This is a genomic window from Lentzea atacamensis (assembly GCF_003269295.1).
GTDB lineage: Bacteria > Actinomycetota > Actinomycetes > Mycobacteriales > Pseudonocardiaceae > Lentzea > Lentzea atacamensis.
Window position 1 is genome coordinate 171,849 of the sequence record NZ_QLTT01000011.1, and the last position, 56,380, is coordinate 228,228.

The 56,380-nt window shown below is 69.0% G+C and carries 55 protein-coding genes (2 of these 55 only partly in view); 33 read left to right on the forward strand and 22 right to left on the reverse strand.

What is annotated here, in order from left to right:
- The 5 genes from dhaK to C8D87_RS37675 form a co-directional block, all read left to right on the forward strand.
- Positions 1-829 carry the 3' portion of a dihydroxyacetone kinase subunit DhaK gene (gene dhaK / locus C8D87_RS37655; protein ID WP_109634577.1) on the forward strand. 164 nt of this gene lie to the left of the window's left edge, so the window shows 829 of its 993 coding nt (coding positions 165-993); its start codon lies off the left edge, out of view; its stop codon occupies positions 827-829.
- Position 830: 1 nt separating this feature from the next.
- The gene (dhaL, locus tag C8D87_RS37660) at positions 831-1,457 is read left to right on the forward strand and encodes a dihydroxyacetone kinase subunit DhaL (protein WP_112230759.1); all 627 of its coding nucleotides are present in this window, start codon (positions 831-833) and stop codon (positions 1,455-1,457) included.
- Positions 1,454-2,161 carry a dihydroxyacetone kinase phosphoryl donor subunit DhaM gene (gene dhaM / locus C8D87_RS37665; protein ID WP_109634572.1) on the forward strand — a complete coding sequence of 236 codons (708 nt, stop codon included), beginning with the start codon at positions 1,454-1,456 and terminating at the stop codon, positions 2,159-2,161. The genes dhaL and dhaM overlap by 4 nt, the downstream gene beginning before the upstream one ends.
- Positions 2,162-3,370: 1,209 nt before the next feature.
- Positions 3,371-5,146, forward strand: a complete 1,776-nt coding sequence (locus C8D87_RS37670; protein ID WP_112230761.1) for a 3-hydroxyacyl-CoA dehydrogenase family protein — start codon at positions 3,371-3,373, stop codon at positions 5,144-5,146.
- Positions 5,147-5,189: 43 nt separating this feature from the next.
- A complete protein-coding gene (locus tag C8D87_RS37675; protein WP_112230763.1) occupies positions 5,190-5,777 on the forward strand; it encodes a DUF3558 family protein in 588 nt (195 codons plus the stop codon).
- On the opposite strand, the gene C8D87_RS37680 is transcribed toward C8D87_RS37675, so the two are convergent.
- Together C8D87_RS37680 and C8D87_RS37685 are read right to left on the reverse strand one after the other, a co-directional pair.
- Entirely contained in the window at positions 5,774-5,950 is a 177-nt protein-coding gene (locus C8D87_RS37680) for a hypothetical protein (protein WP_215732599.1), read from the reverse strand. The genes C8D87_RS37675 and C8D87_RS37680 overlap by 4 nt on opposite strands.
- Positions 5,951-6,041: 91 nt before the next feature.
- On the reverse strand, positions 6,042-6,245 hold the full coding sequence (locus C8D87_RS37685) for an FmdB family zinc ribbon protein (RefSeq protein WP_112230765.1): 204 nt from the start codon (positions 6,243-6,245) through the stop codon (positions 6,042-6,044).
- A gap of 32 nt (positions 6,246-6,277) precedes the next feature.
- On the opposite strand from C8D87_RS37685, the gene C8D87_RS37690 reads away from it, so the two are divergent.
- Positions 6,278-6,571 (forward strand): hypothetical protein, encoded by a 294-nt coding sequence (locus C8D87_RS37690; protein ID WP_109635279.1) that lies wholly within the window; start codon positions 6,278-6,280, stop codon positions 6,569-6,571.
- Here the strand turns inward: C8D87_RS37690 and C8D87_RS37695 are convergent.
- A complete protein-coding gene (locus tag C8D87_RS37695; RefSeq protein WP_112230937.1) occupies positions 6,552-7,244 on the reverse strand; it encodes an alpha/beta fold hydrolase in 693 nt (230 codons plus the stop codon). The two genes, C8D87_RS37690 and C8D87_RS37695, sit on opposite strands and share 20 nt — an antisense overlap.
- A complete protein-coding gene (locus tag C8D87_RS37700) occupies positions 7,244-7,789 on the reverse strand; it encodes a GNAT family N-acetyltransferase (protein WP_233442480.1) in 546 nt (181 codons plus the stop codon). The genes C8D87_RS37695 and C8D87_RS37700 overlap by 1 nt, the downstream gene beginning before the upstream one ends.
- 10 nt (positions 7,790-7,799) lie before the next feature.
- Here C8D87_RS37700 and C8D87_RS37705 point away from each other — a divergent pair, with 10 nt between their 5' ends.
- Entirely contained in the window at positions 7,800-8,336 is a 537-nt protein-coding gene (locus tag C8D87_RS37705) for a histidine phosphatase family protein (RefSeq protein ID WP_233442488.1), read from the forward strand.
- Positions 8,337-8,424: 88 nt separating this feature from the next.
- Here C8D87_RS37705 and C8D87_RS37710 read toward each other — a convergent pair whose 3' ends face one another.
- Together C8D87_RS37710 and ccrA are read right to left on the reverse strand one after the other, a co-directional pair.
- Complete coding sequence (locus C8D87_RS37710) at positions 8,425-9,852, reverse strand: coiled-coil domain-containing protein (RefSeq protein ID WP_112230769.1); 1,428 nt, start codon at positions 9,850-9,852, stop codon at positions 8,425-8,427.
- A 36-nt stretch (positions 9,853-9,888) separates the two neighbouring features.
- Positions 9,889-11,202 (reverse strand): crotonyl-CoA carboxylase/reductase, encoded by a 1,314-nt coding sequence (gene ccrA, locus C8D87_RS37715; RefSeq protein WP_109634559.1) that lies wholly within the window; start codon positions 11,200-11,202, stop codon positions 9,889-9,891.
- 162 nt (positions 11,203-11,364) lie between these two features.
- Between ccrA and C8D87_RS37720 the strand changes: the two genes are divergently transcribed.
- Positions 11,365-11,724: an SPW repeat protein gene (locus tag C8D87_RS37720; RefSeq protein WP_233439377.1), complete on the forward strand. Its 360-nt coding sequence runs from the start codon at positions 11,365-11,367 to the stop codon at positions 11,722-11,724.
- 65 nt (positions 11,725-11,789) lie between these two features.
- Positions 11,790-12,350 carry a TetR/AcrR family transcriptional regulator gene (locus C8D87_RS37725; protein WP_109635273.1) on the forward strand — a complete coding sequence of 187 codons (561 nt, stop codon included), beginning with the start codon at positions 11,790-11,792 and terminating at the stop codon, positions 12,348-12,350.
- On the opposite strand, the gene mce is transcribed toward C8D87_RS37725, so the two are convergent.
- Positions 12,319-12,759 carry a methylmalonyl-CoA epimerase gene (mce, locus tag C8D87_RS37730; protein WP_109634554.1) on the reverse strand — a complete coding sequence of 147 codons (441 nt, stop codon included), beginning with the start codon at positions 12,757-12,759 and terminating at the stop codon, positions 12,319-12,321. The two genes, C8D87_RS37725 and mce, sit on opposite strands and share 32 nt — an antisense overlap.
- Positions 12,760-12,883: 124 nt before the next feature.
- Here mce and C8D87_RS37735 point away from each other — a divergent pair, with 124 nt between their 5' ends.
- The 5 genes from C8D87_RS37735 to C8D87_RS37755 all read left to right on the forward strand — a co-directional run bounded on the left by C8D87_RS37735 (position 12,884) and on the right by C8D87_RS37755 (position 18,046).
- Complete coding sequence (locus C8D87_RS37735) at positions 12,884-14,074, forward strand: acetyl-CoA C-acetyltransferase (RefSeq protein ID WP_112230771.1); 1,191 nt, start codon at positions 12,884-12,886, stop codon at positions 14,072-14,074.
- A 120-nt stretch (positions 14,075-14,194) separates the two neighbouring features.
- Positions 14,195-15,145 (forward strand): methylmalonyl Co-A mutase-associated GTPase MeaB, encoded by a 951-nt coding sequence (gene meaB / locus C8D87_RS37740; protein WP_109634550.1) that lies wholly within the window; start codon positions 14,195-14,197, stop codon positions 15,143-15,145.
- Entirely contained in the window at positions 15,142-15,750 is a 609-nt protein-coding gene (locus tag C8D87_RS37745) for a hypothetical protein (protein ID WP_112230773.1), read from the forward strand. Before meaB ends, C8D87_RS37745 begins: the two co-directional genes overlap by 4 nt.
- A gap of 143 nt (positions 15,751-15,893) precedes the next feature.
- Positions 15,894-17,402, forward strand: a complete 1,509-nt coding sequence (locus tag C8D87_RS37750; RefSeq protein WP_112230775.1) for a GAF domain-containing sensor histidine kinase — start codon at positions 15,894-15,896, stop codon at positions 17,400-17,402.
- Positions 17,393-18,046: a response regulator gene (locus tag C8D87_RS37755; protein WP_109634542.1), complete on the forward strand. Its 654-nt coding sequence runs from the start codon at positions 17,393-17,395 to the stop codon at positions 18,044-18,046. Before C8D87_RS37750 ends, C8D87_RS37755 begins: the two co-directional genes overlap by 10 nt.
- Here C8D87_RS37755 and C8D87_RS37760 read toward each other — a convergent pair.
- Positions 18,043-19,359 carry a glycosyltransferase family 2 protein gene (locus tag C8D87_RS37760; RefSeq protein WP_112230777.1) on the reverse strand — a complete coding sequence of 439 codons (1,317 nt, stop codon included), beginning with the start codon at positions 19,357-19,359 and terminating at the stop codon, positions 18,043-18,045. The genes C8D87_RS37755 and C8D87_RS37760 overlap by 4 nt on opposite strands.
- Positions 19,360-19,705: 346 nt before the next feature.
- On the opposite strand from C8D87_RS37760, the gene wecB reads away from it, so the two are divergent.
- Genes wecB through C8D87_RS37775 form a run of 3 tightly spaced genes read left to right on the forward strand, consistent with a single transcriptional unit; the run spans position 19,706 to position 23,375 of the window.
- Positions 19,706-20,962 (forward strand): non-hydrolyzing UDP-N-acetylglucosamine 2-epimerase, encoded by a 1,257-nt coding sequence (wecB, locus tag C8D87_RS37765; protein ID WP_112230779.1) that lies wholly within the window; start codon positions 19,706-19,708, stop codon positions 20,960-20,962.
- A complete protein-coding gene (locus C8D87_RS37770) occupies positions 20,959-22,752 on the forward strand; it encodes a DUF2334 domain-containing protein (RefSeq protein ID WP_215732600.1) in 1,794 nt (597 codons plus the stop codon). The genes wecB and C8D87_RS37770 overlap by 4 nt, the downstream gene beginning before the upstream one ends.
- Before the next feature lie 11 nt (positions 22,753-22,763).
- A complete protein-coding gene (locus C8D87_RS37775; protein ID WP_233442481.1) occupies positions 22,764-23,375 on the forward strand; it encodes a hypothetical protein in 612 nt (203 codons plus the stop codon).
- Here C8D87_RS37775 and C8D87_RS37780 read toward each other — a convergent pair.
- The 7 genes from C8D87_RS37780 to C8D87_RS37810 form a co-directional block, all read right to left on the reverse strand.
- The gene (locus tag C8D87_RS37780; protein ID WP_233442482.1) at positions 23,360-24,895 is read right to left on the reverse strand and encodes an alpha/beta hydrolase; all 1,536 of its coding nucleotides are present in this window, start codon (positions 24,893-24,895) and stop codon (positions 23,360-23,362) included. The two genes, C8D87_RS37775 and C8D87_RS37780, sit on opposite strands and share 16 nt — an antisense overlap.
- A 16-nt stretch (positions 24,896-24,911) precedes the next feature.
- Complete coding sequence (locus C8D87_RS37785) at positions 24,912-26,435, reverse strand: alpha/beta hydrolase (RefSeq protein WP_112230783.1); 1,524 nt, start codon at positions 26,433-26,435, stop codon at positions 24,912-24,914.
- Positions 26,436-26,635: 200 nt separating this feature from the next.
- Positions 26,636-27,610, reverse strand: a complete 975-nt coding sequence (locus tag C8D87_RS37790; RefSeq protein WP_109634530.1) for an ABC transporter substrate-binding protein — start codon at positions 27,608-27,610, stop codon at positions 26,636-26,638.
- Between the two features lie 17 nt (positions 27,611-27,627).
- Entirely contained in the window at positions 27,628-28,665 is a 1,038-nt protein-coding gene (locus C8D87_RS37795) for an ABC transporter permease (protein WP_112230786.1), read from the reverse strand.
- Complete coding sequence (locus tag C8D87_RS37800) at positions 28,665-29,429, reverse strand: ATP-binding cassette domain-containing protein (RefSeq protein ID WP_109634524.1); 765 nt, start codon at positions 29,427-29,429, stop codon at positions 28,665-28,667. Before C8D87_RS37800 ends, C8D87_RS37795 begins: the two co-directional genes overlap by 1 nt.
- Positions 29,426-30,457, reverse strand: coding sequence for a class I mannose-6-phosphate isomerase (locus C8D87_RS37805; RefSeq protein ID WP_233442483.1), 1,032 nt, complete (start codon positions 30,455-30,457; stop codon positions 29,426-29,428). Before C8D87_RS37805 ends, C8D87_RS37800 begins: the two co-directional genes overlap by 4 nt.
- Entirely contained in the window at positions 30,454-31,437 is a 984-nt protein-coding gene (locus C8D87_RS37810) for a LacI family DNA-binding transcriptional regulator (protein WP_112230790.1), read from the reverse strand. The genes C8D87_RS37805 and C8D87_RS37810 overlap by 4 nt, the downstream gene beginning before the upstream one ends.
- Positions 31,438-31,682: 245 nt before the next feature.
- On the opposite strand from C8D87_RS37810, the gene C8D87_RS37815 reads away from it, so the two are divergent.
- The 8 genes from C8D87_RS37815 (at position 31,683) to C8D87_RS37845 (ending at position 41,525) form a co-directional block, all read left to right on the forward strand.
- Positions 31,683-33,137, forward strand: coding sequence for a glycoside hydrolase family 47 protein (locus tag C8D87_RS37815; protein ID WP_112230792.1), 1,455 nt, complete (start codon positions 31,683-31,685; stop codon positions 33,135-33,137).
- A gap of 247 nt (positions 33,138-33,384) precedes the next feature.
- Positions 33,385-33,735, forward strand: a complete 351-nt coding sequence (locus C8D87_RS46465; protein ID WP_170166724.1) for a hypothetical protein — start codon at positions 33,385-33,387, stop codon at positions 33,733-33,735.
- Between the two features lie 10 nt (positions 33,736-33,745).
- Positions 33,746-35,956, forward strand: a complete 2,211-nt coding sequence (locus C8D87_RS37820; RefSeq protein ID WP_325049750.1) for a GH92 family glycosyl hydrolase — start codon at positions 33,746-33,748, stop codon at positions 35,954-35,956.
- A gap of 27 nt (positions 35,957-35,983) precedes the next feature.
- Complete coding sequence (locus C8D87_RS37825) at positions 35,984-38,230, forward strand: helix-turn-helix transcriptional regulator (protein ID WP_146771994.1); 2,247 nt, start codon at positions 35,984-35,986, stop codon at positions 38,228-38,230.
- Positions 38,231-38,326: 96 nt separating this feature from the next.
- Positions 38,327-39,121: a hypothetical protein gene (locus C8D87_RS37830; RefSeq protein WP_112230798.1), complete on the forward strand. Its 795-nt coding sequence runs from the start codon at positions 38,327-38,329 to the stop codon at positions 39,119-39,121.
- A gap of 78 nt (positions 39,122-39,199) precedes the next feature.
- Positions 39,200-40,111 (forward strand): ABC transporter ATP-binding protein, encoded by a 912-nt coding sequence (locus C8D87_RS37835; RefSeq protein ID WP_109634505.1) that lies wholly within the window; start codon positions 39,200-39,202, stop codon positions 40,109-40,111.
- The gene (locus tag C8D87_RS37840; protein ID WP_109634503.1) at positions 40,108-41,151 is read left to right on the forward strand and encodes an ABC transporter permease; all 1,044 of its coding nucleotides are present in this window, start codon (positions 40,108-40,110) and stop codon (positions 41,149-41,151) included. The genes C8D87_RS37835 and C8D87_RS37840 overlap by 4 nt, the downstream gene beginning before the upstream one ends.
- 50 nt (positions 41,152-41,201) lie before the next feature.
- The gene (locus C8D87_RS37845; RefSeq protein ID WP_109634500.1) at positions 41,202-41,525 is read left to right on the forward strand and encodes a DUF3817 domain-containing protein; all 324 of its coding nucleotides are present in this window, start codon (positions 41,202-41,204) and stop codon (positions 41,523-41,525) included.
- Here the strand turns inward: C8D87_RS37845 and C8D87_RS37850 are convergent.
- From C8D87_RS37850 to C8D87_RS37860, 3 genes are read right to left on the reverse strand one after another with little or no spacing between them, the layout of a single operon-like run.
- Positions 41,497-42,567 carry a phosphotransferase gene (locus C8D87_RS37850; RefSeq protein WP_112230799.1) on the reverse strand — a complete coding sequence of 357 codons (1,071 nt, stop codon included), beginning with the start codon at positions 42,565-42,567 and terminating at the stop codon, positions 41,497-41,499. The two genes, C8D87_RS37845 and C8D87_RS37850, sit on opposite strands and share 29 nt — an antisense overlap.
- Positions 42,567-43,619: a phosphotransferase gene (locus tag C8D87_RS37855; protein WP_112230802.1), complete on the reverse strand. Its 1,053-nt coding sequence runs from the start codon at positions 43,617-43,619 to the stop codon at positions 42,567-42,569. The genes C8D87_RS37850 and C8D87_RS37855 overlap by 1 nt, the downstream gene beginning before the upstream one ends.
- Before the next feature lie 40 nt (positions 43,620-43,659).
- Positions 43,660-44,157, reverse strand: coding sequence for a MarR family winged helix-turn-helix transcriptional regulator (locus C8D87_RS37860; RefSeq protein WP_112230804.1), 498 nt, complete (start codon positions 44,155-44,157; stop codon positions 43,660-43,662).
- Positions 44,158-44,208: 51 nt separating this feature from the next.
- Here C8D87_RS37860 and C8D87_RS37865 point away from each other — a divergent pair, with 51 nt between their 5' ends.
- Genes C8D87_RS37865 through C8D87_RS37880 form a run of 4 tightly spaced genes read left to right on the forward strand, consistent with a single transcriptional unit; the run spans position 44,209 to position 48,160 of the window.
- Entirely contained in the window at positions 44,209-44,514 is a 306-nt protein-coding gene (locus C8D87_RS37865; RefSeq protein WP_109634490.1) for an MTH1187 family thiamine-binding protein, read from the forward strand.
- A 46-nt stretch (positions 44,515-44,560) separates the two neighbouring features.
- A complete protein-coding gene (locus C8D87_RS37870) occupies positions 44,561-46,363 on the forward strand; it encodes a WD40/YVTN/BNR-like repeat-containing protein (protein ID WP_112230806.1) in 1,803 nt (600 codons plus the stop codon).
- Positions 46,364-46,373: 10 nt separating this feature from the next.
- Positions 46,374-47,198 (forward strand): SCO6745 family protein, encoded by an 825-nt coding sequence (locus C8D87_RS37875; RefSeq protein WP_112230945.1) that lies wholly within the window; start codon positions 46,374-46,376, stop codon positions 47,196-47,198.
- A complete protein-coding gene (locus C8D87_RS37880) occupies positions 47,195-48,160 on the forward strand; it encodes a co-chaperone YbbN (RefSeq protein WP_407656880.1) in 966 nt (321 codons plus the stop codon). The genes C8D87_RS37875 and C8D87_RS37880 overlap by 4 nt, the downstream gene beginning before the upstream one ends.
- Positions 48,161-48,252: 92 nt before the next feature.
- Here the strand turns inward: C8D87_RS37880 and C8D87_RS37885 are convergent, their stop codons facing one another.
- A complete protein-coding gene (locus tag C8D87_RS37885) occupies positions 48,253-49,047 on the reverse strand; it encodes a helix-turn-helix domain-containing GNAT family N-acetyltransferase (protein ID WP_233439373.1) in 795 nt (264 codons plus the stop codon).
- Positions 49,048-49,079: 32 nt separating this feature from the next.
- Complete coding sequence (locus C8D87_RS37890; RefSeq protein WP_112230808.1) at positions 49,080-50,522, reverse strand: neutral zinc metallopeptidase; 1,443 nt, start codon at positions 50,520-50,522, stop codon at positions 49,080-49,082.
- Between the two features lie 180 nt (positions 50,523-50,702).
- Between C8D87_RS37890 and C8D87_RS37895 the strand changes: the two genes are divergently transcribed.
- Genes C8D87_RS37895 through C8D87_RS37905 form a run of 3 tightly spaced genes read left to right on the forward strand, consistent with a single transcriptional unit; the run spans position 50,703 to position 52,494 of the window.
- Positions 50,703-51,293: a DUF6230 family protein gene (locus C8D87_RS37895; RefSeq protein WP_109634480.1), complete on the forward strand. Its 591-nt coding sequence runs from the start codon at positions 50,703-50,705 to the stop codon at positions 51,291-51,293.
- Complete coding sequence (locus tag C8D87_RS37900; RefSeq protein ID WP_109634477.1) at positions 51,284-51,769, forward strand: DUF6114 domain-containing protein; 486 nt, start codon at positions 51,284-51,286, stop codon at positions 51,767-51,769. Before C8D87_RS37895 ends, C8D87_RS37900 begins: the two co-directional genes overlap by 10 nt.
- The gene (locus C8D87_RS37905; protein ID WP_146231462.1) at positions 51,766-52,494 is read left to right on the forward strand and encodes a hypothetical protein; all 729 of its coding nucleotides are present in this window, start codon (positions 51,766-51,768) and stop codon (positions 52,492-52,494) included. The genes C8D87_RS37900 and C8D87_RS37905 overlap by 4 nt, the downstream gene beginning before the upstream one ends.
- A 66-nt stretch (positions 52,495-52,560) precedes the next feature.
- Here C8D87_RS37905 and C8D87_RS37910 read toward each other — a convergent pair whose 3' ends face one another.
- Positions 52,561-53,931, reverse strand: coding sequence for a neutral zinc metallopeptidase (locus C8D87_RS37910; RefSeq protein WP_109634472.1), 1,371 nt, complete (start codon positions 53,929-53,931; stop codon positions 52,561-52,563).
- Positions 53,932-54,064: 133 nt separating this feature from the next.
- Here C8D87_RS37910 and C8D87_RS37915 point away from each other — a divergent pair, with 133 nt between their 5' ends.
- A complete protein-coding gene (locus C8D87_RS37915; RefSeq protein WP_146771997.1) occupies positions 54,065-54,358 on the forward strand; it encodes a hypothetical protein in 294 nt (97 codons plus the stop codon).
- A gap of 132 nt (positions 54,359-54,490) precedes the next feature.
- On the opposite strand, the gene glgB is transcribed toward C8D87_RS37915, so the two are convergent.
- A protein-coding gene (gene glgB / locus C8D87_RS37920) for a 1,4-alpha-glucan branching protein GlgB (protein ID WP_109634470.1) crosses the window boundary here: on the reverse strand, positions 54,491-56,380 show its 3' portion. It continues 264 nt past the right edge of the window; only the last 1,890 of its 2,154 coding nucleotides appear in the window; its start codon lies beyond the right edge, outside the window; the stop codon is at positions 54,491-54,493.

The following is a 56,380-nucleotide window of genomic DNA, read 5'->3' on the forward strand; positions in this document are numbered from 1 at the left end:
GGGCCACGAACCGCTGCACGGCGGGTTCGTCGGGCGCGGGATGCTCGACGCGGCCTGTCCCGGAGCGGTGTTCACGTCGCCGACGCCGGACCAGGTGCTCGACGCCGTCGCGCGGACCGATGGCGGTGCGGGCGCGCTGCTGATCGTGAAGAACTACACCGGTGACGTGCTGAACTTCGAGACCGCGGGCGAGATGGCGGAGTCCGAGGTGCGCAGCGTCGTGATCGACGACGACGTGGCGGTGAAGGACTCGCTGTACACGGCGGGCAGGCGCGGTGTCGGCGGCACCGTGCTGCTGGAGAAGATCGTGGGCGCGGCGGCGGACCGCGGCGCCGATCTGGCGGCGTGCGAGGCGCTGGCTTCGAGGGTGATCGGTTCGGTGCGCTCGATGGGGCTGGCGCTGTCCGCGTGCACGGTCCCGCACGTGGGTTCGCCGAGTTTCGAGCTGGCCGACGACGAGATGGAGATCGGCATCGGGATCCACGGCGAGCCGGGCCGCCAGCGGGTGCCTGCGGGCTCGGCCACCGAGATGGTGACGGCGCTGCTGGATCCGATCCTGGAAGACCTGCCGTTCGCGTCGGGCGACCGGGTGCTGCTGTTCACGAACTCGATGGGCGGAACTCCGTTGATCGAGCTGTACTTGGCGCACGGCATCGCGGAGCAGTTGCTGGCTGATCGGGGGATCACCGTGGAACGCAGGCTCGTCGGCCCGTACATCACCAGCCTGGAGATGCAGGGCATGAGTCTCACGCTGTTGAAGCTGGACGACGAGATGGTCGAGCTGTGGGACGCGCCGGTGCACACGCCCGCACTGCGGTGGGGAGTCTGAGGTGGGGTGCACGGCAGCCGACGTCGTGGCGGCACTCAGGGCGGCCGCCGAGGTGGTGCGGGAACACCGCGACGAGCTGGTGCGCCTGGACCAGGCGATCGGTGACGGCGACCACGGCGAGAACCTGAAGCGCGGCTTCACCGCGCTGCTGTCCCGGCTGGACGCCGAGGAGCCCGCTTCTCCCGGCAAGGTGCTGAAGCTGGTCGCCACCACGTTGATCTCGACGGTGGGCGGCGCGGCGGGCCCCTTGTACGGCACGGCCTTCCTGCGCGCGTCGGCCGCGGTGGGCGACGCCGCCGAACTCGATCGCGACGCCGTGGCGCGAGCGTTGCAGGGCGCGTTGGACGGCGTGGTGGCACGTGGCAAGGCGGTGGTGGGCGACAAGACGATGGTGGACGCCCTGACGCCCGCCGTGACCGCGGCGGCATCGGTGGACGGTTCGGTGGCCGCGGTCCTCTCGGCGGCGGCGGCCGCGGCTGCCGAGGGCGCGGAGTCGACGGTGCCGATGGTGGCGCGCAAGGGCCGCGCCTCGTACCTGGGTGAGCGCAGTGCCGGTCACCTGGATCCGGGCGCCCGTTCGACAGCGTTGCTGCTGCGGGCTTTCGCGGACGCGGCGGCCAAGGCATGACGGCGGCATCCGACCCCGGCCGCGTGGGCCTGGTCATCGTCTCCCACAGCGACATGCTGGCCAACGGCGTCGCCGAACTGGCGGCGCAGATGGCCCCCGACGTGTCGGTGCTGCCCGTGGGCGGCACCGAGGAAGGCGGCCTCGGCACCGACTACGGCTCGGTGGTCGAAGCCCTGGCAGACGCCGACACGGGCAACGGCGTCGTCGTCCTCTACGACCTGGGCAGCGCCAAGATGACAGCCGAGATGGCCGTGGAATCGGCGGACGACCCGTCCCGCTACGCCGTGGTCGACGCACCTCTGGTCGAAGGCGCGGTGGCCGCAGCCGTCGCCGCGCAAGGCGGCGCCTCCCTGCCCGACGTGGCAGCCGCCGCCGAAGGCGCGTCCGGCGAGACCCCGGCCGCCGCCCCGAGCAGGCCCGCACTGCACCTCGTGCCGGACGCGGTGTCCGCGGAAATCCTGCTGACCAACGAGGTGGGCCTGCACGCCCGCCCGGCAGCCCTGCTGGCCCGAACCGTCGCCGAGCTCGACGCCGACGTCGTAGTCCGCTACGGCGACGAGGAGGCGAACGCGGCGAGCGTGCTGGCGCTGATGGGCCTGAGCGCGCCCGGCGGCAAGTCGATCACCGTGGTGGCGACGGGGAAGGACGCGGGCGAGGCGGTCCGGCGCATCGAGGAACTCGCGGAGAGGGGGTTCGACGACTAGCCACGCTGCGGCTTCGCTCCCGCTCCGAGCTACGCCCAGGTGAGGCCCACGCCCAGGCCAACCACTCGCTCACACCCCGGTGGGTCGCCGCGCCTGCTCGCTGCGGCAGCGCGGTAGGTGTCTGGCTTGCCGGCTGGCGCTGCGATCGCGGCCTCCTCGGTGCGGACCTGAGCCGGTGCTCAGCGGCTTGGGCCTTTGCACGCCGGCGGGCCTGGGCCTTCCCCACGCAAGCGGGCCTGGGCTCGCCACAACATCAGCAGCTGTGAGCTCGCCGCGACCAGCGGTCCCGAGTCTGCTGTGACCAGCGGCCCATACTCGCCGCCACTCAGGGCCTTGGCCCGCTGCACCTGCGCCTCGAGCCTGCCGTGACCGGAGGGCTGAGGTCCGCTGCGGCAGCGGTTCCGAGTGTGCCGCCGCCTGCGGCCCCAAGCCTGCCTCGACCGGCGAGTTCGAGGCCGCCGCGACGAGCGGTCCCGAGCCTGTCACCACCCGCGGGCTGAACTCGCCGCACCTCAGTGGGCCTGGACTCGCCGCGATTCCAGCAGGTGCGAGTCCGCCGCTCCGCGAGCCTGAGCCCGCGGCACCTGCGCCGCGTGCCTGCCGTGACCGGAGGGTCGAGGTCCGCTGCGGCAGCCGTCCCGAGTCCGTCGCGGCCTGCGGGCCCGAGTGCGCCGCTACCCGCGGCCCAAGCCTGCCGCGACCAGCGGGCCCGAGCCTGTCATCACCCGCGGGCTGAACTCGCCAGCAGGCGCGAGTCCGCCGCTCCGCGAGCCTGAGCCCGCTGCACCTGCGCCGCGTGCCTGCCGTGACCGGAGGATCGAGGTCCGCTGCGGCAGCCGTCCGGAGTCCGTCGCGGCCTGCGGGCCCGAGTGCGCCGCGCCCCCGTGTGCCCGAGCCTGCCGCGACCCGCCTGCTGAGCCTGCCGCGACCCGCCCGCTGAGCCTGCCGCCACCAGCGCTCCAGAACTCGCCGCCATCCGCGGGCCCGAACCCCGGTGCCCGCCGCACCCCGAGCGAACCCGGATGGCTCAACTTCGCGTTGCCCCACACGGGTTCACCAGGCAGGACAGCGGGTCTAGGCGTTTGCTAGACCGATAACTGTTTCGATCCTGATGGCGAAGCTCACGGCGCCCGTCTGTGCTGGGAGTGGCATAGTCGCCCGCAAGTTACTCCTTGGTAGCCCACGCTTTACCCCGCAGGGAGGTCTGCAGTGGCGCGCGAAATCAACACCGTCGGAGTCGTCGGCTTCGGAACCATGGGCGCGGGCATCGTGGAGGTACTCGCGCGCACCGGGCTCACGGTGAAGGTGGTCGATGTCGACGCGGCGGGTGTCGAGCGCGGCCTCGGGCACCTCGAGCACTCGACGAGCCGGGCCGTGAAGCGCGAGAAGCTGAGCGCGGCCGAGAAGGCCGCCCTGCACGACCGCATCACGACGTCGCTCGACCTGACCAGCCTCGCCGGGTGCGACCTGGTGATCGAGGCGGTGCCGGAGAGCATCGAGCTGAAGGCGCGGATCTTCCAGGAGCTGGACGCGATCCTCGCGCCCGAGGCGATCATCGCTTCGAACACGTCGAGCTTGTCGATCACCGAGATCAGCGTGCACACGAAGAGGCCCGGCAAGGTCGTCGGCCTGCACTTCTTCAACCCGACGCAGGTGCTGAAGCTGGTCGAGGTCGTGCGCACGGTCGTCACGGAGCCGGACGTCATCACCGACGTGGTCGCGTTCACTGAGCGGCTGGGCAAGTCGCCGGTCGTGATCGGCGACCGGGCGGGCTTCATCGCGAACGCGCTGCTCTTCCCGTACCTCAACCACGCGGTGAAGATGCTGGAGTCCAAGTACGCGACGCGTGAGGACCTCGACGCCGCCATGCGTTACGGGTGCGGCTACCCGATGGGACCGTTGGCGCTGCTGGATCTCATCGGTCTCGACACCGCGTACGAAATCCTCGACACGATGTACCACCAGTCGCGCAACCGGCTGCACGCCCCGGCGCCGCTGCTCAAGCAGATGATCACCGCTGGGCTGCTGGGACGGAAGTCCGGGCGCGGCTTCTACACCTACGACGGGCCCGACTCGCCGGTGATCGTGGCGGACGCGCAGACGCCATCCGAAGTGGACAGTGGTACGCAGGCTCGTGACGTTCAGCGGGTCGGTGTCATCGGCACCGGCACCATGGCGACCGGCATCGCCGAGGTGTTCGCGAAGCGCGGTTACGACGTCGTGCTCCGGGCGCGCAGCCTGGAGAAGGCCGAGAAGGCGGTCGGGGCGGTGCGGAAGTCGCTGGACCGCGCGGTTTCCAAGGGCAAGCTGGCCGAGGCCGAGCGCGACGCGGTTCTCGCGCGGATCACGCCCGCCGTCGAGTTCGTCGAGCTGGCCGACTGCGACCTCGTCGTCGAGGCCGTGGCCGAGGAGATCGGCATCAAGAAGGAGGTCTTCGCGGCGCTCGACGAGGTGTGCAAGCCAGGCGCCGTGCTCGCGACGACCACGTCCTCGCTGCCGGTCATCGAGGTCGCGGCGGCCACGTCGAGGCCCGCTGACGTCGTCGGCCTGCACTTCTTCAACCCGGCGCAGGTCATGAAGCTGGTCGAGATCGTCGAGACGATCTCCACGGGCGCCGACGTCGTGGCGACGGCCCGCAAGATCTGCCTCGACCTCGGCAAGCACCCGGTGCACTGCGGTGACGTGGCCGGCTTCATCGTCAACGCGCTGCTCTTCCCGTACCTCAACGACGCGGTGAAGATGCTGGAGGCCCACTACGCGGAGGCCGACGACATCGACAACGCGATGAAGGTCGGCTGTGGCCTGCCGATGGGACCGTTCGCGCTGCTTGACGTCGTGGGCCTGGACGTGTCGCTGGCAATCCAGCGCACGCTCTTCAACGAGTTCCGCGAGCCCGGTTTCGCGCCGGCGCCGTTGCTGGAGCACCTCGTGACGGCGGGCCGCCTCGGTCGCAAGACGGGCAAGGGATTCCGGGACTACTCGTGAGCCGCTAACAGGAGCACCATGTCGCGTCTGGCATGGTGGTGCCATGCGGCGACTGGTGCTCCTGTTGGCTGTCCTCCTGCTCGCATCCGGCTGTGCCCGGACGATGGTCGGCGGCAGTCCGGTCGCGCAGGCCCCGCTCGACGCGGGCTCCCCGTTCGACCAGGAGAGCTCGACCGATCCGAGCGCGTCCGAAGATCCCAGCGCCGAGCCCGCGCCGATCGACGGCGAGGTGCAGGGCGTGTGCGCGAAGCTCAAGTGGACGGACCTGCCGTACCCCGGCGCGAAGGCCGACACGCCGCCCACCCAGATCAACTACGACTCGACGTTCGACCAGTCGTGCCGCTGGACGACGAAGATCGACAACGTCGAGGTCGGCGTCTCGCTGCGGTTCCGCGAGGGGCGGCAGATCACGATCGAACGCACCACCGGTGACTGGGACGTGAAGGGCCGCAAGCTCACGTACCTCGACCGTTCCGGCGAGCAGGACGTCGAGCCGTCGTGCGTGCTGGTCGTGCCCTACGAGGGCGGTGGGCTCGGAATCATCATCATCGACTCGTCCGGCAGGTTCGGCGCCGTCTGCGACCAGGGGCGCAAGGTCGCCGAGGTGCTGATCGACCGCGAGAACTCCTAGTCCCCGGTTCGCCAGGGCGTCAGCTTCTCCGGGTTCCGCACCGCCCAGATCCGGGTGATCCGGTCCTCCGCCACCTCGAAGGCCGCGACCGTCACCGTGACTCCGCGCTGCGTCGCCACCAGGCCGGGCAGGCCGTTGACGGTCCTGAAGAGGATGGTCAGATCCGGGGCCATTTCCCGGATGCTTCCACGTCACGGTCCTGCACGTCCCCCTCGCCGCCGTGCTGCTCGTCGTCGGCGTGGTGTACCTCTTCCGGATCCGGCGCTAGCCGCAGCAGCCCCCGCCACAGCAGCCTCCGCCGCCACCGGCCGGTTGCTGCTGCGTGCCACCGATCCCGGCCATGGACAGCAGCTTGACGGTGTCGGGGTGACCTTCTGGGCACCTCGCCGGCGCGGACGACTCGCTCATCGGGCGCTGCAGCTCGAAGGTGTCTTCGCAGGTTCGGCAACGGAACTCGTAGGTCGGCACGACCTGATTCTACGAGCGGTTACCGTGTGGTCGTGCCTCGTCGTAATGCGCCGAAGAACGAAGAACACCGGCCCCTCGGCGGGGGTGTCGGCTGGGCCCGCGCCGAGTCGGGCCCGGACGGCGACTGGCTGGTCCGCGCCATCTCGGGGGCGCAGGCCCAGAAGACCTACCGCTGTCCGGGATGCGACCACGAGATCCGCCCCGGCACTCCGCACGTCGTCGCCTGGCCCGCCGAGGAGACCGGTTCGGTGGAGGAACGACGGCACTGGCACCAGGGCTGCTGGGACTCGCGTGGCCGCCGCGGCCCTACCACCCGGCGCTGGTGACCCAGCTTTCCAGCACCGACGCGAACTGCTCCGGCTGCTCCACCGGCGGCAGGTGAGCGACACCCTTCATCTCCACGAAGGTGCTGTGCGGCAACACGTCCGCGAGTTGCCGTACGACCTCCGGTGACATGAGCGGGTCGAGCTCGCCGGCCACGACGAGCGCGGGGACCTCCGCTTTGCCGAGCACGTCAGCGGAATCCGGCCGCTTCGCCATCGCGCGCTGCCACCACGCCACGTCCTCCGGCCGTTGCTCGAGGATCATGGTGGTGACGCGGTCCCGCGCCTCCGCCGGCGCGTTCGGGCTGAGCAGGTTCGGCAGCACCGCGTCCACGAGCCACTCGCCGACACCCTCTGCTTCGACCCTGTCGGCCATCGCGTGCCGGTTCCGGGCCGCCTCCGCAGCGTCGGCCGTGTGCTTCGTGTCGACGAAGACCAGGCCCTTCACGCGTTCCGGCGCGCGCCTGAGCACCGCCATCGCGACGTAGCCGCCCATCGAACAACCACCGAGCAGGACCTGGTCGAGCTTTCGCTCGTCGAGCTCGGCCAGAACCTGGTTCGCGAGCGTGCCGAGGTCCGGTTCGCCGTGGCCGCGGAGGTCCGGCGTCAGCGCGCCCGGCACCTGCCACATCCGCGCGTCGAGCGGAAAGGCGTGCAGCAGCACCAGATCGTCCATCAGCTCTCCCACTCCGGTGCCAGCACCGACCACACCTCGAGGTCCTGCCGAACCCCGCGGTGCTCGTGGTACGAGCGCAGCACGCCGTCCTTCGTCAGCCCGAGCCGCCGGGCGACCGCGATGCTGGGCGCGTTCGCCGCCGACACCAGCCACTCAACCCGATGCATGCCCCGCTCGCGAATCGCCCAGTCGATGAGGATTCTGGCCGCCCGCGTGATCAATCCCTTGCCGGTCGCCGCCGGTTCCAGCCAGCACCCGACCTCCGCCCTGCCCTGCTTCACGTCCATCTCGCGGAACAGGACGCCGCCGACCAGCTTGTCGTCGAGCCAGATCCCGTAGATGCGACCGGTGTCGGTCGCAGCCTTGTCCGCGTAGCGCTGCAGGAGGGCCCGCGCACCGTCGAGGTCCTTGGCGGCGTCCGCGAACCCGATGTGCTGCCCGATGAACTCCCGCCCGCGCTCCACGTGCGCGAAGAACTCCTCCGCCTGCCATGGCTCCAACGGCCTCAACTCGGCCCCGTCGCCCAATGACCTGAAAAACATCATTTCCCCCATGATGAGTGGTGTGCCCACTCGAATCGTATTAGTGCGCCATGCACAGTCCGTCCCACCACGGCTCGGTGAACCGGACTTCGACGAGCGGCCCTTGAGACCGGACGGTCTGGCGTCCGCCGAGGCCCTGGTGCCGCGCCTGGTGAGTTACGCGCCGGTGGCGGTGTTGTCGAGTCCGCAGTTGCGCGCGGTGCAAACGGTTGCGCCGGCTGCTGCGGCGCTGGGGCTCGCGGTCGAGACGTGGCCAGAGTTGCGGGAGTGGGAGTCGGGGCTGCTGCCGAGCGCGGACTTCGAGACGCTCTACGCCCACAGCTGGGCGCATCCCGGTTCGGCGTACGGGGATGGCGAGAGCCTCGACGAGCTGACCGTGCGAGCGGGGAAGGCGTTGGCGCGCATGGCCGCGGCGTACCCGGATGCGACCGTGGTGGTGGGGTCGCACGGGACGTTCCTGTCGCGCGCGTTGATCGCGGCGGGGCGGCACGCGGACTGGGAGTTCAGCCGTGCGATGCCGATGCCGGCGATCTACGAGGTCACGTGGTGACCTGCGCGGATCCGAAATTGTCGGTGTCGGCTGGGACAATTGAAACAGGGGACCCCCTAGAGGGGGACCCCTGCGTCAGCTTGCGGTGTCAGGACTTCTTGGCCGGCTGCGGGCGGGTGATCTTGGTGGTCGGGCCGTCCACCTGAGGCGACTCGGCCGGCTTGCCCGATGCGGCCTTCGTCGCCTGCGGAGCGGAGGCTGCCGGCTGACCAGGAGCTGCCTGAGCCTGTGCGGGCTTGGCCGGAGTGGCTTGGCCCTGTGCGCCCTGAGCCGATGCCCCCTGCCCCGGAGCGCCCTGAGCTGGGGCTCCCTGAGCTGGGGCGCCCTGAGCCGCTGCGGCTTGTGCGGACGCGGTCTGGCCAGGAGCCGTCTGTCCCGCAGCGGCCTGTGCGGAAGCAGCTTGTCCGGCTGCGGTCTGGCCTGGCGCGGTCTGCGCAGGAGCGGCCTGCCCAGGAGCGCCTGGAGCCTGCTGCGCCGGCACCTGCGACCCGTCCACCGGCCCGGCCGCCGACTCCTTCTCCTCCTCCACCGGGTCGAGCAGCGGCACGACGTCCTGCAGTGCCGTCCGCACGCTGTGCAGCTGGTGCGAGAGGCGGTTGCGGAGGTTGCGGAGCTGGTCGACGCGCTGGGTGGCGGCGGTGGTGCGGCGGTTGGCTTCCTCGGTGGCCTCGCGGACGCGGCGGTTCGCCTCGTCGGTGGCCTCCTGGATGCGGGCCGTGGCCTCGGTGATCGAGTCGTGGCGGCGGCGGTTGGCCTCTTCGGTGGCCTCGCGGACGCGGCGTTCGGCCTCGGCCTTGGACGAGGTCTGCTCGGCGGCGATCGCCGCGCGGACTCGGGCGGCTTCCTCCGCGGCCTCGCGCAGGCGGCGGTCCGCCTCGGACTTGGAGGTCGCCTCCTGCTGGGCGAGGGTGGCCATCGCCTCGCTGCGGCGGGCCGCCATCGCGATCTCGAAGTCCTCCTCGACGGTCACGCGGCGGGCCTCGGACTCGTCGGCGATCTTGCGGGCGGCGGCCTCGGCCTCGGAGACGATCTTCTCGGCCTCGGCGCGGGCGGTCTCCAGCACACCCTTGTGCTCGGCCTCCATGGCGGCGCGGCGCTCGTCCAGTTCGGCGATGAGCTTTTCGTAGCGCTGGCGGAGCACACCCGCGTCGGCTTCCGCCTTGGCGCGGATGTGCCCGCCCTCCGCTTCGGCGCGGGCCTTGATCTCGTTGGCCTCGTCCTGGGCCAGCCGCAGCATGCGCTGGAGGCGCTCGGAGAGCCCCTCCAGCGTCGTCGGCGGCAGTGACAGGCGCTCCACCTGGTTGCGCAGCTCGGTGATCTCGTGCCGAGCGGCTTCCAGCTGGCGCGCCAGGTCGGACGTCTGGGACACGGCGGCATCGCGGTCCGCGGCGAGCAGCCGCAGGTCCGAGTCGAGGCGTTCGAGATGATCCTCGACCTGGGCGCGGTCATAACCGCGCTTGACGATGTCGAAGCCGGATCCCAGTGGGACGAGGTCACGGTCGTCGGCGAGGCCCATGCCCCTCACGCTACCCGTTCGGGCAACCCCAGAAGGTCACACACCCCGGAATCGGTTGATGGCCGTGAGGTGCTTCGCGCGCATCTCGTGATCGAGAACACCCAGACCCTCTTCCGGGGCAAGGCAGAGCACGCCGACCTTGCCCTGGTGCACGTTGCGGTGCACGTCGTGCGCGGCCTGGCCCGTTTCGTCCAATGAGTACACCTTGGACACTGTCGGGTGGATCTTTCCCTTGGCGATCAAGCGGTTCGCCTCCCACGCCTCGCGGTAGTTCGCGAAGTGCGAGGAGATGATCGACTTCAGGTTCATCCACAGGTAGCGGTTGTCGTACTGGTGCATGTACCCGGAGGTCGACGCACACGTCACGATCTTGCCGCCCTTGCGCGTGACGAAGACCGAGGCGCCGAACGTCTCACGGCCGGGGTGCTCGAACACGATGTCCGGGTCCTCGCCGCCGGTCAGCTCGCGGATCTTCGCGCCGAAGCGCTTCCACTCGCGCGGGTCCTGCTCGTGCTCGTTCTTCCAGAACTTGTAGCCCTCGGCAGACCTGTCGATGATCAGCTCCGCACCCATCGACCGGACGATCTCCGCCTTCTCCGGCGAGGAGACGACGCAGATCGGCGTCGCGCCACCGTTCAGCGCGAACTGCGTGGCGTACGAACCCAGACCGCCGGACGCACCCCAGATCAGGACGGTGTCGCCCTGCTTCATGTTGGCACCGTTGGTCGACACCAGCTGGCGGTACGCGGTGGAGTTGACCAGACCGGGGGAGGCGGCCTCCTCCCACGTGAGGTGCTTCGGCATCGGCATCAGCTGGTTGGACTTCACCAGCGCGAGGTCCGCGAGGCCGCCGAAGTTCGTCTCGAAGCCCCAGATCCGCTGCTGCGGGTCGAGCATCGTGTCGTTGTGCCCGTCCGGCGCCTCCAGCGGCACGTCGAGGCAGTGCGCGACCACGCGGTCGCCCGGCTTCCACGCGGTGACGCCGGGTCCGACGCGGACCACGACGCCCGCCAGGTCGGAGCCCACGACGTGGTACGGCAGGTCGTGGCGGCCGCCCAGCTTGCGCAGGAAGCCGAACGTGGACACCGGCTCGAAGATCGAGGTCCAGACGGTGTTGTAGTTGATCGCGGAGGCCATGACGGCGACCAGCGCCTCACCGGGGCCGAGCTCCGGCGTGGCGACCTCGTCGACGTGCAGCGACTTGCGAGGGTCCTTGTCCCTCGTCTCGAGGCCCGAGAACATGTCGGCCTCGTCCGCGTGCACGGTCACGCCCCGATAGCTCTCCGGAACGTCCAAGGAACCGATCGCGTCCAGCTCGTCGGCCAGAATCGCATCAAGGATCTTCTGCACGGCGGCATTCCTTCCCTAGTGAGGGATCGTCGCAGGTTGCCGGAGGTTACCGACCAGTAAACGATCCAGAATCACGCCTGTGAGGGATTCCACTGAAGTTTCTTGACCGGGCGGCCAACCAAGCGGAGCATGGAGGTGTCCGAGAAGGAGGAGGTGGAGGTAATGACCAAGCCGTGGACCAGGTGGCAGGACTGGGCCGAGGTTGCGATCGGTGTTCTGGTGCTGCTGTCTCCGCTTGTCGTCGAAACCTCGAACGCGGCCATGTGGACGATGATCGTGCTCGGCGCGCTCATCGCGATCGACGGACTCGTCGATCTCGCCATGCCCGCGATGATCTACGGGGAGTACGTGCAGATGGTGCTCGGAGCACTGCTGTTCATCTCGCCGTGGGTGATGGGCTACACCGGCATGATGGAGGCCTCGTGGGTCTCCTGGGTCGGTGGCGTGCTCACCGTTGCCGCGGGGGCGCTCGCGATGCCCGCCGCGAACGCAGCACACTCGGCTGCGGCGCAACCGCACTGATCAACCGGAAAACCGTGGGCCCAGGAGCGTTCTTGGGCCCACACCCTGCTGTGTGGGAGGACCGCGTGGAGGATTCGGCCAAGGAGCGCATCCTGGCCGCGGCCGAGGAGCTGTTCGCCGACTCCGGCTTCGACGCCACCCCGACCTCGCGCATCGCCGAACGCGCCGGCGTGCCCAAAGGCCTGGTGCACTACTACTTCAACCGCAAGAAGGACCTGCTGGCCGCACTGGTCGCGCGGCTGCCGGACAGCACCGTCGACCACCGCAGAGTCGTCGTGGCCGGGGACATCGCCGAGTCGTTGCGCAGGCTCGTCGCGGCACTTGACGCGCGCTTGAACGCCTCGCCGCTGCTGTCGCACCTGCTGTGGCGTGAAGCGGATACGCATTCGGCCGTGCGCGACGCGATGCAGGCGCGCTACGACAACGTCGCGGCGCAGATCAAACAGGTCATCCTCGCCGCGGGTGGCGCTGCGGTCGCGGTGAAGGACGTCGAAGCCGCCGCGGCACTCCTCGCGCTGGCCGTGAGCTACCGGCATTCGGTGGCACGGCACAGCGACGAGGAGGACCCCATCGACAACGAGCTGACGTTCGTGGCTAGTGCTCTGCTGGCTCGACCAGCTCGATGAGCACGCCGCCCGCGTCCTTCGGGTGCACGAAGTTGACGCGGCTGTTCGACGTGCCGCGCTTGGCCTGGTCGTAGAGCAGACGCAGGCCCTTGGCCCGCAGTGCGTCCGCCGCGACGTCCACATCGGACACCCGGTAGGCGAGCTGCTGCAGGCCGGGGCCTGAGCGTCCGATGAACTTGGCGATCGTCGAGTCCTCGTTCAGCGGCGCGAGGAGCTGGATCGCGGTGCCGCCGTGGTCGCCGGGCGCGTGCAGCATCGCCTCGCGCACGCCCTGCTCCTCGTTCACCTCTTCGTGGGCCACTTCGAGGCCGAAGTTGTCGCGGTAGAACGCGATGGCCACGTCGAGATCGGGCACCGCGATGCCCACATGGTCGATCGCGGTCACGAATCGAGCGAGTTCTGCGTTCATGGGCATGGAGGGTAACCACCTGATCGGTGCAGGTGCCTCTGTGCGTGGTCTCACAGAATTACCGCCCAGTAGCCGCGGGTATGGTGCTCAGTTAACGACCGTTCGCTCTTCCATGGAGGCAGCTGTGTCCGGTTCCGTCATCGTCGCCGGGGCGCGCACCCCGATGGGGCGACTGCTCGGATCGCTCAAGGATTTCTCCGGCGCCCAGCTCGGTGGCGTCGCGATCAAGGCGGCACTGGAACGCGCGGGTGTGGCTCCCGAGCAGGTGCAGTACGTGATCATGGGTCAGGTGCTCACCGCCGGCGCCGGCCAGATCCCCGCCCGCCAGGCCGCGGCCGCCGCCGGGATTCCGATGAGCGTTCCCGCGCTGACGATCAACAAGGTGTGCCTGTCGGGCATCGACGCGATCGCGCTGGCCGACCAGCTCATCCGCGCGGGTGAGTTCGACGTCGTCGTGGCCGGTGGCCAGGAGTCGATGACGCAGGCGCCGCACCTGCTGCCGAAGTCGCGCAGCGGGTTCAAGTACGGCGACGTGCAGCTGCAGGACCACATGGCGCACGACGGCCTGTTCTGCGCGTTCGACCAGGTCGCGATGGGCTCGTCGACCGAGAAGTACAACGCCCGCTACGGCGTCACGCGCGAGGAGCAGGACGCGTTCTCCGCGCGTTCGCACCAGCTCGCCGCGAAGGCCGCCGAGAACGGCGTCTTCGCAGCCGAGATCGCGCCGGTCGCGATCCCGCAGCGCAAGGGCGACCCGATCCTGTTCAGCACGGACGAGGGCGTGCGCGGTGACACCACGGTGGAGACCCTGGGCAAGCTGCGTCCCGCGTTCGCCGCGGACGGCACCATCACCGCGGGTTCGGCGTCGCAGATCTCCGACGGCGCCGCCGCTGTGGTCGTGATGAGCAAGGCGAAGGCCGAGGAACTGGGCCTCGAGTGGATCGCGGAGATCGGCGCGCACGGCGTCGTCGCCGGCCCCGACGCCTCGCTGCACGAGCAGCCGTCCAACGCCATCAAGGCCGCCTGCGCCAAGGAGGGCATCGAGCCCGCCGACCTCGACCTGGTCGAGATCAACGAGGCGTTCGCGGCGGTCGGCCTCGTGTCGACCCGTCAGCTCGGAATCTCCGAGGACAAGGTCAACGTCAACGGCGGCGCCATCGCGCTCGGCCACCCGATCGGCATGTCCGGTGCCCGCATCGCCCTGCACCTCGCTCTGGAGCTGCAGCGGCGTGGCGGCGGCGTGGGTGCCGCGGCGCTGTGCGGTGGCGGTGGTCAGGGCGACGCTCTGATCATCCGCGTGCCCAAGAAGGCCTAGTGCGTTGACCACCAACCCTCGCCGGCCGATTTCGCCGGTCAGGTCGGCACCGCGCGGTGCCCCGCTGAGTGCCGGAAGCGGTCGGTGAGGATTGTGGTCAGCGCACTAGGGTTCTCGCTTGTGGCCAAGGCTGTTGACGTAGCAGGACTGGTCGACCGCGCGCGTGACGGCGAACCGCGCGCGGTCGCCAGGCTGATCTCCCTGGTGGAGCAGGGGAGTTCCGCGCTGCCGGAGGTGGCCGCGGCTCTCGCGCCCCACACGGGGCACGCCCGGGTCGTCGGCATCACCGGCGCCCCCGGCGTCGGCAAGTCGACCTCCACGAACGCTCTGGTGCGCGCCTTCCGCGACCAGGGCAAGCGGGTCGCGGTGGTGGCCGTCGACCCGTCCAGCCCGTTCTCCGGCGGTGCTCTGCTGGGCGACCGCGTGCGGATGGGCGACCACGCCACCGACTCCGGCGTCTTCATCCGTTCCATGGCCACGCGCGGGCACCTCGGCGGGCTGTCCTGGGCCACCCCGCAGGCGTTGCGCGTGCTCGACGCGGCGGGCTTCGACGTGATCCTGGTCGAGACGGTCGGTGTCGGTCAGTCCGAGGTCGAGATCGTGGCGCTGGCCGACACGACGCTGGTGCTGCTCGCGCCAGGCATGGGCGACGGCATCCAGGCAGCCAAGGCGGGCATCCTGGAGATCGCCGACGTGTTCGTGGTCAACAAGGCCGACCGCGACGGCGCCGACCAGACCGCGCGCGACCTCAAGTACATGATCTCGCTGGGCCGCCGTGACCGGGAAGGGCCGTTGTGGCGCCCGCCCGTCGTGAAGACGGTCGCCGCCCGCATGGAAGGCCTGGACCGCGTCGTCGAGGCCATCGCAGAGCACCAGGAGTGGATGGCCTCGCACGGCGAGCTCGAGGAGCGCCGGCTGCGTCGCGCGGCCGCCGAGATCGAGGCGATCGCGGTCGAACGTGTGCGAACGCGGTTCGGCGCGGTGGACCAGCTGGCCAAGCGCGTGGTGTCCGGCGAGCTGGACCCGTTCGCCGCCGCGGAGCAGTTGATCAGCGGTAACCTGCGGGAATGACCGCTTGGGGACCGCCTCCGCCTGTCGTCGTCGACCTCGGCAAGAGCGACACCCGCAAGGTGCTCGTCGGCGGCTCGGTCGCCGGTGGCCTCGGCATCCTCGCCCTGATCGGCGCCGTCAGCGCGTTCGCGGACGGTGAGCCGGTCGGCGGGATCATCGCGGGCATCATCGGCGTCGCCTTCACCGGTATCGGCGTGATGGCAGTGGTGAAGTGGAAGACCATCTCGCGGCCCCGCAAACTGATCATCGAGCAGCAGGGCATCCGCCTCGACGACCCGCAGGGCATGCCGTGGGCCGTCGGCTGGCAGGAGCTCGGCGCCGTTTCGATCTCGCGCACGCAGGAGCGCGCGCTTCAGCTCGCGGACGCGCTGGTCAGGCGCACTCTGGTCCGGGTCGACCTGCACCCGCGCGACCCGCAGCGGTTCCGGCCGGCACACCAGACGATGGAGCCGCTGTGGGAGTTCCACCGGGTGCAGAACGGGTACCGGCTGCCCCTCGGCGACTCGGCCGGGTTCATCGCTCCGATCGACCACGGGCTGCGGACGTTCGCGCCGCAGATCTACCGCGGGGTGATCGACGAGGGCTTCAGCGTCGGGTTGCACTGATTCGTCCAAATGAGTCCGGCCTCTACTCTGAGTAGTTCTCGTTTTCACCGTTTGCGGTGATGGGCCTCCCCTTTGACTACTGAGAGGAGTTACTCTCAGTCGTTCGTGCGGTGTCACTTCTCTCCCCCCGAAGGGGTGAAGCCGTGGGCGGCAACGTGAGCACAGAACAGCGAGTGCTGGACGTCGTGCTGTCGTTCGCCGACGACGACACCCTTCCCGAGCTGCTGCGACACGTGGTCGAGGCCGCGTGTGACCTGCTCGAGGCCCCGTACGGCGCCCTGGCCGTGATCGGCGGCCACCGCGAGCTGCTGGAGTTCACCCGCACGGACGGTCAGGCCCACATCACGTCCGGTGACCCGCGCTCGATCGGCGTAGCGGACTTCCTGGGCGCCCCCGTCAAGGTTCACGACGAGACCTTCGGCAACCTCTTCCTGGCCGGAAAGCCCGAGTTCACCGACCGGGACGGCGACATCCTCACCGCCCTGGCCACGGCGGCGGGCTCGGCCATCGAGCACCTCAACCGCTACGAGCAGACGCGCAAGCGTGAGGTGTGGCTGCGCGCCGCCGCCGAGGTGACGACCAAACTGCTGATGGGCACGAACGGCCGTGAAGCGCTCTATCTGGTCGCGAAAACAGCCCGTAGGACCGCCGACGCCAACTTCGCCGCGGTCGTGCTGCCGGACCACAACGGCAACCTGGTCATCGAGGTCACCGACGGCGGCTCCTACGACGCCGAAGGCATGCGCGTCCCGAGAGAGGGCACGGTCAGCTACCGCGTTTACGAGTCCGGTCAGGCCGAGTGCCACGAGGAGGGCAAGGTCCCGAGCGTGCCGGGGCCGTGCGCGGTCGTGCCGCTGACGGTGGGAGACCGCACGCTCGGCGTCCTGATCGTGGCGAGACCCAAGGGCGAGCCCACGTTCGACGACCCGGAACTGATCGAGGCCTTCGCCTCCCAGGCCGCACTCGTCCTGGAGTTCACCCGCGCCCAGGGCGACACCGAACGCCTCGCGGTGCTGGAGGAACGCGACCGGATCGCGCGGGATCTCCACGACCTGGTCATCCAGCGCCTGTTCGGGCTCGGACTGGGCCTGCAGGGGCTGACCGGGACGAGCGGCAGGCCCGAGCTCACCGAGCGGATCAGCGGGTTCGTGCAGGAGGTCGACCAGACGATCCGCGAGATCCGCAGAACCATCTTCTCCCTGCAGGAACCACCGTCCGGCGGTGCGAGCCTGCGCGGGCAGCTGCTCAACGCGGTGCACGAGTCCGCGCGGCTGCTCGGCTTCGAGCCGGACGTGTCGCTGGAAGGGCCGCTGGACACGGTGGTGCCGGACCAGTTACGCCCCGATCTGCTGGCCACGCTCCGAGAGGCGCTCACGAACGTTGTGCGCCATGCGAGAGCGCGGCACGTGGCTGTCGCTGTGAGCGTGAACCGCACGATGACCCGGCTGGAGCTCGTGGTCAAGGACGACGGCAGAGGCTTGCCGTTGACTGACGATTGCCCGGGCATGCCCCACCACGCGGGGGGACTCGCGAACATGGCGGCTCGGGCGCGGCGTCACCACGGCGACTGCGCGGTGGACTCGATCCCCGGTACGGGCGTGAGCATCACGTGGTTCGTCCCGCTGGTGCTGCAGGAGGCGAGATGGCGATAGCGGTGCTGTTGGTGGACGACCACGAGATCGTGCGGCGCGGGCTGGTGCAGTTGCTGGCCCAGGCTGACGACATAGCCGTGGTGGGACAGGCGGACAGCGCCACCGCCGCGATCGCGCTGGCACCGAGGCTCAAACCCGACGTGGCGATCATCGACGTCCGCCTGCCCGACGGCGACGGGGTCACCGTGTGCCGCGAGATCAGGAGCCTGGTGCAGCCGCCGCCGGCGTGCCTGATGCTCACGTCCTATTCGGACGACGAGGCGTTGTTCGGCGCGATCATGGCCGGCGCGTCCGGGTACATGCTGAAAGAGGTCAGCGGCAACGATCTCGTGGCCGCCGTCCGCACGCTCGCGTCCGGCGGTTCGCTGCTGCACGCCGGTGTCACGGCGACCGTCCTGCAACGCCTGAGGGGCGGGCCGGAGGAGGATCCGCGCTACGCCGCGCTGAGCCCGCAGGAACGCCGGATCCTCGACCTCATCGCCGAGGGCATGACGAACCGGCAGATCGCCAACCGGCTCTTCCTCGCCGAGAAGACCGTGAAGAACTACGTGTCCTCCCTGCTGCACAAGCTCGGCTTCGACCGCCGGACCGAGGCGGGCGTCTACGCGGCCCGGCGCAGACGCACCCACCCCGGCACCTTCTAGGCCACCCGAGGAACCGGCTTCGAGGCCGGGGATTCCTTCTCCACCAACCGTTCCGTCTTGGCCCACGACTTGCGCCCCGCGACGTGCCGGTACAGCGCGCGCAACGTCGAGATCGAGCCCAGGATCAGGAAGGCCGGATAGGCGAGACCGACCGCGAGGCACCGCCACATCGGCTCGTCGCCGTGCTTCAGCCGGTGCACCACGCCCCAGATCAGGCCGGGCAGCACCAGCGCCACGAGCCAGATCGCCAGTGCCAGCAAGGTGTTCCCGCCGTTCACGGTGATGCCGCCGATGCTGTGACCGTTGAACTGCGTGTAGAAGTTGATGCCCACCAACGCGGTGATGAGCAGCGTCATCGGCGCGACCAGCCACGGCGTCAGCAGGTACTGCAGGAACTCCAGCAGCGCTACGGATCCCACGTGCTTGGCCCTGAGCAGCTTCGGCACGTACCCGAGGCACTGCAGGTTGCCCTGGCCCCACCGGGTCCGCTGGCGCAGCAGGCGGTTGACGTCGACCAGGCCCTGCTGGGTGATCGTCGCGTGGGTGGCGTACCGGATGCGCTGGCCGGTGAGGTGCACGCGCAGGCCCAGCTCCAGGTCCTCGACCAGGCACGCCGACCAGGGCGCGTCGCCGAGCTGCATCAGCGTGGCGAGCCGCACGAACTGGCCGTTGCCGCCGAGCCCCACCGTGCCGACGACGTCCCGCAGCGACTGCGACGCGTCCACGACGCAGCTGAACTCCAGGTCCTGCAGGAACGCCAGCAGGTTGGTGCGGTTGTGGATGCGGACGCGGCACTGCACGGCGCCCACGTCGCGCCGCCCGAAGTACGACGTGATCTCGGACAGCATGCCGGGAGCGCCGCGGCCGTCGCCGTCGATCACGCCGATGACCGTGCGGTGCACAGTGCCGTTCTCCTCGGCGATGCCGCGGACGTACCGGAACGCGTGGTTCAGCGCCTCACCCTTGCCCTTTCGGGCATCGGGCAGGTTGCGGCGCAGCACGTGCAGGCGGTGGTCGTCGATCTCGGCGAGCACGTGCGGCGTGCCGTCGTCCGAGCCGTCGTCCACGACGACGACCTGGACCGGCGTGCGCGCGCCGTCGAGCGCCAGTGCGGAACGAACGGTGTTTGCGACAACACGTTCCTCGTTCAGCGCCGGAATGATGATCCAATACTGCAGCGGATGCCGTGAAGGCACTTCTGGTCCGCCTGGTTTCGGACGCCACCAGACGAACAGTGCGAGCACCAGGTTGTAACTGGGCCAAAACACGAGCAAGACGAGCATGAACGTCGCGAATTGCGTCGTGTCGCTCATGACACAAACCTGTCTACAAAAGCGGTTGTTGTGGCAACCGCAGCCAACCGGATGTGAAGTTGAGTCATTGCTGGCTCCTGGTAACGATGCGCTGGGCCGGTGCGAGATACCAGACAGCAAGGCCAGGAGCTGGTGTTCGAGGCGAGACTAAGGGCAGGCAGAGCGGAGCGTCAACCGGCCATATCGGGGACGAATGGAGCTTCGTTGCACGAAGTTCTAAAAGCGAATCACCGATATGGCGGTACCCGCGCGGGGGCGGGTACCAATTGATTGTCAGCGATGATCGAGTCGCGTCTGTGATGGCGCACGTTCGCCGCGCGTGCCTGAGAGTCCGAAGAGGTAAAAGATGGGACCAAGTGCCCTGGTGCCCGGGCCTCGGCAGTTCTGTCGGGGTGAGGTGCCCGAGGTGTTCCTGGTTGCGGGAACGCGCCCGGAAGCGGTGAAGATTGCTCCGGTCGCCGCCGCGATGTTCTCGGGCGGGCGCATCCGGCCCGTGCTGGTGAACTCGGGGCAGCACCCGGAGATGGTCGACCAGGCCCTGGAGTCGTTCGGCTTCGTGCCGGACGTCCGGCTCAAGCTGAACCGCGTCACGGGCGGGCAGGCCGAGCTGACGAGCCAGCTGATCGAGGAGCTCGACCGGCTCTTCACCGAACGCGCGCCTGCCGCGGTGCTCGTGCAGGGCGACACGACGACGACCCTCGCGGGCGCGCTCGCCGCGTTCTGGCACCAGATCCCGGTCGTGCACCTGGAAGCCGGACTGCGGTCGTACGACCTGACCTCGCCGTTTCCAGAGGAGGGGAACCGCAAGATGGTCGGCCAGCTGGCCTCGCTGCACCTCGCGCCGACCGCGGACGCCGCCGCGCACCTCGCCTCGGAGTCGTTGCAGGGCAACAACGTCCTGACCATCGGCAACACGGTGGTGGACGCCGTGCTCGACGTCGCCGCCAGACGTGCTCCGTACGGGGACGCGCGGCTGCAGGAGATCGAGAGCAGAGTCCACGCGGGACAGTCGCGGCTCGTGCTGGTCACCGCGCACCGCCGTGAGTCGTGGGGCGAGCCGCTCGACCACGTGCTGCGCGCGGTGGCCGACATCGTCGAAGCCCGTCCCGATGTCGAGGTGGTGCTTCCGGCACACCCGAATCCCGCTGTGCGCAGGCAGGTTCAGGACGTGCTGGGCGGCGTCGGGCACGTGACGATCACCGATCCGCTGCCGTACGCGCAGATGGCCCGGTTGCTCGCGCAGTGCACGCTGGTGCTCTCGGACTCCGGTGGCATCCAGGAGGAGGCGCCGTCGTTCGGTGTTCCCGCACTGGTGCTGCGGGACGTGACCGAGCGGATGGAGGCGGTCAACGCGGGCTGCGCCGTGCTCGTCGGCACCGATCGCGAGCGCATCACGTCGCTCACCGTCCGGCTGCTCGACAACCCCTCCGCACGCGAGGCGATGACCGCTGACGGCAACCCGTTCGGCGACGGGCTCGCGTCCGTGCGCACCGAACAGGCATTGGCCTGGCTGCTGGGCCTGCAGCAGCAGCGACCCGTTGAGTTTGCTCCTTACGCCGGCAGCGCGACCGTGCGCATGTCGGGAGAGGTGGATGTGGCATGAAGGGCCGACTGTTCAGAGTGCGCGTCGCGGCCAAAGTGATCGTGACTGCCCTCGCGGTTTCCATGATTCCCGTGCCCGCTGCACAGGCGGACCTCAGGCTCGGCCTGAAGCTCGGTGAGATCGTCGACAACGTGCTGCCCGCGCCACCGACGCCGGACACCACGCCATCGCGCACCAGCTCGCGCATCACCAAGCGCACCACTCAGCCCGGCCTGATCTCGACGGTGCTCGGCACGCTCGGGCCGACCTCGACCCAGGCCGCCACCGCCGGCACGAACGGTGGCGGCGCGCCCGGTGCGAAGGCGAGCCAGAAGACGTTGATCCTGTACGACAACACCGGGCCGTGGGCGTGGCTCGGCGAGGCGTACGCGGTGCAGGCGGGCAACCTTGCCTCGCACGGCAGCTCGTACGTCATGCACCCGGTCGGCTCCTACGCCGCCGGTGAGATCTCCGGCTACACCGGCGTGATCTACATCGGCTCGACCTACGACGAGCCGATCCCGCTGGCGTTCCTCGACGACGTGCTGGCGACCACCAAGCCGGTGCTGTGGATGGCGCACAACATCTGGCAGCTCACCGCCCGCGCGCCGAGCTTCCAGACGACCTACGGCTGGAACTGGGTCCAGTACGACACCGGTGCCGCGACCACGGTCCGGTACGAGAACACCGACCTCGGCCGCAACCCGCTCGCGACCCCGTCCGGCCTGATGATCACGTCTATCACCAACCCGGCGATCGCGTCGGCCCCGGCGATCGCGACAGGTTCCGCCGCCGGACCGATCAACTGGGCGACCAAGGCGAAGAACCTCACCTACATCGGCGAGATCCCGTTCAGCTACGTCGACCACGGTGACCGCTACCTGGCCGCCGCCGACCTGATCTCGCGCGTGTCGAACCCGGCGATGGCCGACCGCAAGCGCGCTCTGGTGCGCATCGAGGACGTCGGCCCCGACGCAGACCCCGGCGAGCTGCGCGCGATCGCGGACTACCTGTACCGCCAACGGATTCCGTTCAGCATCGCGGCGTACCCGAGGTACGAGAACCCGTACGGCGTGGAGAACAACGGCGTGGCCGAGTCCTACACCCTGGCGGAGCGCCCGGACGTGATCAACGCGCTGCGGTACATGCAGAACCGCGGCGGCACGATCCTGATGCACGGCTACACGCACCAGTACGAGAAGCTGATCAACCCGTACGACGGCGTCAGCGGCAACGACTTCGAGTTCTACACGGCGCACGTCAACGAGAACGACAGCGTGATCTACGACGGCCCGGTGCCCGGTGACTCGGCGGCGTGGATGCAGGGCCGGATCAACTCGGCGACGACGGCGTTCGCTCAGGCCGGGTTCGCCCGTCCGGCCATCTTCGAGCCGCCGCACTACGCCGCGTCGGCCGTGGACTACGAGGTCATCCAGCAGAACTTCGGCAAGCGCTACGACCGCGGCCTGTACTTCGGCGGGTACTGCCCCGGTGGCGCGTGCGGCACCGGCACGCCGCAGTACGACAAGATCTACGGCCAGTACTTCCCGTACCTGGTCCGCGACATCTACGGCTCCGTGGTGGCGCCGGAAGCGGTGGGCAACGTCGAGCCCGAGCCGTTCAACAACCACCCCGCCCGGCTGCCCGCCGACCTGGTCAAGACGGCGCAGCAGCTCAAGGTGGTCGATGATGGTGTCGCGAGCTTCTTCTACCACCCGTACCTCGGTACGGCGTACCTGCGCGACACCGTGCAGGGGTTGAAGAACGCGGGCTACACGTTCGTGTCCGTCGGCACCGTGATGGCGGGCTGACAGGAGGTGCTGTGCGCTGGTTGTGGGCGGTGCTGGTCCTGGCCGGCTGTGCTGCCGGCCAGGGCCCGCCCGCTTCCGGTGGCACGGACGAGGGCTGGCGGGTGACCGTCTACTACACGGCGGTCGAGCGGTTCCACAGTGGACCCGCGGTGCCCGTGCGCGGGTGCCCGGTGATCGACTGCGAGCACGGCGACGAGTTGCTCGGCACGTTCCCGCAGTCGTTCGCGAAGGCGGTGAAGGACGAAGGTACCGGCCGTACTTCCGCCGGCCGGTACCTCAACTGGTCCCACGACAAGGGCTACTGGATGGACGACGCGCCGCGGGACGCGTTCGGCAGGCCCTTGCGGCCGTTCGTCTCCGCGGCCGCCGACGGGCTCCGGCACGGTTCGCGGATCAAGCTCGTCTCGTGTGGACAGACACCTGGGGGTGCGAACGTCGACTTCGCCGTGTGCCAGAAGCTCGCGTCGTCGTCGTGGGAGATCACCGACGAGTTCACGCCGGGGCTCGGCGGGGACCGGCACCTCGACCTCTACCTGGGCGAGGAGACCGGCCCCCGGTTCACCGAGAGTCCCTGGTACACCACCTTGTCCGAGGCGGTGCTGGAGATTCACCAGCCGAGCTGAACCGCCAGTTTCCGCGCCTGCTCCAGCACACCGGTCTGCTGCTGTCCCGGCTCCGGCAACGGCACACCAGGGCAGGAGAGGTCACCGGACGGCGTCACGCGGTCGACGAGGTAGCGCTCGACGACGTCGTTGACGCAGGCGTTGTCGAACCCGTAGATGCCATGGTCACCCTCGTCCTTCACGGTCAGCATCCGCGAGCCAGCGAACCCGGCGTGGGCCTTGCGCGCGCCCTCGATCGGCGTCGGGGCGTCCCGTTCGGACTGCACCATCAGGGCCGGCGCGACGCCGATGCCGGTGGGCTGCTTCAACTGCACGTTGGGGCGGTCCCAGTACGCGCACTGGCCCATGAACTGGTAGTAGCCCAGCAGCGGCCACCTCGCGCCGTCACGTGCCGCGTCGCGCTCCAAGTACCTGCGGTCACCGCGGAACGGCGTGTCGTTGCACAGGATCGTGTACAGCGTGGCGGTCTGCGCGTCCGGGTAGCTCGCCTGCGCCGTCACCTGCGGGGGCACCGCGCCGGCCAGCTCCGCGAGCTTCCGCGCGGCGCCGTCGAACGCGTACTTGCTGTACTGGCCCCGGAAGAGCGCCACGTCCAACGTGACCGGGTAGTACGTGCCGTCCGGCAGCGTGACGGGCTGTTCCGTCAGCTTCTTGCGCGTCCGCTCGTAGACCTGGCGCACCTCTTCCGCTGTCTTGCCGAGGTGGTAGACGTTGTCGTACTTCGCCACCCACGGCAGGAAGTCGACGCGGAACCGCCGCTCGAAGCCCATGCCGAAGTCGCCGAACACCGTCTGCCACGGCGCGGTGAACTCGGTGTTGGAGTCGAGGACGATCTTGTCGAGCGTCTTCGGGAAGTAGGTCGCGTAGTACGCGCCCATCCAGCTGCCGCCGGAGTAGCCGAGCCAGTCGACCTTCTTGCGCCCCAGCACCTGGCGGAGCAGGTCCAGGTCCTTCACCGTCTGCTCGGTGGTGACGTGCCTGCCGAACTCGCCGGACTTGGTCTGGCAGAACTTGGCCTGCAGCTCCATGCCGCTGTAGATGAGGTCCAAGTTGGCCTTGCTGCGGTCGCGCGGGTCGGTCGAGCCGAGCGTGTCGAACAGCCCGCACGTGATGTTGCTGCTGGCGCCGGTGCCGCGGACGTCGATGCCGATGATCTCGGCGTTCTCGCTGAGCTTCGGCCGGCTCAGGTAGATCAGCGGCAAGGTGCGGCCCTCACCTCCCGGTCCGCCGGGGTTGGTGAAGATCGTGGTTTTCGCCTTGCCGGTCAACGGAACTGTGCGGCTGACCGCGATGGTGATGGTCTTGCCGTTGTTCGGCTTGTTCCAGTTCATCGGCGCGGTGAAGCTGCCGCACTCCAGTCGTTCCGCGCCGGGCGGAAGGCCCGGCGGGACCGGGTCGAAGCACTTCTGCCACGTGATCTCCTGGTCGGCCAGGCGGTTCTGGGCCTGTGCCGGTGGCGCGACGAGCAGTGACGTCGCTGTGACGACGGCTAGTGCGGCCGCCATTTTCTTGCGGTGCATCGGTCATCCCCCTCTTCTACCAACCGAGCTGGGTGGCGAGCTCACGCGTCCTGGTGAGCGAGTTCTTCGCGGTCTCGCCGGGAACGGGCAGCGGAACCCCTGGACACGTCAGGTCTTTCGTCGGCGCGACGCCGTCGACGAGATACCGCTCGACGATGTCGTTCACGCACTCGTTGCCGAACCCGTAGATGCCGTGGTCCCCCTCGTCCTCAACGGTGAGCAGCACGGAGTTGTTGAAGTTCCGGTGGGCTTTTTGCGCGCCTTCGAGCGGCGTCGCCGGGTCGCGCACGGACTGGACCATCAACGTCGTCGCGACGCCGATGCCGGTGGGGCGCTTCAGCTGCACGTTCGGGCGGTCCCAGAACGCGCAGGGAGCCATGATCTGGTAGTAGCCGACGAGCGGCCACTTAGCCCCGTCGCGCGCCGCGTCGCGTTCCAGGTATCTGCGGTCACCGCGGAACGGCATGTCGTTGCAGACGATCGAGTACGCCGTGCCCGCCTGGGCGTCCGGGTAGCTTGCCTGTGCCGTCAGCTGGGCCGGGACCGCACCGGCGAGCTCCGCGAGGGTCTGGGCAGCACCGGCGAAGTTGTACTTGTCGTAGATCGAGCCCCGCAGCAGGAGGTCGAGCGTCACCGGGTAGTAGACGCCCTCCGGTCGCGTGACGGGTTGCTCGGCCAGCTTGGCGCGCGTGCGTTCGTAGGCCTGGCGCACCTCCTCGCCGGTCTTGCCGAGGTGGAAGACGTTGTCGTACTTCGCCACCCACGGCAGGAAGTCGACGCGGAACCGGCGTTCGAAGCCCATGCCCCAGGCGTCGAACACGCCCTGCCACGGTCCGGTGAACTCGGCGTTGGAGTCGAGCACGATCCGGTCCAGGGTCTTCGGGAAGTAGGTGGCGTAGTAGGCGCCCATCCAGCTGCCGCCGGAGTAGCCGAGCCAGCTGACCTTCTTCTTGCCCAGCACCTGCCTGAGCAGGTCGAGGTCCTTCACCGTCTGGTCGGTGGTGACGTACCGGCCGAGCTCACCCGACTTGGTCTGGCAGAACTCGGCCTGCAGCTCCACGGCTCCGTAGAGCAGGTCGAGGTTGGCCTTGCTGCGGTCACGCGGATCGGTCACGCCGACCGGGTTGACGTTCCCGCAGGTGGCGTTGCTGCTCGCGCCGGTGCCGCGGACGTCGATGCCGATGATCTCGGCGTTCTCGCTGAGCTTCGGTCGGTCGAGGTAGATCAGAGGCATCGTGCGCCCCGGCCCGCCCGGCCCGCCGGGGTTGGTGAAGACGGTGCTCTTCGCCGTGCCGTTCTTGGGCCTGAGCCTGCTGACCGCGATCGTGATGGTCTTGCCGTTGTTCGGGTTGTTCCAGTCCATCGGCGCGGTGAAGCTGCCGCACTCCAGCCGTTCCGAGCCTGACGGGAAGCCGGGCGGCACGGTGTCGAAGCACTGCCGCCACTGGATCTCCTGGGTGGCGGCCGCCTGCGCGGGTGGTGCGATGAGCGCTGTGGCGGTGACGGCGGCCAGTGCTGCCGCCAGTTTTCTGCGGTGCATTCGGTTGTCCCCCTTCTACCGGCCGAGCCCGGCCGGTACCCCAGCTCATCGCGTCCGGGGGTACGGGAACATCGGCCTAAGGATGGCAACCACCTACAACTTGGGTCTTACGCCGACCGGCGAAACCCCTGATGACGTTCGTCATCTGACGCAACAGGGCCGCCCTCCGCAGCGGAGGGCGGCCCTGGGAAGGCAAGAGCTCAGCAGGACTGCTTGTAGAAGTACTTCGAGTTCTTCTCCGCGTCGTCCTTCGTGATCGCGACCAGGTCGGTCTCGATGTTCCGCTTGTTCTCCTTGCCGTCGATCGCGGCCAGTGCCTGCTCGACACCCTGCTTGCCGATCGTGGCCGGGTCCTGGGCGATCAGCGCCTGCACGGTGCCCGCCTGCAGGTCCTGCACCTGCTTGGGCGAGGCGTCGAACCCGACCAGGTTCACCGCTCCGGTCTTGCCGGCGTTGCGCAGACCGGTGGCCGCACCCTCACCGGTGTTCAGGTTGGTGGCGAACACACCGATCAGGTCCGGGTTCGCCGCGAGCGTCGCGGTCACCTTCGAGGCCGCCGTGGCGGGCTCGTTGTCGGTGTACTGCTGGCCGATGTACTTGAGGTTCGAGTACTTCTTGATCTCCTCCTCGAACCCCTTGGCGCGGGCGTCCGTCGTGGACGTGCCCGCCTTGGTGTTCAGCACCAGCACCGAGCCGGTCTTGCCGGCGCTGAGCTTGTTGAGCGTCTCGGCGGCGAGCTTGCCGCCCTGCTCGTTGTTGGACGAGATGGTGGACACGGCGATCGAGGTGTCCTGCAGCTTGGTGTCGACCTCGACGACCTTGATGCCCGCGTCCTTGAGCTGCTTCATCGGGCCCGCCATGGCCTTGTCGTCGGTCGGCGCGATGAGCACGGCCGCCGGCCTCGAGGCCAGGACGCCCGTGACGATCGGGGTCTGCTGGGCCGCGTCGAACTTGGCGGGTGCCTGCGTGTCGAACTCGTAGCCGGCGGCCTTGGCCGCCTCCTCGAAACCGCACTGCATCGAGATGTAGAACGGTTCCGCCGTGATGCCGGGGATCAGCACCAGCTTCTTGTTCGCGGCGGAGTTGCCCGAACCCGAATCGCCGATCTGCCCGCCTCCACCACACGCGGCGAGCAGGAAAGCGGCCGAGAGAGCCACTGCGGAGCGGATCTTCATTGGTCCAGCACCTTTCCCTAACGTTGGTTGCGCGCCCGCCGCCGTGTCTGGTCCAGCCACACGGCGGCCACCAGCACGATCGCGACGGCGATCGGCTGCCAGAACTCCTTGACCCCGATGATCACGAGGCCCTTCTCCAACACCGCCGGGATGAACACGCCGAACACCGTGCCCAGCACCGAACCAGTGCCGCCGAAGATGCTGGTGCCACCCAGTACGACGGCGGCGATCGCGTTCAGGTTGTCCGTCTCGTGGCCGGTGACGACCGCGACGCGGAAGAACGCGTTGCCCATGAAGCCCGCGAGACCGGCCAGGGTGCCCGCGAGCAGGTACACCTTCGTGAGGTGGCCGCGCACCGAGATGCCGACGCGCCTGGCCGCCTCCTCGTTCGAGCCGACCGCGTAGGTGTAGCGCCCGAAACGCGTTGTGGACAGGAGAAGCACGCCCAGAGCGGTGACGATCGCGGCCACGATCACGATGTTCGGGATGCCGAACCACGTGCCGGAGCCGAAGGTGCGGTTCAGCCTGTCCGGGATGCCGGACACGTTGGAACCGTTGTTCAGCAACAGGGCTGCGCCATGCGCCGCGCCGAACGAACCCAGGGTCACGATCAGCGCCGGGATCTTCGCACGGGAGATCAACAGGCCGTTGAGCAGACCCCACACCGCGCCGCTGACCAACGCGACCAGCAGCCCGAACCCGATGACGCCCCAGCCCGCGTTCGTCGCGTCCCCGCCGGACACCGCGTTCATCGCCATCGCGGACGAGACGGACGCGAACACCAGCACCGAACCGACGGACAGGTCGATGCCGGACGTGATGATCACGAACGTCATGCCGACGGAGAGCACCAGCAGCACAGCGGTTTCCGCGAGCAGGAACTGCAGCGTGGTCACCTGGAAGACCGCGTCCGGGCGGATCGCTCCGAACACCGCGACCAGGACGAGCAGCACCAGGCCGATCCACAGCGTGTTCGCACCGGTCAGTCGCTTGAGGAGCGGGGTGCGGGTTTCGCCGGACACGGTAGACAACGTTGTCTCTTTGGTACTGGTCATCAGGCGGCGTCCTCATGCGACAGTGCGCCGGTCATTGCACCGACGAGCTCTTCAACGGTCGTGTCGGCGGCCTTGAAACGGGCCACGCGGCGGCCGAGGCGCAGCACCTCGACGCGGTCGGAGACCGACAGCACCTCGGGCATGTTGTGCGAGATCAATACCACGGCGACACCCTCGTCGCGCACGCGCTTGATCACCTCCAGCACGCGTTCCCGTTGCACCACACCGAGAGCGGCGGTCGGTTCGTCCATGAACACGAGCTTCGACGCCCACGCCACCGAACGCGCGACCGCGACCGACTGGCGCTGACCACCGGACAACGCCGCGATCGGCACGTCGATGCTCTGCAGGGACGCGCCGAACCGGGTGAAGTGCTCCTTCGCCTGCCGGCGCATCGCCTTCTTGTCGAGCACGCCCAGCCAGCCGAGGACACCGGGCTTCAGGATCTCCCTGCCCAGGAACATGTTCGCGGCGGGGTCGAGGTCGGGCGCGACCGCGAGGTCCTGGAACACCGTTTCGATGCCGCGGTCGCGGGCGTCGTTGGGAGAGCTCAGCACGATGGGCTTGCCGTCGAACAGCAGGGTGCCGCTGGTCGGCTGCTCCACCCCGGACATGCACTTCACCAGGGTGGACTTGCCCGCGCCGTTGTCGCCGATCAGCGACACGACCTCGCCGGGGTGGGCGGTGAACGACGCACCGCGGAGAGCTTCCACGGTGCCGTAGTTCTTCGTGAGGTCACGAGCCTCGAGAAGTGGCTCGCTCATGGCGACACATCCTCTACTGTGGACAGTACGGGCGGTCGGCAGCGGATCGCCACCAGGTCGCCGGTCAGCCCCAGCTCGCCGGCCGCGTGCGGCACGACGACGGTGCTGCCCTTGCGGACCTCCAGCTCACCGAGCTGGCCCGATCCCTCCAGCACCACCAGCACGGCGAACGACGGTTCCAGCGCGAGGGAACCCTCCACGTGCAGGCGGTCGGCCTGGAAGAACGGGTCGGCGTCGTGGCCGAGCAGATCGACCGACGGCGCCCATTTGTCGGACGTCTGACGCACGAGCTGGTCGAGCCGGCCGCTCCAGCCGTGCCGGTCGACGCAGTCCAGCGCGACGTCGTAGCCGAGACCGAGGTGACCGATGTCGGCGTTGGCCAGGAACCCCTGCCACTCCAGCGTCACCGAGAAGTCGGTCGGCTGCTGCAGCTCGACGATGAACACGCCCTCGCCGATCGCGTGCGGCACACCGGCGGGCACGAAGACCGTGTCACCGGGCCGGACGCAGATCGGGTTGAGCGAGTCGAGCATCGCCCTGGTGTTCTGCTCCGCCACCCATTCGGCGACGGTGGCGGCCGGCACGGCGTCGCGGAATCCGATGTAGACGGTCGGGTCCGCACCGGTCGTGCCGACGACGATCCACGCCTCCGTCTTGCCGTGGCGGCAGTTCAGGTGCGAGGACGCGAAGGCGTTCGACGGGTGGCAGTGCACCGGCAGGCGCTGGCCCGCGTCGAGCAGCTTCACCAGCAACGCCGTGTCCGCGCCGAACTTCGCCACGTGCTCCGGTCCGAGCCATCCGGTCGGGTCCGCCTCGACGGCGTCGCGCAGCAGCACGCCGTTTGGCAACGTTGTCAACCCGGCATCGCTGCGCCCGTACAGCGTTGTCGTCGAGGCCACCCAGTCCTCGGGCCCGAAGTCGCCGGTCGTGCCACCGCGCAACGCCGCGATCGCCTCGCCGCCGCGGTAGAACTGCTTCGGCTGGTTGGCCGGCAGGTTGACAGGCTGGTGGAGCACACCAGAACTCACGCGTGGACCTCCCCGGATCCTCGTGGCACCAAGCGCACCGGCAGCACGACGCGGCGCGGTGGTGAGTTGTCGCCGTCCAGTCGGGCGAACAACAAATCGGTGGCCGCCTTGCCGAGCGCACTCGCGTCGTGCGCGATCACGGTCACCGGCGGCGACAGCAGGTCGGCGAGCTCGAAGTCGTCGAAGCCCACCAGGGCGGGGCGGTCCGCGGAACCTGCGAGCGCGCGCAGGATGTGCACGGTGATGCGGTTGTTGCCGGCCACGATCGCCGTCGCGGGCTCACGCAGGTTCTGCAGCCGGTGCAGCGTGGTCGCCACGCTGTTCTCGTCGTGCGGCCCCATCGCCACGAGATCCTCGTGGTAGCCGATGCCCGCACGCACACAGCCCTCGCGGTAACCACGGAGGCGCTCGTTGGCGGTGAAGATGTCCGGCGCGTCACCGAGGAACGCGATGCGGCGGTGTCCATGTGCCGCCAGATGGGTGACGGCTTCCACGGTGCCACCGATGTTGTCCACCAGCACGGTGTCCGCCACGACGTCGCCCGCCGGCCGGTCCAGGAACACCACGGGCGTGCCCGCGCGCATCTCCGGCACCAGATAGCTGTGCTGCAGCCCCGCGGGCACGATCAGCAGCCCGTCGACCCGGCGGGAGCAGAACTCCAGCGCCAGCTCGCGTTCGCGGCCGGGATCTTCGTCGGACGACCCGGAGATCACCTGTCTGCCCCTGAGTCGCGCGATTTCCTCGACAGCGCGGGTGACCCCGGAGTAGAACGGGTTGCCGACGTCCTCCAGCACGAGCCCGATGGTGCCGGTGGACGAGCCGCGGCGCAGGTTGCGGGCGCTCAGGTTCCGCCGGAACCCGAGCTGGTCGATGGCGGCCAACACGCGCTCGGCGGTGGACGGATGCACGCCCGGCTCGTCGTTGACCACGCGCGAGACGGTCTTGATGCTCACGCCCGCCAGCCGGGCGACGTCGTTCATCGTCGCGCGACGGACCTTGCGCTGACCGGTTGCCGGTCCGCTGGGGGACAACGTTGTCATAGTGGCCGTATCTCACCTCGCCTTCACGCCCTTGTCAACAGTTCCGGAACCGGTCAAGCGGCTTCTCGTAGCCGTGTTTGCTGTCCTGAAGAAGACAAGTGACGGCATTGGTCTTGACCACGACCGTGTGCGCTCCGCAAGGATCTGGTGACAGACAGCGTTGTCAGCCAGAGGGGAGTACTGCGATGCGTGACCTGCCACGCCGAAGCGTTCTCAGCCTCCTCGGCGCCGCCGGACTTGCCGGTGTGCCCGGTGTTGCTGCCGCTCAACCATCTCCGTCCGCGCCTCCACCCGGTGCCGAGGCCGGCGCGGCTCCTTCCGTCGGGGCCACTGCGCTGGCGCCACCTCCCGGCGGCTGGCGCCGGGTCGCCGAGGACGTGCGGAACGAAACCCGCTGGGCCTGGCGGTCCTATGTGGAGCGTGCGTTCGGTCACGACCAGATCAAGCCGGTGTCGGGCGGCCACGAGGAGTTCTTCGTGCCAGGCCACCCGATGGGCCTCACCGTCGTCGAGGCGCTGGACACGTTGTGGCTCATGGAGCTCGATGCAGAGTTCGCCGAAGGCGTCCGCTGGGTCAAGGCGAACCTGTCGTTCGACGTCGACGCGCCGTTCCAGGTGTTCGAGACCAACATCCGCATGCTCGGCGGCCTGCTCTCCGCCTACCACGTCAGCGGCGACAGCGCGTTGCTGAACCTCGCACGCGACCTCGCCGACCGGCTGCTGGTCGCGTTCACCAAGTCGCCGACCGGAATCCCTTACCGCTACGTCAACCTGCGCACGGGCGCGGTGTCGTCGCCCGAGACGAACCTCGCCGAAACCGGCACGTACATCACGGAGTTCGGCTCGCTCTCGAAGTGGACCGGCGACCGCAAGTACTACAACGCGGCCAAGAAGGCCTTCAAAGTCACGTTCGACAAGCGGACGGCCTACGACCTGCTGCCGTGGGACGTGCACGCCGAGACCGGCGCCTGGCGCAACCGGTATGCCACGATCGGCCCGCCCGCCGACTCCTACTACGAGTACCTCTGGGACGGCTGGCACCTGTTCGGCGACCGCGACCTCAAGCGGTGGTGGGACATCCTGCTGCGCGGCATCCTGAGGAACCAGACGGACATCGTCGGCGGCCGGTTGTGGTTCGCCCAGGTCGACGCGTTCACCGGTCGCCGCGACTCGCGGACGCAGAGCGAGCTGGCGGCGTTCTTCGGCGGGCTGCTCGCGGAGAGCGGGGACATCGCGCGCGGCCGGGCGTACCACGACTCGTGGACCGCCGTTCAGGACCGCTACGGCGTGCTGCCGGAGGGCATCAACTACACGTCTCTGCGGCCGACTTCGGTCGGCAACCAGCTCCGGCCGGAATACGCCGACGGGGCGTTCTTCCTGTGGCTCGCCACGCGTGACGAGGTCTACCGCGAGCGCGCGTACCGGCACTACCTGGAGATGAAGCGGACCTCGAAGACCAACTACGGCTACACGATCCTGACGGACGTGACAACCGGGGCGAAGGGCGACTTCTGTCCCGGGTACTGGTGGTCGGAGCAGCTCAAGTACTACTGGCTGATCTTCGGGGACGCCCGGCGGTTCGACTACACCAGCCACTACCTGTCGACCGAGGGCAACATCTTCCTGGGGGCGCGCAGGTAGTTTTCCGAGGCTCCGGGTCCTGAGCGCCGTGACTTGGCGGCGGCGGCGCTCAGGCCGGGTCTCGCCTGGGGCTTGCGGGTGCGGGTCGGCTTGCGGGACGTCACCTTGCGCAGGTGGTTGCGCGGGCAGTGACGAGCCGGGTCATTTTCATCGCGCTTCGCGGCGACAGCGATTGCGTTGTTGGATCAGGGGCGGGAATTACCGCGTCGACGAGGCGACGGAAACGCGGGTTCGCGAACATTCGGTGATGCAGAAAATCGTCGAGCTGGCCGCCGACGCGGCGGCGGAGGGGGCGTTGTCGGTCGAGCATGTCGCGGTGGTCGCCGAGGTCATGAAGGCGCAGCCGGTAATTCCCGCACCCGACTCAACAAACGCAAGCCCAATCGCAATCGTCGCGAAGCGGCGATGGAAAGACCCGGCTCGTCAAGCCCACGCAACCACGCTGGAACGAAACCAACCGACATCGGTGACCCCTCCGCTGGAACCGCCACCAGCCCGCGCCAGCGGACTCGCACCCGCGCCAGCCCATGACCAGGCGAGCCCACGCCGAGGCTCCACCACCCGTCTGGACACCCCACCACCCCGAGATCCCAACTAGGCTGAAACCCGTGGACGCACTGGATCCCATTGAGTCGGTCAACACGTTCATCGGCACAAAGGACGAGGGCAACACGTTCCCCGGCGCGTCCATGCCCTTCGGCAAGGCGCATTCCAGCCCGGTCGGCTCGCACTACGCCGGTTACCGCTACGACGACCCGGTGATCCGCGGCTTCGGCCACTTCTTCCTGTCCGGCGCCGGCTGCTGGGAACAGGGCGGTCTGGTCCCGATCCTGCCCGTCTCCGGCGGCCTGCCGAGCAGCTTCGACCACAAGCGGTACGGCGCCAGGTACACGCACGACGGTGAGATCGGCAAGCCCGGCTACTACAAGGTCAAACTGGACCGCGACATCACCGTCGAGTGCACCGCGACCACGCGGGCCGGTGTCGAGCGGTACACGTTCCCCAGCGGCACCAGCGGCACGCTCCTGGTCAACGTCGGGCAGGCCAACGACAAGGAGCCGGTGTCCGCGAGCAGCATCAAGGTCGTCGACGACCGCACGATCACCGGATCCGTGGAGACGCAGGCGTTCTGCGGTGGCCGGCCGTACGTCACCTACTTCACCACGCGGTTCGACCGTCCCTTCCGGGAGTTCGGCACGTGGTCGCCGAGTGGCGCCAAGCCGGGGCAACGGGAGTCCGCGGGTGGTGCGGGGCTCAGGGGCGCCTGGGTCACGTTCGAACCTGGACCGGTCACCGCGTGCACCGCACTGTCCCAAGTGGACGCGCAAGGTGCCACCAACAACCTGGAGGCCGAGACCGCGGGCAAGTCGTTCGACGAGATCCGCAACGAGGCCCAGGACGCGTGGCGCCAGGAGCTCTGCTGCATCGAGATCGAGACGGAGGACTGGGACGAGCGGGCCGTTTTCTACACCGCGCTCTACCACGTCCTGCTCCAGCCGCTGACCGGCAGCGACGCCGACGGCAGGTACCGCGGCTTCGACAACCAGGTCCATCACGCCGAGGACTGGACGTACTACGAGTACTACTCGCTCTGGGACACCTACCGCGCGCACAACCAGCTGCTCGCGCTGATCCGCACCCAGAGGTCGAAGGACATCGCCAGGAGCGTCCTCGCCATCCACGAGCAGGGCGGCTGGCTCCCGCGCTGGGCCTTCGCGAACCAGGAGACCAACTGCATGACCGGCGACCCGGTCACGCCGTTCCTGGTCGACCTGTGGCGGTTCGGGCACCTCAAGGACTTCGAGGACCAGGCCTATCGGGCGCTGCTGCAGAACGTCGACGGCGTCCCGCCCGAGAGCTCGCGCTTCCAGGGCCGGTCCGGCAACCCGACCTACCTGGCCAAGGGCTTCGTCCAGTACGACAAGCGCTTCCCGAAGAAGGGGCAGGACACCGACCCGCACCACGGCGCGTCGGCGACTCTCGAATACGCGCTGGCGGACGCCACCCTCGCGATCATGGCTGAGGAGCTCGGCCACAAGGAGGACGCGGAACGGCTCAGGAAGCGGGGCCTCAACCACCGCAACCTCTGGGACCACAGCGTCGCCGACCGCGGCTTCACCGGCTTCCCGCGGCCCAAGCTGCAGAACGGCGCGTGGCTCAGCCCGTTCACGCCGCAGGGGGCGGACGGGTTCCACGAAGGCACTGCCTGGCAGTATCAGTGGCTGGCCCAGCACGACATCAACGGCCTGATCACCGCGCTGGGCGGCAAGGCGGCGGCCGAGGCGCGGCTCGACGACTTCTTCGCCTACCAGGACCTCCTGACGGATCCGAAGCGAACTGTCCGTGAGAAGTGGGTTGTTGGACCGTACGACTACTACAACCAGTTCAGGTACAACCCGAACAACGAGCCGGACCTGCACGCGCCGTGGATGTACGCGCTGATCGGCAAGCCGGAGAAGACGTCGGTGGTCGTGAGGGCCGCGCAGACGTTGTTCGTCAACGGGCCGGCCGGTGTCACCGGAAACGACGACCTCGGCACGATGTCGGCCTGGTACGTGTTCAGCGTGCTCGGGATGTACCCCGCGGTGCCCGGCACCGGTGAGTTCGTGCCACACGCTCCCAGATTCCGCCGAGCAGTGGTCCACCTGGAGAACGGCAAGGACATCGTGATCAAGGCGGAGGCCGCGGACACGACGAAAACGCAGGTGGTGGAGCGGATTCGCAGCGGCTGGCTGTCGCGCGCCAAAGATCGGATCGAGCTCGCGGAGCTGCGATCGGGGACCACGCTCGAGGTCGACCTCCACACACTTTCCAATTGAGACGCGGAACGGTCGTAGGCTCGTCCGGTGGGCACCTGCGCGAGCTGTGGCACGGAGTTCGCGCCCCGGCCGTCGCGGGCGCGGTACTGCTCGAACGCCTGCCGTCAGCGTGCCTACCGTCAGCGCTCTGCCGGTAAGTCCACTGTGGTCGCCGAGCTGCCCGTTCACGACGACGCGTTCGTCGGCAGGGAGACGGAGCTGGCCGAGCTGCTTTCGTTGCTGCGCAAGCACAGGATGCTCACACTCGTCGGATCGGCCGGTGTCGGCAAGACGCGGCTCGCGGTCGAGCTCGCCGGACGTGCCAGGAGGACCGAGGTCCGCACGGTCGAGCTGGGCAGGCTGAGCAGTCCTGGCCAGGTGGTGCAGGCGTTCGCCGAAGCCGTTGGGGTGTACCAGCACGCAGGTGTCGCACTGCGGACGACGCTGCTCGCGGAGCTCGGCAACCGGCGCGTCCTGCTGCTCGTCGACAACTGCGAGCATCTCGTCGAGGAGTGCTGCGACGTCGTGGACGCGCTGCTCTCGCGCTGCCCGAACGTGCAGGTGCTCGCGACCAGCCGGGAAGCGCTGCGTGCCGTCGGCGAGGCCGTCTACCCGGTGCACGGCATGGACGAGGACTCGGTGCGGCTCTTCGCCGAACGCGCCGGGGTGCCTGGCGACCAGGACACGATCGCGGCCATCTGCGCACGGCTGGACGGCGTGCCGCTCGCGGTGGAGCTGGCCGCGAAGGTGTCGCTGTCGGTGCCGCTGAGCGAGCTCGCGAACCGCCTCGACCAGCGGCTCGACCTGCTCAGCGACGCCGGAGAGGAGACGCGGCACCAAAGCCTGCGCGCGGCCATCGCGTGGAGTCACGACCTGCTGACCGGATACGAGAAGGAGCTCTTCCGCAGGCTTGCGCTGCTGCCGGGAGGGTTCGGGCTCGACATCGCCCAGGTCGTGCAGGGCGGGCCGGTGATCGGGCTGCTCACGGCGTTGCAGGCGAAGTCGTTGGTGGTGCGGGAGGACGACGGGCGGTTCCGGATGCTCGAATCGGTGCGTCTCTACGCGGAGGAGCGGCTCAGGGAGCACGACGAGCACGCCGTGACGGCCGAACGGATCATCTCGTGGCTCTGCGGGCTGGGCGAACCCGGTGTCGCGTCGTCGATCCTGGCGCCGGAGCAGGTGAGGGCGCAGCACCAGGAGTACGACAACGTGGTGTACGCGTTCACCCGTCTGGTGGCACCGGACGACGATCGCCGCCTGATGCTCGCCACGATGTTGCTGCGGGTGTGCTTCGACCGCGGCTACTTCACCGAGGCGGGCGCGGTGCTGATGCAGGTGCTGGACCAGTCACCAGCCGACGCCCGCTACCGGATCCTCGCGCTGGAGTACGCCGCACTGCTGGCGGGACACGAGGCACGGCACGACGAGGCGGTGAAGTACGCGACGGAGGCGATCGAAACCGCCGAAGCCGGTGGGCAGCAGGAGATCATGTGCCGCCTCTACCGCACGTTGGCGGGCGCTTACGACGGCATGGCCGACTTGCCGAACGCCACATGGGCGCTGCGCCAGTCGATCGAGTACGGCGTGCGCAACGGCAACGACGTGAGTGTTGCGGTGTCGCAGCACAATCTCGGTTGGTGCCTGCTCCTCATGGGTTCGGTCGACGAGGCGAGTGTGCTGGTCGGGGACTCGTTGCCCGTGCTGAGAACACATGCACGATGTGACATCGTTGCCATCGCACTGCACACGTGGGGTTGCGTCGCGCTGGAACAAGGCGATCTGACCGCCGCGGGCGCAAGGTTCGCCGAAGGCGTGCGGATCTCGGAGCACCTCCCCTGGGAGGTGCTGGAGTCGGTCGAGGGACGCGCGGTGGTCGCGGTGCTGTCCGGACGGTACGAGCTCGGCGTCCGGTTGCTGGTGGCGTGCGAACAGATGCGCACGGTACGGGCCCTTCCGGTGCAGCAGTGGTGGCGGCGGAAGCTGGACTCTGTGCTGGACGTCGCGAGGGAAGCCTTGTCCGGTGCGGCTTTCAGCCGCGCGGTGAGCGCCGGACGGGCGATGGACGTTCGCCATGCCGTGGAAACCGCGCTGGACAAGGAGATCGTGCGGCACGCGGTGCTGAGCGACCGGCAGCGCATGGTCGTCGAGCTGGTGGCGCAGGGCATGACCAACGCCCAGGTCGCGGCGAAGCTCGGGATCTCCCACCGAACGGTGGAATCCCACGTGCACAACGTGAAAACCATGTTGGATCTTTCGACTCGCGCGCAGCTCGTCGCGTGGGCGCAGTCGAACTGACACGTCCAACTGAGACGTAACGCTGCGGTTCATCCGGATGACTTCGCGCTCCCCGGCGTTCATTGTGAGTACAACCAACTGAGGGGAAGGGGACACGTGGAACCGTTCCGGCTGCTGCACCCCGACCTCGTGCCGCAAAGACGCGAGTCGTTGCAGCACGCTGCGTCCATGCTCGTCCGGATGGGGTTGGACGACACGGTGCTGTCGGCGTCGCCCGTGCACCAGCGGCTCGCCCGCGTGGTGCTCGCGAGCAGCGACGTGATCGAGTGGAAGCCCGGTCACGACAACGGTGGCACGGGCCACGACCAATGCTTCGGCGTCGTGCGGGTGGGTGGCGACCGCGGCGGCGTGTTCCTGTCCAGCATCCTGATCGCCTACCTCGACGTGCTGGAGAACGCGGCCAGGATGGGCACCTCCATCGGCGAGGACTCCTGGCGCACGCTGCTCTGGGCGCCGACCGCGCTCTTCGACCACGTGCTGCGCCGGCCCCAGGTCGGCATGACGGTCGTGACTCCCTGCCCCGGTACCGAGTACCTGCCGCACGAACGCGTGCAGGCCGGCCAGCACCTCTACCTCGCGCTGATGCAGGCCGTGCGGTTCGCGGTCAGCGGCGTGGTGCGCGCCCAGGACGACCGGCCGCTGGTCGAGGACTGCGTGACGCTCGCGACGGCGTGCCTGCGTGCCGCGACGGTCGCGCTCGCGTTCGCCTGCGACGTTCGCGAGGAGCCGCCACCGCGGATCGTGGAAGCCGCCGAGCACCGCTACCTCTGGCAGGTGATCAACGACGTGCGCGCGGCCGTCCCCCGCGCCAGGTTCGAGCAGTTCGCCGCGGCGTTGCGGCGGCTCAACGACATCTACATCGCGTGTCCGTTGCTGGCGGCGGGTGGCTGAATCCGTTCGTCTCGACTTGGCGCCGACTTTCGTCGTTCCGCCACGCGCACCGGGTCCCGCTGACATAACGTCCCGCCCATGACGGAGGAACGGTCGGCGGTCGTGGTGCGGGACATCCGCAAGAGCTACGGCGGGCTGAAGGCGGTGGACGGGGTCTCGTTCACCGTGGCGGAGGGTGAGTTCTTCGGCATCCTCGGGCCCAACGGCGCCGGGAAGACGACCACGCTCGAGATCATCGAAGGTCTGCGCGAGCCGGACAGCGGCGAGGTGCGGCTGCTCGGTGAGAGCCCGTGGCCGCGCAACGTGAAGCTGCTGCCGCGCATCGGCGTGCAGCTGCAGGCGTCGTCGTTCTTCGAGAAGCTGACGGCGAAGGAACAGCTGCAGACGTTCGGCTCGCTGTACGGCGTGAGCGCCGGCACCGCCGCCGACATGCTCGAACTCGTCGGACTCGCGGACAAGGCCAACGAGCAGGAGAACAAGCTCTCCGGCGGTCAGCGTCAGCGCCTCTCGATCGCGTGCGCGCTGGTGCACGACCCGGACATCGTGTTCCTCGACGAACCGACCGCGGCGCTCGACCCGCAGGCCCGGCGCAACCTCTGGGACGTGCTGCGGGCGATCAAGGCACGCGGCAAGACCATCGTCTACACCACGCACTACCTCGACGAGGCCGAGATCCTCTGCGACCGCGTGGCCATCATGGACACCGGCAGGATCCTCGCGCTGGACCCGCCCGCGGTGCTGGTCCGCGGCCTGGACGCGCCGACGCACGTGACGCTGCAGAAGGGCGTGATGTCCGTTGCGGACGCGTCCGCGATGGACGGTGTCGAAGAGGCGCACGAGGACGAGGTGTCGCTGACGATCTCCACTCGCCGTCCGGCTCCCGTGCTGTCCGCTCTGGCGGAACGCGGTGCGCTCGACGGGCTGCAGGTCCGCACGGCCACCCTCGAAGACGTCTTCCTCAACCTGACCGGCCGGGAGTACCGCGCATGACCGCGTTCAAGTCGCTTTCGGTGGCGATGCTCAAGGGCTTCATCCGCGACAAGGTGACGCTGTTCTTCACGTTCCTGTTCCCGTTGATGTTCCTGGTGATCTTCGGCCTGATCCTGCGTGACGTGGGTACCGACAAGACCAGGATCGCGGTGGTCGGCGACGGTCAGATCGTCTCGGCGCTGCGGGACAGCGGTGTGCTGGAGCTGGAGCCGTACAACGACGAGAACGCCGCGGTGCAGAAGGTGAAGGACGGCGACCTGCCCGCGGCGCTGATCGTGCGCGGCCAGCAGCTCGACCTGCGGTTCGCGCAGAGCGACCAGGTCGGGTCCGCGACCGTGGTCGGCATCGTGAACGGGTTCGTGGACAAGGCGAACCTCGCCGCGACCGGCCAGCCGCCGCGGTTCACGTTCGCCGCGGAGAAGGTCGAGGACGCCTCGCTCAAACCGATCCAGTACCTGACGCCCGGCATCCTGTCCTGGGGTGTGGCGGTGTCCGCGGTGTTCGGTTCGGCGCTGACGCTGGTGTCGTGGCGGCGCAAGCAGGTGCTGCGGCGGATCCGGCTCGCGCCCGTGTCGGCGACCGCGGTGCTGTCGTCGCGGGTGCTGGTCAGCACAGGCGTCGCCCTGGTGCAGGGCGCGATCTTCGTGGGCATCGCGATGCTGCCGGTGTTCGGGCTGCAGCTGTCCGGGTCGTGGTGGCTCGCGATTCCGTTGCTGCTGCTGGGAACGATCGCGTTCTTCGCGCTCGGCATGCTGGTCGGCGCGTTCGCCAAGACGGAGGAAGCGGCTTCGGCGGCGGCGAACATCGTCGTGCTGCCGATGGCGTTCCTGTCCGGCACGTTCTTCCCGGTCGAACAGGCTCCCGGCTGGCTGCAGGCCGTGTCGAAGATCTTCCCGTTGCGGCACATGAACGACGGCATGCTCAACGTGCTGGTGCGCGGCAAGGGGATCGAGGCGCTGCTGCTGCCGGGAGCCGTCCTGATCGGCTTCACGCTCGTGATCGCCTTCATCGCCTCACGCGTCTTCAAATGGGAGGAATAGGACAGACCCGGATGCGTTGTGCTCCCCGTCACGGTTCATGATGGGGAGCCATGACGTTCTCCAGCGTGGTTGGACGGTTCCGCATCTTCGCCCTCGCCGAGGCGATCTCCTGGGCGGGCCTGCTGCTCGGGATGTTCTTCAAGTACGTCGTCGTGCAGAACGAGATCGGCGTCAAGATCTTCGGCCCGATCCACGGCGTCATCTTCGTCGGCTTCGTGCTCGTCACGCTGATGGCGAAGGAGCCGCTGAAGTGGGACGGCCGCACGCTCGTGCTCGGGCTGCTGTCGAGCATCCCGCCGTTCGGCACGGTGATCTTCGAGCGCTGGGCCGCGAAGACCGGCCGGCTCACCGAACCAGCTGCCGAACAGCTCTGAGCTCCGCCTGCGGGTCGCCCTCGTGGTAGATCCGTTCGGACTGCTCGATGTTGTCCAGGAACTCCTGGTACTTCACCGCGTTGTGCAACATCGACGCGCGGCGGGCGACTTCGAGCGCTTTGAGCGGCTCGCTGTCCGGACGGTGCCGCAGCCAGGCCTCGCTCCACACCTGAGCGATCAGGTCGCGCAGGCCGGGGTCGCGCTCCATCAGCCGGTTCGCGTCCAGCGCGGGATGACCCCAGCAGGCGTCCGACCAGTCGATGATGACGCCGCTGTCGCGCCAGTTGCCGGAGTGGAAGTCGCCGTGGGTGAGCGTCTCCGGCAGTCCGAACGACGGCATCGGCACGGCGGACGACGGCAGCCGAGGCTCTCCGGCCAGTGCGTGCTGCACGGCGACCCAGCGCGGCACGATCCGCTCGACCATCTCCGGCGTCAGTTGTGAGCAGTTGGCACCCTTGGCGTCGCTGAGCAGCACCCGGCCCGGTGCGGAGGCCAGCACGGCTGGCACCAGCGTCGGGTCGTGCGCCGCGACCATCTTGATCACCGTGCCCTCGTCGGCGAAGAACGACGGCACGGCCTTCAGCCACACCAGGCCGTCGGCGGTGGGCAGCCGGTGCACGCTGGAGAGGTTCCAGGTCCTGATCTGCTCGGCCGGACCGGTGCGGGCGAGCACCGTGTCCGCCCACGCGACCAGTTCGGCCGGTCCGCCCAGCCGCGCCCACGGCATCCGGTGCTCGGCGTCGGCTTCAGGTTCCTCGGCGGGGTGCAGCTGCGTGCGGTCGGGCTCGCCGTAGGCCTCGACGTGGTAGGTGACCTCGCCGCCGCACATGATGTCGCCACCTTCGACCGAAACGAGCCGCAGCACGTTCGTCTCGGCACCCAGCAGGTCCCGGAGCACGGCGTTGACCGGTTGGACGTGGTTCCAGTCCGAGGTCGCGACAGGGATCGGGCCGACGCGGCCGGCGAACCCGCCCGGCGTGCTGACGAGCGCGACGATCGTGCGGTCCGGTCGTTCCCACCTCAGCAAAGGCCGTTCCGTCATCAGCGAACCAGTTGCCGCACAGCCCGGAGCTCACCCTGCGGATCACCCTCGTGGTAGATCCGTTCGGACTGCTCGATGTTGTCCAGGAACTCCTGGTACTTCACCGCGTTGTGCAGGTGCGAGGCGCGGCGGGCGACCTCGAGCGCTTTGAGCGGTTCGCTGTCCGGGCGCAGCGCGAGCCAGGCCTCGCTCCACACCCGGCTGATCACCTCGCGCAGGCCGGGGTGGAACTCCATGAGCCGGCACGCGTCCAGCGCTGGGTGAGCCCAGCAGGCGTCGGACCAGTCGATCACCACGCCGCTGCTGCGCCAGTTGCCGCCGTGGAAGTCGCCGTGGGTGAGCGTGTCCGGGAGGCCGAACGACGGCATCGGCACGGTCGTGGGCGTGAGCAGGGGTTCGCCCGCGAGCGCGTGCTGCACGGCGACCCAGCGCGGCACCACCCGCTCGACCATCTCGGGTGTCATGTGCCAGCAGTTGCCGCCCTCGGCCTGGCTGAGCAGCACCCGGTCCGGCGCGGTGGCCAGCAGCTCGGGCACCAGGGTCGGGTCGTGCGCGGCGACCATCTTGATCACGGCGCCCTCGTCGGCGAAGAACGACGGCCTGGCCTTCAGCCACACCGGGCCGTCCGCGGTGGGCAGCCGGTGCACGCTCGACAGGTTCCAGGTGCGCATCTGGACCGCCGGGCCGGTGCGGGTGATGACCGTGTCGGCCCACTCGACGAGCTCCGCCGGTCCGCCCAGTCGTGCCCAGGGCATCCGGTGCTCGGCGTCCGGCTCGGGTTCCTCCGCGGGTTCGAGGCAGGTCCGGTCGGGTTCGCCGTGCGCTTCGACGTGGTAGGTGACGACGCCGCCGAACGGGACGCTGCCGCCTTCCACCGAGACGAGGCGCAGCACGCTGGTCGGCACGCCGAGGAGCTCCCGCAACGCGGTGTTGATCGGCTCGACGTGGTTCCAGTTCGGTGTCTCGACCGGGATTGCGGCGGTGCGCCCGGCGAAGCCGCTGGGCGTGCTGACGAGGGCGACGATCGACCTGTCCGGTCGTTCCCACTGCATGGGCACATCACGCCACAGACGTGCGCGCGTGCCAAACGAATTAGTCCTCGAAGTCGCCGCTCGCCCGGCGGACCTTGGCGAGCAGCTCGGTGAGCTGCTCGGTCTGCCGGTCGGTGAGGCCCTTGAGTCCCAGGTTGACCTCGACGACCGCGGCGGTCGCGGCCTCGCGCCGCTCCAGGCCCGCGTCGGTGATCTCGACCAGCGTGGTGCGGCGGTCGGTCGGGTGCGGGGTGCGGCGGACCAGGCCGTCGCTCTCCAGCCGGTCGACGATGTTCGTGACGCTCGTGGGGTGCAGCTGCAGGCGCTCGCCCATGACCCGCATCGGCAGCGCGCCCTTGCGGGAGAAGTAGAGCAGCACCAACGCCTCGTAGCGGGCGAACGTGAGGCCGTGCGGCTTGAGGGCTGCGTCCACGGCGGACTGGATGATTTGCTGGACACGCATGACGCTCGTGACGGCGGCCATCGAGGTGGACGGACCCACCCGGTCGTCCCACAGCTCAGCCGCGCGGGCGATCGGATCGAACGGCAGCGGTGTCATGGGCACCGAAGCTACCAGTCAGTACAACCGTTGGATCATCAGGAGGCACGTGTGCTTGTCGCGTTCAGCGTTGCTCCGTCCGCTTCGGACTCGTCGGGAAGCGTCGCCAAGGCCGTCGCCGAGGCCGTGCGGATCGTGCGGGAGTCGGGCCTGCCCAATCAGACGAACGCGATGTTCACCTTGGTGGAGGGAGAGTGGGACGAGGTGATGGACGTGGTCAAGCGCGCCACCGAGGCCGTGCAGGCCGCCGCCCCGCGGGTCTCGCTCGTGCTCAAGGCGGACATCCGGCCCGGCCACACGAACCAGCTGAGCGCCAAGGTGCAACGGGTTGAGGAGCACCTCGCCGACACGCCATGATCGAGCTCCGCCGCTGACCGTTGGGAGTCGAGCGGAGGCGTACCTCGTGAGATTCGTGATCACCCTGCTGGCCGCGTTGCTGGCGGTCGTGCCGTCGGCGCACGCCGGGCCGTCCACCAGGTGGGAGAACATCGGCCCGAACGGTGCGGGCGGGTACATGGCGTTCGCGCGGAACCTCGTCTACGTGCTGCCGGGTGCCGGCCAGCAGGTGTTCCGGTCCGCCGACCGGGGCCGCACCTGGCGGCAGGGGCGGCTGTTCCCGGAGATGCGCGGGAACGCGCTGGCCGCCGATCCGGCGCGGCCGGACACCGTGCTCGTGGCGGGTGCGGAGGGCGGCGGCGGTGCCGGTTCGGTGCTGCGGTCCGTGGACGGCGGCCTGTCGTTCTCCGTCGCTCTGCGAACGCCGTCCGAGGTGCAGGACGTCGCGTTCGGCGGTGGCTTCTCGTACGCGGCGGCCGCGGAGGGGGTCTATCGCGGGATCGGCGGGCAGGGGTGGTCGTTGCTGCCCGGATCGCCTGCGTCGGCCGAGGACGTGCACGTCGTGGGCCCGGATCTGCTCGTGGCCGCCGGTGGGGTGGTGCACGTGCTGCGTGCCGGCAAGTGGTCGGTGTCCGACGTGCCGGCGGACAAGATCACCTCACTGGGTGACGTCGTGGTGGCGCGGAAGTTCAGCGGCGGGGTGCACCTGTCTTCGGACCGCGGTGTGAGTTGGCGTGCTGTGTCCGGTCCGTGGAAGTCGACGTGGATCTTGTACGGCGGGATCACGGCCAACGGCTGGATCCAGGTGCAGACGTTGGACGGGCACTTCATCAGCGCGGACATGGGCGCGACGTGGAAGCGGACCGACGCGGTGGCGAAGGTCGACGTCTACACCGAGATCGGCAGCTTCCCCGACCTGCCGGACTGGCAGTGGGTCTACGGGTCCGGTGGCGTCTACGCGACCGCGGACCACGAGCACTTCAAGCGGGTCGGCGTGCCGGGAGCGCACGTGCTGTCGCTGGCGGTGTCGGGCCGGTCTCTCATCGCCGGGACCATGCAGGGCTCCTACCGGACGGATCTGCCCGTCGCCGCGCAGGAGTGGGACTTCGACGGGACCGCGCCGCACGCGATCGGCAACCGGATCGGTGCGCTGGCGGCGCGGGACGGGATCGTTCTGCGCGGGCGGAACGGCTATCGCGGGTCGCAGGACACGATCTTCGTGGAGCGGTCGCTCGATGGTGGCCGGACGTGGGTGATCACGGCCGAGATGCCGGGGAACACGCGCTCCCTGGTGTTCGACCCGGTGCTGCCGTCTCGGGTCTACCTGGGCGCTTACCTGATCAACGCGTTCTACGTGTCTCTGGACGGCGGGGCTTCTTTCGTGCCGCGGGTGCACGCCGGGTTGCGCGGGATCAGGACGATCGCGGCTGATCCTGGTGGCATCTGGCTCGCCGACGCCGGTGGGCTCTACCGGTCCGTCGACGCCGGCGTGACGCTGAGGCAGGTCTTGCCGGGGCGGATGAACTCGGTGCTGGTGGATCCGCGCGATCCTCGGCACGTCGTCGCGGTGGGCCAGAACTCGGTGTTCGTGTCGTTCGACGGGGTCGCGTTCGTCGAGGTTCCCGGCGTGTCCTCGGAACAGCTGTCCACGATCGCGATCGGCCCCGACGGTGTGCTGTACCTCGGCTCGATCTCGTTCGAGGGATCGAGCAAGGGCGTGCTGCGGTCGGTCAACGGCGGCCGCTCGTGGACCGTGTTCGGCGGTCCGGACGTGGAGCGTGGTGTCGAGGCTCTGCTGGTCTCCCCGGATGGTCGAACGCTCTACGCCGGCACGGTGAGCGGATCCGTGCACCGGCGTTCACTGGGTTAGCGTGTCGGGCGTGGACGCGAGGCAGCTGTGGTTGAGGTTCGAGCCCTACCACGACGTCACGTACTTCACGCCCGAGTCCCGTGCCGCGACCGACGCGCTGGGCTGCAAGGGCGGCTGGATGGGCTACTTCGGCATGCGCGCCGCCCCGCTGGGCGCCGCGTCACCGGAGCTGGTGACGGCTGTCTTCTACAACTTCGCCCCGCGCATGGTCTCGCGCGCCCTGCCGGACGCGTGGGCGGTCGCCTCGCCTGCCTCGTACTTGGAGGCGCGCTTGTCGGGCGTCGATCTTGCTCTGCGCCGGTTGCTGGGCGAGGTCGACACGCCTGAGATCACCGAGGCCGCAGCTTTGGCCAGGTCCGCTGCTCTGGCGGCTCCGCTGGCCGGCCGTCCGCTGGCCGCCGCGAACCGCGCGTTGCCGTGGCCTTCCGCGCCTCATCTGGCGCTTTGGCACGCGTGCACGATCCTGCGCGAGGCCCGCGGCGACGGCCACGTGGCCGCGTTGGTGGCTCACGGGGTGGGCCCGTGCCAAGCGCTTGCGCTCTACGCGCGCGAACATTCCCTCGATCCGGCATACATGCGGTCCGCGCGTGGTTGGACCGAGTCGGAATGGGAAGCCGTTGCGGATCTGCCCGGCGATCTCGCCGCAGTGGAGCGTGCAACTGATGCTGCTGCTCTCGCGCCGTGGGAAGCGTTGGGCGCTTCTGGAACTTCGCGGTTCATCGAGCTGATGACACCGCTCGCTCTACGTATCGCTTCGGCCAATGAGGCGATGCGCATCAACCCGATGGCCCTGGACCCGGTCCGGGAACTAGCCGTGCCAGGATGGAACACGTGACAAGGCCTGATCCTCGCAAGACCGCCGCACTGTCCGCCGCGCTCTCCGGCGCCGTCGATCTGGGCGCCCTGAAGGCCCGAGCCGACGCCGCCCGCCAAGCCGCCGCCGCTCCTGCCGCCGCTCCTTCGAGCTCGGGCGACAACGGATCCGCGCCGTGGATCGTGGACGTCACCGAAGCCTCGTTCCAGGCTGTGGTCGAGCAGTCCCTGCAGGTGCCGGTGGTGGTGCTCCTGGGAGCCTCCTACAGCCCCGAGTCGCAGCAGCTGGCGACGTCCCTGACCCGTCTGGCCTCCTCTTCCGGGGGCTCCTGGATCCTGGCTCGGGTCGACCTGGAGCAGGCGCCCCGGATCGGGCAGGCGTTCGGCGTTCAGTCCGTGCCCACCGTGGTGGCCGTCGCCGCTGGTCAGCCCATCGACGCGTTCGCCGGGCCGCTGGCGGATGCCGAGCTTTCCGCCTGGGTGCAGCGGTTGCTGGACGCCCTCCGGGATCGGCTGCCGGGGATTCGGGCCGGGGAGGCGCGTGCCACCGCTCCCGCCGAGGAGGACATTGTCGAGGATCCCCGCATCGTCGCGGCCGAGGAGGCCTTTGAGCGCGGGGATTACGCAGCTGCTCAGGGGTACTACTCGCAGATTCTTGCTACCGAGCCCGGGAATGAGCTGGCCAAGGAAGGGCTGGCGCAGGCTCGCTTCGCCGAGCGGGCCGAGTCGGTTGACCCCGCGGTGATCGCCAAGGCTGATTCCGCGCCCGAGGATGTCGAGGCTCAGTTGGCCGCGGCTGATGCCCAGGTGGCTTTGCAGCAGGTTGACGAGGCGTTTGCGCGGTTGGTGGACACCGTTCGGCGGGTTTACGGGGATGACCGGGATCGGGTTCGGCAGCACTTGGTCGGGCTGTTCGAGCTGTTCCCGTCGGATGATCCTCGGGTTGCTGCGGCTCGGCGGAACCTGGCTTCCGCGCTGTACTGAGATCGGTCGCTTGGGGCACGTGGTGGGCTGAGGGCTCTGCCCTCAGTCTCCTGACACTCCCCAAGAGCCCTTCAACGCCTCCGGCATCGCCGTCAGGGGCGGCGGCGCTCCAGAAGGACGGTGTCGCGCCATTCACCGTGGTGCTGGGCGATTCGTTCCCGCATGCCCACCGTCCGGAACCCCGCCCGGTGGTGCAGGGCGATGCTGGCCCGGTTCTCCGGGAAGATCACGGCCTGCAGGGTCCACAGGCCGTCGGCGTCGGCGGCCGAGACCTGGTGGTGCAGCAGCGTCTTGCCCACGCCGCGGCCCTGGTGCGAGTCGCTGACGTAGATCGACGTCTCGGCCACGCCGGCGTAGCACTCGCGTGCGGAGACCGGGGTGGCGGAGGCCCAGCCCGCTACCTCGCCGTCGACCACCGCGATCCAGCGGTGGTCCGGGAGCCACTTGGACTCGAGCGTGCGGCGGGACGGGACCTCGGTTTCGAAGGTCGCGTTGCCCGTGGCTATGCCCTCGCCGTAGATGCGGCGCACTTCCGGCCAGTCGGAGGCGGTCATGGGACGCACCGTCACGCCGGACACCGGGGCCACCGTGCCCCTGGTCAGGGCGCCCATCACCGCGTCGGCGGCGTGGGGGAGGCCCGTGCAGCAGGCCGGGTTGACGGTGACGAGGGTGGCTGTGCCCTCGCGCTGGACGCGGATGAAGCCCACTTCGGCCAGCTTGCGGACGTGGTGGGAGCAGGTGGACTGGCTGACGCCCAGTGCGGTGGTCAACTCGCCGACGGTGACCGCGCCAGGGGCTGAGGCCACGTGGTGGAGCAGGCGGACGCGGGTGGGGTCGGACAGGGTCGAGAACCACGAGGCGTAGGTCGCGGCTTCATCGGTTAGCACGGGGCAAGTATCGACGAACGTCGATGTAGGAATCAAATCGAATACTTCTTGACGCAGTACGAGGAGCCTCGGAAGAAGCCGTCGCCGAACGCTTCGACGCGAGCGAAGCCGGAGGGGACGGCTTTGCCGTTCACGTCGGAGGCGATGAGGCTGTTGTCGGCCAGGAGTTCGGCCACGGCCTCGTCCAGGTCGCCGGGGGAGAGCCTCAGGCCCGCGGCTGCGTCAGGGCGGTTGGTCAGGCCCGCCCAGGCGCCGGTCAGGCAGGCGGTGCGCTGGCCGGCGGCGTCGTCGTCCAGCGGGAAGCCCGTGGCGTGCTGGATGGAGAGGGAGAAGCGGGAGGCGATCACGGCGAAGGCCGCGAAGTCGCCGATGCCGCCCTTCGTGCCCTTCTTCGGGGGCGTGCCGATCTTCACCAGCGACGGGAGGTCCAGCTGGATCTGGTTGGTGGACGGGCAGAAGGTGGCTGGGGACGTGGTTTGGGCGTCGTTGCAGGGCTTGATGCCGCCCTTGTCGACGGTCGGGAAGGCGGCGCCGCTCGACTTGTAGGCGTCGCGGAGGGACTCGTCGAGGGCTTTGAGGTACTTGTCCTGGTCGATCCGGGCGTTGCCGCGGCCCTGACCCTGGTCCTTGTCGGAGAGGTCGAAGGGGCGTTCGGTGATGCGCTTGTTGATCTCGGCCTCGTTGATCTCGGCGCAGCGGGCGGCGCCTCGCACGAAGCCGAACTGGAAGGCGGAGACGCGGTCGAAGGCGCTGCCGTGGGCGCCCTGCTTCTCGAACGACGTGCCCGCGGAGTCGCGGATGAAGAACATCGTCTGCAGGACCTGGTTGAGGCCCTCGCCGGTGGAGAGCTCGAAGTGCTTGGACTTGTTCTCGGCGATCCAGCGCATGAAGACGCCGGTGTAGCAGTCGGCCTGCTGTTCCTTGACGATCGACGGGGTGTTCGGGCCGATGTTGGAGGCCGCGCCCAGCTTGTACTGGACGGCGTGACCCATCTCGTGGGCCAGGACGGTGACCACGGCCATGGGGCCGAAGGCGTCCTTGAGCATCGGGAGCAGTTCGCCGCGATCCCACGTGATGCTGTCGTCCAGCGCGCAGTAGAAGGCGTTGGCGACGCCGGTGGTGTCGAGCTTGCAGACCTCGACGCCCTTGCCGGCCGAGTCGTAGGAGAGGAAGCGCTTGACCGGCTCGAAGGTCTTGCCGGCGAACGCGCGGGGGATCTCGGCCTTCCAGAACTCCTGGACGTCGGCGAGGGTGTTGATCGCCAGCTGGTCCATCTCGCCGCCGTCGCCGTTCTCGACGTTCAGGTCCGCGTCCGGCACGCCCTGCTTGGGGCCGGACGGGCCGTTGGAGATCTCCAGCCCCGCGACCTTCGTGGGGTCGGGGCGTTCGCCCTTCGGTGAACCCTCGACCACGGAGGCGCAGGCGGTGAGCGCTGCGGCCGCGGCTAGTGCGACGGCGATTCGTCCGATCCCCATGAGGGCGAACCCTACTAAGAGCGGTTCACGTGCATGGCGCAAGGACCAGGGGCCAAACGTGAAATTCTCTCACCCTCTGGGGTGATTTCAAGACTGTGCGGACTCGTTTTCGTTGTCCTGCCTATGTTTCGGAGCGCACAGTCCCCACGCAAGCCTTCGGTGTGGAAGGAGTTTGGCGGTATGGGTAGAACGCGCTGGGCACGGTTCGTCGGGGTGCTCGGTATCGGTGCCGTGGGTGCTGGTGCCCTCCTCTTCGGCATGTCCCAGGGAGCGCTGGCCGCCTCGTTCGCGGTGTCCGGCCATGATTTCAAGGTGTCCGCCGATAGCTTGACGGGCCAGGGATTCGTCCAGTTCGGTGGCGTGGACGCGGGTGCCGGGAAGGTTCACGTCGTTGCGGTCAGCGGCTTCAAGACCGCGACTCTGAACAAGTTCTGTCAGTCGGTGTTCGTCGGCAACATGCCGATCGTCGGTGACGTCACGATGCGCATCACCGCGGACGGCGTTGGTGGCATGTCGGCCGACAACCTGGTCGTCAACCTCACCGACCTCTCCGGTGACCTGGAGCTGGGTGCTCCGGACATCGGCATCGACGCGAGCAAGGTGACCAAGGGACCGGAGAACCTCAGGGGTCTGCCGGGCTCGTTCGGTCTGCAGGCCGACTCGGCGAAGATCACCGGTCTCAAGCAGACCGCCTGGTCCACCACGGCTCAGACCATCAGGTTCAAGGGCATGAACCTGACCATTCGCCAGGGGAAGCAAGAGTGCTTCTGAGGATCTGGCGCGGCTTCACCGCGTGGCGACGTGGCCGGCCCTTCTGGGCCGGCCTGTTCGTGGCACTGGGCGCGCTGATCATCCTGTTTCCGCCGTACGCCAACCTGAAGCTTGGCGACATGGTCATCTCGATCCAGACGCTCGGTGGCGTGTCCGCGCTGCTGATCGGTTCGCTGCTGGCCCTGTGTGCGGTGGCGTTGTGGGTGGCGCCGAAGTTCCGGCTCGCGGCGGGCATCGTCACGGTGCTGCTGTCGCTGGTCGCGCTCGTCGTGACCAACCTCGGCGGGTTCCTCTTCGGCACCATCTTCAGCCTGCTCGGGGGCGCCCTCGCCGTGGCGTGGACGGACGCTCCCAAGAAGCCGAAGAAGTCCAAGAACAGCGCCGAGAGCGCCCCTGGGAGCAGCACCGAGGAAGAGCTCCCGGACAGCCCAGAGCCCAGCAGTCCAGAGACCACCCAGAGGGTCCAACCCACATGATCCGGACACAGCCGCTGGCCGCGGTCGCGATGGTCGCGGTCCTGGCGCTGCAACCACCGTCGAGCTCCGAGCCGCCGCCTCCCAGCAGCAGCTCACCGGCTCCGACGAGCAGCTCGGAACCACCCCCTGTTTCCAGCAGCAGCGCCACTCCACCGCCGGCGTCGTCGTCCGTGCCGACCGTTCCGTCCAGCACGGAACCGCCTCCGACGTCGGCGCCACCCCCGCCACCGGCCCCTGCCCCGGTGGCGGGCGGAGGCCGGGAGTGGACGCTGAAGGCCTCGCGACTGGAGCTCGGCGGCCTCAACTTCGTCGGAGTCGTCGACGCCCTGCTGAACGGCCAGGTCATCAAGGTTCTCAAGTTCACGACGACCGACATGAAGATCAAGGACCTGGTGCAGTCCGCCGAGGTGTCGCCGGGGGTCAGGCTCGTCACCGCTGCCCGCGCGGGCAGCACCTCAACGGTGAACCTGAAGAAGGCGGACGGCGCACCGCAACCTCCGCCGCTGATCGAGCTGTTCACGGTGCAGCTCAAGGGCAACCTGGACATCCTCGGGATCAAGATCCCGGTCGACTACACGGCTGCCCACCCGCCACCTCTGAACGTGCCGTTCGTGACGTTCACCGACGTGACGGTCCGCAACACCGACCTCAAGGGCGGCACGCTGACGATCCCGGGAGCCCGGATCTCCGTCGTGACCGACCAGGCGCCGACCGAAAGGCGCTGACCAGCGCACAAGAGCTCTGGAGCCCGCACACGCCCTGAGGCTGTGCGGGCTTCAGTTCGTCTCAGGTCAGATGCCGCACTTCTTCGGGCCTTCGAACACGCCCTCCCGGAACCGCGCCACCCGCGCGAAACCCGGATCCACCGCGTCCTTGCCGCGAGCGTCACGGGCCGCGTAGTCGAACCGCAGCAGCACCATCACGGCCTCGTCGAAGTCGCCGGGCGAGAGCCCGAACCCGTCCCGGCGCTGGAACACCGCGCCCGTGTACGCGCCGGCCAGGCACAGGGCCGCGGCCGAGGCGTCCTCGCCCTCCACCGGCTTGCCCAGCACGGCCAGCTCGGCGATGGCGTACCGGGTGGCGATGAGCGTGCCGGTCGCGTAGTCGCCCAGCTCCTTGTGCAGCGCCGGCAGCTCGTCCTTGGTGTCGATCTTGATCGTCTTGTCCGACGGGCAGTAGGCGACCGGACCCTGGTCACCGGAGCAGGTCGGCTCGGTCTGGGAGGCCTCTGCACGAGGAGACGGCCAGGTCCTGCCCGCGGAGGTGGCCAGTGTCTTGAAGTAGCCGTCCAGGTCGGGCGTGACCGATTCGAGCATCTGCGCGAACGGCAGGTTGCCGCCGTTCGCGCGGTCCGTGACGTTGGTGAACGCGCGCTGGGTGAACGTGCGGTTCTGCACCGACATCGCCGCGCAGAACTTCGTGCCCTGCTCGTAGCCGTCCTGGAACGCCGCCACGCGGTCGAACGCGCTGCCGTGCGCCTGCTCGTCCTCCGGGGAGGTTCCGACCGGGTCGCGGAACGTGATCAGCGCGCCCAGGGCCTTGTCCAGGGCGTCCGTGCCGATGTCGAGGCGCTGGGACTTGCCGTCGGTCACGTTGCGCACGAACGCGCCGGCGAAGCAGTCGGCCTGGGCCTCGGTGAGGATCGTCGGGAACCTCTCGGGCTCGCGGCGCTCGGCTTCCGGCGTGATGCCCATGCGGTTCTGCACCGCGTGGCCGATCTCGTGGGCCAGCACGACGACCACCGCGGCCTCGCCGAAGCGGTCCTGCAGCACCGGCAGCAGGGACGCGCGGTCCCAGGCGATCGCGTCGGCGGCGGGGCAGTAGAACGCGTTGCCCTCCACGTCCGCGGCCTTCTGGGTGCACGGTGGCGGCTTCGCGGTGGCGTCGGCCGTGTCCACCGAGTAGTAGCCGCCGGTCAGCGGCTTCCACGGCTTGTTGAACGTCTGCTGGAACGACTCCTGCCAGAAGTCGTTGATGTCCGTGAGGGCGGTGGCGGCGAGCTTGTCGATCGCGCCGTTGTCCGAGCCCCGCACCTGGATGGTCTCGGTGGAGGCCTCCTTCTTCACCACCTTGGCTGCACGCGGGCGCCCAGGAATCTCGGCGGTGCAGCCCACCGCGAGCAGGGCGGTGGCCACGATCAGCGCGATGCTCCGGTGCCGCATGAACCCATTGTGCCTGCCGGCCGGCTTGAGGGACGTCCTACTCGGCGAACTCAGGCGCATACAGAGGCCAACGTGCGGCGGGCTGATCAGGTTCACCGAGCCGGTGCCGTCCGATCGACTTACATTTCCACCTGTGCGCGAATTGCTGTGCGCCGCACTGTTGCTTTCAGGCCCTCCTACCGGGGCCGATCCGGCGATGCCCGGCTGCGGAGGGGGCATCGCACCCGACCCGCGCCACGGCGTCATCATCGGGCCCGGCACCGTCGGCGCGACCCTCGACGCGGTCCCCGGAGGCGTCTACGACCTGAGCGCCTGGTCCGGCAGCACCGCGCCAGGACCGGCGACCGCGACCGGGCTGCAGTTCCTCGACGAGGGCGGAGCTCAGACCGGAAGGACCTACGCCCCCTGGCCGACCTGGAAAAGCTGAAGCGGTACAACAACTACGGCATGATCGCGCCACCGAAAGCGGCCACCGTCCGGTTCTTCGCCACGACGAACACCGAGATCCACGGCGAGAGTGTCCGGCGCGCTCTACTGGAACGGAGCGCTGCCGGACAGATCAGTCGGTCTCGGGAACTAGCCACAGCACACCGGCGGGCGGCAGCTGCAGCAACGCGGAGTACGGCCGCCCGTGCCACGGGCTGGCCTCGGCCTCGACGCCGCCGAGGTTGCCCACGCCGGAGCCGCCGTAGTGCGCCGCGTCGGTGTTGAGGAGCTCCTTCCACCGCCCGGCGGACGGCAGGCCGACCCGGTAGTCGTGGTGCGGCATGCCGGCGAAGTTGGCCACGCAGGCCAGCACCGACCCGTCCTCACCGATCCGCAGGAACGACAGCACGTTGCCACCGGAGTCGTTCGCGTCGATCCACTGGAACCCCTCCGGCGTCACGTCGTGCGAGAACAACGCCGCCGAAGTCCGGTACACCGAGTTCAGGTCGCGCATCAACGCCTGAATGCCCTGGTGCAGGCCCTCCTGCTCCACGAGGTGCCAGTCGAGCGACCTCGACTCCGACCACTCCTGGCGCTGCCCGAACTCGCCGCCCATGAACAGCAGCTGCTTGCCGGGATGCGCCCACATGAAGGCCAGCAGCGACCGCACCCCCGCGGCCTTGTTCCAGTCGTCACCCGGCATCCGGCCCCACAGCGAGCCCTTGCCGTGCACCACCTCGTCGTGCGACAGCGGCAGCACGAAGTTCTCGCTCCACGCGTAGACCAGCGAGAACGTCATCTCGTTGTGGTGGAACGACCGGTGGATCGGCTCACGCGACAGGTAGTGCAGCGTGTCGTGCATCCAGCCCATGTTCCACTTGAACCCGAACCCGAGCCCGCCGAGGTGCGTCGGCCGCGTGACGCCGGGCCACGCCGTGGACTCCTCGGCGATCATCACCACGCCGGGGTGACGGCGGTAGACCGTCGCGTTCAGCTCCTGAAGGAACCGCACCGCGTCGAGGTTCTCGCGGCCGCCGTACTCGTTCGGCAACCACTGGCCCTCCGGCCGCGAGTAGTCGAGGTAGAGCATCGACGCGACGGCGTCCACGCGCAGACCGTCGAGGTGGAACTCCTCGATCCAGTACAGCGCGTTGGCGACCAGGAAGTTGCGGACCTCGTTGCGCCCGAAGTCGAAGACGTACGTGCCCCAGTCGAGCTGTTCACCGCGGCGGGGGTCGGCGTGCTCGTACAGCGCCGTGCCGTCGAACTTCGCGAGCGCCCAGCTGTCCTTCGGGAAGTGCGCCGGCACCCAGTCGACGATCACGCCGATGCCGCGCTGGTGCAGCGTGTCGACGAAGAACCGGAAGTCGTCCGGCGACCCGAACCGCGAGGTCGGGGCGTAGTAGGAGGTGACCTGGTAGCCCCACGAACCGCCGAACGGGTGCTCGGCGACGGGCAGCAGTTCCAGATGCGTGAAACCCAGGTCCTCGCAGTAGTCCGCGAGCTCGTTCGCCAGCTCTCGGTAGCCGAGACCGGGCTTCCACGAGCCGAGGTGCACCTCGTAGATCGACATCGGCGCGTTCACCCACTGGGTGGCCTCGCGCCGCGCCTCCCACTCCGCGTCCTGCCACTGGTACTCGGACCGCGTCACGACCGAGGCCGTCTGCGGCGGAACCTCCGTGGCGAACGCCATCGGGTCGGCCTTCTCGTGCCACACGCCGTCCGCGCCGAGGATGCGGAACTTGTACCGCGAACCCACCGGGACGTTCGGCAGGAACACTTCCCACACACCGCTGGAACCCATGGAGCGCAACGGGTTGGCGCGCCCGTCCCAGCCGTCGAAGTCGCCCGTGACGCGCACACCGCGCGCGTTCGGCGCCCACACGGCGAACGAGACACCGGTGACGTCACCGGAAGTCGTTTCATAGCAACGGACATGCGCGCCGAGCACGTCCCAGAGCCGTTCGTGCCTGCCCTCGCCGATCAGGTGCAGGTCCAGCTCGCCGACCGTCGGCAGCCACCG

Coding starts and splice junctions, on each gene's coding strand:
- dhaM (WP_109634572.1), top strand. CDS start 1,454: ATGACGGCGGCATCCGACCCCGGCCGCGTGGGCCTGGTCATCGTCTCC.
- C8D87_RS37675 (WP_112230763.1), top strand. CDS start 5,190: ATGCGGCGACTGGTGCTCCTGTTGGCTGTCCTCCTGCTCGCATCCGGC.
- C8D87_RS37680 (WP_215732599.1), bottom strand. CDS start 5,950: ATGGCCCCGGATCTGACCATCCTCTTCAGGACCGTCAACGGCCTGCCC.
- C8D87_RS37695 (WP_112230937.1), bottom strand. CDS start 7,244: ATGGACGATCTGGTGCTGCTGCACGCCTTTCCGCTCGACGCGCGGATG.
- C8D87_RS37700 (WP_233442480.1), bottom strand. CDS start 7,789: ATGATGTTTTTCAGGTCATTGGGCGACGGGGCCGAGTTGAGGCCGTTG.
- C8D87_RS37705 (WP_233442488.1), top strand. CDS start 7,800: ATGAGTGGTGTGCCCACTCGAATCGTATTAGTGCGCCATGCACAGTCC.
- C8D87_RS37710 (WP_112230769.1), bottom strand. CDS start 9,852: ATGGGCCTCGCCGACGACCGTGACCTCGTCCCACTGGGATCCGGCTTC.
- C8D87_RS37720 (WP_233439377.1), top strand. CDS start 11,365: ATGACCAAGCCGTGGACCAGGTGGCAGGACTGGGCCGAGGTTGCGATC.
- mce (WP_109634554.1), bottom strand. CDS start 12,759: ATGAACGCAGAACTCGCTCGATTCGTGACCGCGATCGACCATGTGGGC.
- C8D87_RS37745 (WP_112230773.1), top strand. CDS start 15,142: ATGACCGCTTGGGGACCGCCTCCGCCTGTCGTCGTCGACCTCGGCAAG.
- C8D87_RS37755 (WP_109634542.1), top strand. CDS start 17,393: ATGGCGATAGCGGTGCTGTTGGTGGACGACCACGAGATCGTGCGGCGC.
- C8D87_RS37760 (WP_112230777.1), bottom strand. CDS start 19,359: ATGAGCGACACGACGCAATTCGCGACGTTCATGCTCGTCTTGCTCGTG.
- wecB (WP_112230779.1), top strand. CDS start 19,706: ATGGGACCAAGTGCCCTGGTGCCCGGGCCTCGGCAGTTCTGTCGGGGT.
- C8D87_RS37770 (WP_215732600.1), top strand. CDS start 20,959: ATGAAGGGCCGACTGTTCAGAGTGCGCGTCGCGGCCAAAGTGATCGTG.
- C8D87_RS37780 (WP_233442482.1), bottom strand. CDS start 24,895: ATGCACCGCAAGAAAATGGCGGCCGCACTAGCCGTCGTCACAGCGACG.
- C8D87_RS37785 (WP_112230783.1), bottom strand. CDS start 26,435: ATGCACCGCAGAAAACTGGCGGCAGCACTGGCCGCCGTCACCGCCACA.
- C8D87_RS37790 (WP_109634530.1), bottom strand. CDS start 27,610: ATGAAGATCCGCTCCGCAGTGGCTCTCTCGGCCGCTTTCCTGCTCGCC.
- C8D87_RS37795 (WP_112230786.1), bottom strand. CDS start 28,665: ATGACCAGTACCAAAGAGACAACGTTGTCTACCGTGTCCGGCGAAACC.
- C8D87_RS37800 (WP_109634524.1), bottom strand. CDS start 29,429: ATGAGCGAGCCACTTCTCGAGGCTCGTGACCTCACGAAGAACTACGGC.
- C8D87_RS37810 (WP_112230790.1), bottom strand. CDS start 31,437: ATGAACGACGTCGCCCGGCTGGCGGGCGTGAGCATCAAGACCGTCTCG.
- C8D87_RS37815 (WP_112230792.1), top strand. CDS start 31,683: ATGCGTGACCTGCCACGCCGAAGCGTTCTCAGCCTCCTCGGCGCCGCC.
- C8D87_RS46465 (WP_170166724.1), top strand. CDS start 33,385: ATGCAGAAAATCGTCGAGCTGGCCGCCGACGCGGCGGCGGAGGGGGCG.
- C8D87_RS37835 (WP_109634505.1), top strand. CDS start 39,200: ATGACGGAGGAACGGTCGGCGGTCGTGGTGCGGGACATCCGCAAGAGC.
- C8D87_RS37840 (WP_109634503.1), top strand. CDS start 40,108: ATGACCGCGTTCAAGTCGCTTTCGGTGGCGATGCTCAAGGGCTTCATC.
- C8D87_RS37845 (WP_109634500.1), top strand. CDS start 41,202: ATGACGTTCTCCAGCGTGGTTGGACGGTTCCGCATCTTCGCCCTCGCC.
- C8D87_RS37850 (WP_112230799.1), bottom strand. CDS start 42,567: ATGACGGAACGGCCTTTGCTGAGGTGGGAACGACCGGACCGCACGATC.
- C8D87_RS37855 (WP_112230802.1), bottom strand. CDS start 43,619: ATGCAGTGGGAACGACCGGACAGGTCGATCGTCGCCCTCGTCAGCACG.
- C8D87_RS37860 (WP_112230804.1), bottom strand. CDS start 44,157: ATGACACCGCTGCCGTTCGATCCGATCGCCCGCGCGGCTGAGCTGTGG.
- C8D87_RS37890 (WP_112230808.1), bottom strand. CDS start 50,522: ATGGGGATCGGACGAATCGCCGTCGCACTAGCCGCGGCCGCAGCGCTC.
- C8D87_RS37895 (WP_109634480.1), top strand. CDS start 50,703: ATGGGTAGAACGCGCTGGGCACGGTTCGTCGGGGTGCTCGGTATCGGT.
- C8D87_RS37905 (WP_146231462.1), top strand. CDS start 51,766: ATGATCCGGACACAGCCGCTGGCCGCGGTCGCGATGGTCGCGGTCCTG.
- C8D87_RS37910 (WP_109634472.1), bottom strand. CDS start 53,931: ATGCGGCACCGGAGCATCGCGCTGATCGTGGCCACCGCCCTGCTCGCG.